This is a genomic window from Sinorhizobium saheli, from assembly GCF_001651875.1.
Lineage (GTDB): Bacteria > Pseudomonadota > Alphaproteobacteria > Rhizobiales > Rhizobiaceae > Sinorhizobium > Sinorhizobium saheli.
In genome coordinates, this window is record NZ_LNQB01000063.1 from 1 (window position 1) to 55,862 (window position 55,862).

The following is a 55,862-nucleotide window of genomic DNA, read 5'->3' on the forward strand; positions in this document are numbered from 1 at the left end:
TCCTGCCGAAATCCGTCAAAAAATCGCACCCACCGCGATGGCTTGCGGTAACGCAACACGATTTTCAGCAGCCTGTTAGGCTATTCGGTCAGCCACCGAGCTTCGTACGCTCGCTACGAGCGCGGCGAGCACGTCGCCAGCGTTCCTTTACTCGAACCACTTGGCGTGGATGGCCTTGTAGTCACCGTTCTCCATCGACTGGTGCAGCCATTGATCAACGAAAGCCTTCAGATAGGGGTCGCGCTGGAGCCAGTAGGCCTTTTCGGCAAAATTGAACGGCTGGTCGGGGTGGACCGCACAGAGAACTCCCGGATGCAGCTTCTGCTGGTAGCGGGTTTCCGAGGCGTCGGTCATCATCACGTCGGCCTTGCCGGCGGCGATCTGGTCGAAGATTTTGGTGTTGTCCTCGAACACTTCGATCCTGGCCTGTTTCAAGTTGGCACGGGCGAACTTTTCGTTCGTACCGCCCGGATTGACGATCACCGTCACTTCCGGTTTGTCGATGTCTGCCAGCGTCTCGAATTTGCCCTGGTCGGCGCAGCGGGCGATCGGCGTCTTGCCCTCCTTCATGTAGGGGATGGAAAACAGCCCCTTCTTCTGCCGATCGAAGGTGACGGAAACGCCGCCCATGGCCACATCGAACTTTCCGGCCTCGAAATCCTGCATCAGGGTCGGCCATGAAGTGGACACGACCTCGAGCTTTACGCCGAGAGCGCTTGCGAGGCTCTTGGCCTGGTCGAGGTCGAAGCCGGAGAACTCGCCCGTCGCTGGGTCCTTGAAGGTGAAAGGCTTGTAGTCGCCGGCCGAGCCGACTTTCAGCACCCCGGCGGCCATGATGGCATCGAGCCGCGACTCGGGCTGCGCCTCGCCGGCAAACGAAGCCGGAAGGCAGCCGAAAAACAGGAGTACGAAGGCAAGTATCGGACGAAACATGAACCTCTCCTTTGCTGTACCGGCATATGTCAAAGCACGCCGGGGCAGCGAGCGCAACCACGTCTTGGAGTGGGTGGACCATGAGCCGGTACAATCGGCCGCTGTCGAGAGCCGGGCGGGTGTGCCGGGCCGGTAACCGAGCAAATGTAGCGCGGTCGATCGCCATCGGCTGCGAGATTGCCCCGGCCGATCTGCAACTGTTCGGCGAGTCGATCGATCTACGCGCTCGCCGAACTAGCTGCCATAGGCATAAACCCACGTCGAAGCGCATCCGGCGAAGTGAACAGGGAATTTCCGGCAAAGGCTTTGGCGCTCGTCAACCTTGGCCGGCGCTTTCACCGATCGCAAAGCGCAAGAACCGCGCTGTCGCACCTGTTCGGTCAGAATCTACCGCCGTTGGTATTAGGCTCAAGGTAATCCGTGCATTCGTTGTCAATCGTCCATGGGATACCCGATCTCACGGTTCCAAGGATTGCCCCATATAGATTTCGGCGACCCGCGGATTGCAGGCGATATCTCGTGCCGGGCCGGACAGGATGAACTGACCGTTCTCCATCACGTAGGCGGTGTCGGCCACGGCAAGCGCCGCCCTGGCGTTCTGTTCGACCAGCAGGATCGACACACCCGCCTCTTTCAGCCTGACCGTCGTGTCGAGGATGTCGCGGACGATCAGCGGGGCAAGCCCGAGGCTGGGCTCGTCCAGCATCAGGACCCGCGGCCGGCTCATCATGGCGCGACCCATGGCCAGCATCTGCCTCTCGCCGCCCGACAGGGTCACCGCAATCTGGTTGCGGCGCTCCTTCAGGCGCGGGAAGAGATCATGAACCACGGCGAGCTGGTCGCCGTCCTCGCCGCGCCGGGTATAGCCTCCGAGGAGAAGGTTCTCCTCGACGGTCATGCTGGAGAACAATTCGCGTCGCTCGGGGATGAGGACGAGGCCCGAGCGGGCGCGACCCTCGATCTTCTCGTCCCCGATGTCCCGGCCGAAGAAGCTGATCCTGCCCTGCATCGGCAGGATTCCGGCTATGGCATTGAGCAGAGTGCTCTTGCCCGCGCCATTGGCACCGATGATCGTTGCCGTCGTTCCCCGTTCCAGGTCGAGACCCACCGAATGCACTGCCGCAACCTGCCCATAGCTGACGGAAACACCGGCAATGCTGAGTGCGAGTGTCATTCGCCACCTCCCAGATACGCAGCCAGAACCGCGGGATTGCTGCGGACTTCCGCCGGCGTGCCGTCGGCGATCCGAACGCCGAAGTTCAGCACGACGAGATGATCCGTCAGCTCCATCACGAAGCCCATGTCATGCTCGACGATCAGAATTGTCATGCCGCCGGCCGCGAGTTCCCGGAGCAGCGTCAGCAACGCCCGCTTCTCATGGTGGCGCAGCCCCGCAGCAGGCTCGTCCAGCAAAAGCAGCACGGGGTCCATGCAGAGCGCGCGTGCGATCTCGACGATGCGCATCTGGCCGAGCGCCAATGTGCCGGTCTCCACCCATGCCTTGTCCGCCAGCCCCACACGCTGAAGCGCGGCCATCGCTTCGGCACGGATGCGCGCCTCTTCGTGCCGGTCCAGGCGCAGCATGCCGGAACACACGCCCTTGCGGCTACGCAGATGCGCACCGACCGCGACATTGTCGAGCACGTTCATGTCAGGGACCAGCTTCACATGCTGGAAGCTGCGGGCAACTCTCTTGCCGGCAACTTCTCGCGGCGTAATGCCGGTCACATCCCCGCCCAGGAAGAACACCTTTCCGGCTGTCGGCCGGACATGCCCGGTCGTCAGGTTGAAGGTCGTGCTCTTGCCTGCGCCGTTGGGGCCGATCAGTCCGGTGATGGCGCCGGCGCGGATCGTGAAATCCACGTTGTTTACCGCAATCAGACCACCATACCGGCGCTCCAGCCCCTTGACCCGCAGCAGATCGGCACCGGCCGGTGGCATCGGCTGACGCTCCAATCCGACATCGGCGATATCGGGGTGAGACTTGACCGTGCGGAACGGCATGCGGCGGACGACGGCCCCCCAGACCCCTTGCGGCATCTTCATGAGGAGCAGGACGAGGATCGCGCCGAAGACGATGATCGTCGCATTGCCTGCGGCAGGCGAGAGAAACGGCAGGAGATCCTGCAGGTAATTCCTCAGGACCACCACGAGCCCTGCTCCGAAGATCGCACCGAAGACATTGCCCGCGCCGCCGATCACAGCCATCAGCAGATACTCGATCCCGGCGTTCAGGCCGAACGGCGACGCCGACACCGACCGCGTGAACATTGCCATGAGCCAGCCTGCCGTGCCGGCCAGCACGCCGGCATAGACAAAGACGAACAGCTTGAGCTGCTGTGTATTGGCACCGAAGGATTCGACCGCCGTGCGTCCCGCGCGAAGGCTCCTGATTATTCTGCCGACACGGCTGTCGAACAGATTGAGCGTCAGCACGACCACCACCGCCACGATCAGCCAGATGACGGGATAGAACATTCGCGGGTCCTCGAGGCTGTAGCTCCCGATCCATGGGGCGGGAATTCCGCTGAGACCGCCATAGCCGCCCAGGAATTCGGACGCGCCGAACAGATAATACAGGGAAAGCGCCCAGGCGATGGTGCCGAGGGGAAGGAAGTGACCCGACAGGCGGATCGTGAACAGGCCGATCGCTGCCGACGCCGCCCCCGTCGCGAGGATGGCGGCAGGCAGGCAAAGCCATGGACTCCAGCCGAATTTCAGACAGAGGACCGCCGTCGTGTAGGCGCCGATCCCCATCAGCGCCGCTTGCCCGAACGATGTCATTCCGCCGACGCCGGTCAGTACCACGAGGCCGATCGACACCAGAGAGGCGATCCCGATCGCGGAAGCCATCATGACCACCGTGCCGGAAGGCGATATCAACGGCACGATCAGGGCCAGAAGGGCAAATGCGATCAGTGACACGCGGAAGTGGATCGTGAGCCTTTGTGTGGCGGGGTGGGTGCTCTTGGTCGTGGCGATGGTCATTCTTCGTGCTCCTGATGCGCGGTAAACGACCGCAGGAGCAGCGCGGGCAAGATCAACGCGTAGGTGATCGCATCCTTGAACTGGCTCCAGTGAAACGAGGTGGCGGCTTCGATCAGCCCGAGAAACAAGGCGGAAACCATCGCCAGCGGATAGCTGACGAGCCCACCCAGGACGGCAACGACGAAGCCCTTGAGGGCAATGATGAAGCCGGTGTCGTAGAAGATGGTTGTCATCGACGCGATGAGCACGCCACAGACCGACGCGACCACACCCGAGATGCAGAATGCGGTCGTGCCGGAGACCTCTGTCGGAATGCCGACCAGCTTCGCCCCCAGCCGGTTGACGGCCGTTGCGCGCAGGACCATGCCGAGATAGCTGCGCCCGAAGAACACATGCATCGCGACGAGGACAACGATGCTGAAGGCGAGCACGCCGATCTGTTGTCCGGTGAAGGCCACGCCGGCAATACTGACCCGCCCAGAGAACAATGCCGCGCCACGCGCGCCTTCCGGACCGAAGGCAAGAAGCGCGACGCCCATCAGGACGAGATGCGTGCCGACCGCCGCAATCAGCAGCACGAGGATTGACGCATTTCCCAACGGCTCGAACACGAGCCGGTAGATCTGCCCGGCGAGCGGTATGACGAGCATCGCGGCAAGGACGGCATCGACCCAGGCCGGCAATACGACTGGCGACAGGAACCAGATCGCAGCACTCACCACCGCCGGAAAGCCCAGTCCGCCGAGCAGAAGCCGGTACTGCTCCTGCCGCCTCATGCGCCCGTGGGATCGGCGCCAGGCGAGCAAGGTGGTCGTCACCGCAAGGGCGAGAAACAAGCAGGCGATCGGTTGGCTCGCATATGCGCTGCAAGGCGATATAGGTCAGCGCAGCGAAAGCGATGAACTCGCCCATGAAGACCATGATGACGCGGGTCAGGGTGAAAACCATGACCATGGCCACGCCGATCAGGGCATAGATGGCACCGTTGATCAGGCCATCCTTGGCCAGAAGAAGCGCTATAGTTGCGTCCATAAGGAGTCCGTCCGGGCTGTTGTTGCTTCGCGGGAAGTGCGGGTGGCGTTCAGGGGAGCGACCGTGCATTCCGGGATCCCGCCCCGGCGTTTGCCCGGACGGGATATCGGATTGGAGCTAGTCGCGGATCGCCCAGGTTCCGTTGTCGACGACGGACATGATCCAGTTCTCCGGGCCATTGCTCATCTGCTGGCGGCCGTCATTGCGCAGCATGCCATGCAGGCCGGGAACCTCGACACGTTTCAGCGCATCGCGAAGCGCGGACCTAAATTCGGGCGAACCCGGCTCGGCGGTCGCGGGAACCTTCTCCGCGGCTGCCAGAACCAGCAAGGCAGCGTCGTAGAAGTAAGCGCCGAAGGGCGAGACGCTGCCCGGCCCGTGTTCGGCTTCGTAGCGCGCGATGTAATCGATGACGATGGGGCGGGATGGATTTCCGTCCGGAAGCAGCTCGCCCACCATGATCGGCCCGACCGGAAGGATGGTGCCATCGGCGGCGTCGCCGGCGATCTTGAGGAAGGCCCCATTGGCGGAGCCATGCGTGTGGTAGATCTGACCCTGATAGCCGCGCTCGGCAAGCGCGAGATTCGGACCGGCCGAAGGCGCGCCGGAAGAGACCACGAGGATCGCCTCGGGATTTGCCGCCGACAGACGCAGCACCTGCGAGCTGACCGAGGTATCGGTCCGCGCGAAGCGCTCGACCGGCTCGAGGGTGATGCCCTTGTCCGTCAGCATCGGCCCGATGGCCTTGATCCAGAGATCGCCATAGGCATCATTGAAGCCGATGAGGCCGACCGTCTTGAAGCCTCGCTTGGCGATGTCCTCGGCGATGGCGCCGGCCATGAGTGACACGGGTTGCGGGACGACGAAGGTCCAGTCGCTCTGCTTGCCTTGCGGTACAAACGGCGACAGGGTCAGAAACGGTGTCTGCGTTTCCCCGATCGCGGCTGCGACGGGCGTGCCGCTGCCCCCGATCAGCACGTCGGCCGCCTGTTCGTTGACGCATTTGCGGGCGTTCTGCGTTGCCGCGCCCGGATCGGACGCATCGTCGAACACCGTGTAGCGCACGGTCTTGCCGGCCGCTTCCGTCGGCAGCAGCTTGACCGAATTCTGCTGAGGCGTGCCAAGCGCCGAGGTCGGCCCGGTCGCCGACAGGGAAATGCACACCGACACGTCCGCAAGAGCGGCAGGCGCAGCGGCCGCCAGGAATGTCGTTGCAAAAAGAATGGTCTTCAAGCTCATGAAATCCTCCCGTTGAGCTGATACGTCCGCGAACGGCCGCGTGCGCATGCAATTCACAATTCACCCGGTTCTGCGGCGCTCCTCCCTCGCGCCATTGCCCAAACCCTCGTCGCCCTCGCCGTCAATACGAATGAGTACTGTCCGATCCGAAAAAATAGGGGCTTGCCCGTTTGCCTCGGCCCCCATGCACTAGCCGACCGTCACCGCCTCGCGTTGGTCCACCGCGCAATGCGACAGCATCACGCCGGGATTTCCCACTCGCACCGGGTCCAGAGGACGATCGGCCGAAAGGACGCGGCGCGCTTCCGAAATCTCCCGCGGGTTGTTGATCGCGATGCAGCCGATCATCCGGTCGCCCTGCATGAAGATGCGGCTGGTCCGCCCACCCGGACCCGGCCGGTCGATCTGGACGGCATTGTCGGGGCACTGCCCGAGCATATGGATCTTGTCCTTGCCCTGCGTGGTCCAGAACCAGTCTGGTTCAGGCGGCATGTCCGGCAGGCGGAGCACCGCGCGAACTGCCCTTTCCGCCGACCGGTTGGCATTCTGCCAGCTTTCCAGCCGGATGCATCTGCCGTCCGCGAGCACCGTCGTGGCGCAATCGCCGATCGCAAAGACGTTCTCGTCATCGGTCCGCCCGAACCCGTCCACCAGCACGCCGCTGGCGCATCGCAGTCCGGCTGCCCGAGCCAGGTCGTCATTCGCATCCATGCCGATCGCTTCGATCAGCAGGTCCGGGCTTAGCTGGCGGTCGGCAATGGTGATCGTGCCGTCTTCATTGAAGGACGGCCTGGCATTCAGGTGTACGCGGACCCCGGCCGCCTGCTGCATTTCCTCAAGCCGGCGGGAGAGCCAATCCGGTGCAACCCGCCCGCACAGTCGCGGCCCCATCTCGACCAGGTCGACGGAAGCGCCAAGTCCACGGGTCGTCATCGCGGCTTCCGTGCCCAGCCAGCCGCCTCCGACGACCGCAACGGTCGCCGCCTCGCGGACGACCTCTCGCAACCGGTCGGCGTCGGCCTTGGTGCGGATCGACAATGACCGGCCGGCAAACGCCGCGGGTAACGGCAGTCGGCGCGCGCGCCCGCCTGTCGCCAGGATGAGCACGTCGAAGGAATAGCTTCCGGACTCGATTTCAACGCGGCGCGCGACACGATCGATGCGACGAACGGGGCTCGTCACGCGCAAGGTTATGTCCCTTGCTTCCGCCAGTTCGGGCGGCAGAAGCACGAGTTGCTCGAACGCCGTCAGCCCGAGCGCATAGGCCTTGGACAGTTCGGGCCGTTCATAGGGCGGCAGTCCTTCATCGCCGAAAAGAAAAACCTGGCCATCGAAGCCCAGCTCCCTCAATTTCAACGCCGAGGCAGCGCCTGCCTGCCCTGCACCGACGATCGCAATTTTCCGCATGACAAAGCCCTCTTCAACTCAGGCACACAGTGCTCTAGAGTATGGAAAACATATGCGGAGACCGAATTGGCTGACACGAACGACGCCCCCACGAAGACCACGCGCCGCCCGACGCAACGCTACAAAGACGACCCGCTGAACGAAAAGGACTGGGTCGAAGCCGCCCTGCAGGTCCTCGTCGACGAAAATGTGCGCGGCATCAAGATCGACACGCTGAGCGCCAAGCTCGGCGTGACGAAGGGCAGCTTCTACTGGCATTTCAAGACCCGCAGCCAGCTTCTCGGCGCCATGCTGGCGCACTGGCGAAAACAGATGACCCTGAATGTCATTCGCAGCATTTCCATTGCCGGCTCGGACCCCCGCGAAAGACTGTCCGCGCTCTTCGCGCTGCCGCGCCGCAGGAACTCGCCTGCCTTTGCGCGGATCGAGACCTCGATCCGGGACTGGGGCCGGCGTGTCGACATGCCGCGGGCCGCGGTCGGCGAGGTCGACGAGATCCGGTTCGACTACATTACCAAGCTCTTTCGCGACATGGGGTATCCGCAGGCCGAAGCCCGCCGGCGGGCCTATCTGGCCTATTGCCTGATCATGGGTGATTCCGTTCTGCACGGCTCGCTCGACGCCATGTCGCGCGAGGAGTTTCCTGCCTATGCCATCAGGCTGATCGCCTCCGACATGTGCAAAAAGGAACAGGAACCGACGGAAGGGTGATGGAAGCGTCACCATTAGGCCCGGTCCCGTTCGCGCGCCATGTCGAGCGCCACGTCGACGATCATGTCTTCCTGCCCGCCGACCATGCCCCGGCGTCCGAGTTCCACCAGAATGGCACGCGTGTCGACGCCATAGAGATCCGAGGCCTTTTCCGCATGGCGCAGGAAGCTGGAATAGACGCCGGCATAGCCGAGCGTCAGCGTCTCGCGATCGACCCGGACCGGGCGGTCCTGCAGCGGGCGAATGAGTTCCTCGGCCGCATCCTGCAGCTTGAAGAGATCGCACCGGTGTTGCCAGCCATAGAGGTTGGCCACGGCGACGAAGGCCTCGATCGGGGTATTGCCCGCCCCCGCGCCCATTCCGGCGAGAGACGCATCAACGCGGAAGGCGCCGCGTTCGACCGCCGTCACCGAATTCGCAACCGACAGCGACAGGTTTTCATGCATGTGGGCGCCGATCTGAAATCCGGCGCCGAGGACCCCACGATAGGCGTCTATCCGGGCCGCGACATCGGTCATGACCAGTCGTCCGCCGGAATCGGTGCAGTACACGCAATCGGCGCCGTAGTCCGCCATGAGCCTCGCCTGTCTGGCCAGGGCCTCGGGCGCTGACATATGCGCCATCATCAGGAAGCCCGAGACGTCCAGCCCCATCTCCTTGGCCGCGGCGATATGCTGGGCGGCCACGTCCGCCTCGGTGCAATGGGTGGCAATGCGCACCGACTGAACGCCCAGATCGCGCGCGCGCCTGAGATCGTGGATCGTACCGATGCCCGGGAGCAGCAGCGTGGTCAGCTTCGCCCGCCGGCAGACCTTGGCCGCCTCGGAAATCCAGTCCCAGTCGGTATGCTTGCCGAAGCCGTAGTTGAAGGCCGAGCCGGCAATGCCGTCGCCATGAGCGACCTCGATCGCATCGACGCCCGCCTCGTCCAGCGCCTCGGCGATGGCACGGACATGGCCGAGGTCATATTGATGCCGCATGGCATGCATGCCGTCGCGCAGCGTCACGTCCTGAATGTAGATTTGCGTCATCTCAGGCCGCCTTTCCGATCCAGTTGCGTTGCGTCACCAACTGCTCGGCGGTCTTCAACGCTGCCGAGGTCATGATGTCGAGGTTGCCGGCATAGGCCGGCAGGTAATGGGCGGCGCCCTCGACCTCGAGGAAGACGGTGACCTTGAGGCCGGTAAAGCTGCCATTCATTTCCGGGATCGTGAGCGGCTGGTTGGAGCCGATATGCTCGAACTGGACCTGCTGCTTCAGGCGATAACCGGGCACGTAGGATTGGACTTCGGCCACCATGCTCTCGACCGAGGCACGGATAGCCTCCTGGTCCGCCGCCTCGCAGAGACAATAGACGGTGTCGCGCATGATCATCGGCGGCTCGGCCGGGTTCAGGATGATGATCGCCTTGCCACGCCGCGCACCGCCGACCCGTTCGATGGCGAGCGCCGTGGTCTCGGTGAATTCGTCGATATTCGCGCGCGTTCCCGGCCCTGCCGATTTCGAGGCGATCGAAGCGACGATCTCGCCATAGATCACCGGCGAGACCCGGTTGACGGCGGCGACAATCGGGATGGTCGCCTGCCCGCCGCAGGTTACCATGTTCACGTTCGTCGCAGCGAGGTCGCCGGTCAGATTCACTGCCGGCACGACGAAGGGGCCGATCGCGGCCGGGGTCAGGTCGATGACCTGCTTGCCGTCCCGCTGCAGGATCTCATTGTTCCGCTTGTGCGCGCCCGCCGACGTGGCGTCGAAAACAATGCGGATGTCGTCGTAGTCCGGCAGGCGCGTCAGGCCTTCGATGCCCTCATGCGTGACGGGCACGCCAAGACGCGCGGCGCGCGCAAGGCCGTCCGAAGCGGCATCGATGCCCACCATCGCGCCCATTTCCAGAACGTCCGACAGTCGCATGATCTTGATCATCAGGTCGGTTCCGATGTTGCCGGAGCCGATGATTGCTGCCTTGATCTTCGTCATCTCTTCAGCCCCCGAACCTGATGGCGGTTTCGCCGAAACCCTCGATCCGCGCGACGAATTCGGCGCCGGGTGTCGCCGCAACCATCGGGCCGAGCGCGCCCGACAGGATCACGTCGCCTTCGTCGAGCGGTCGCCCGGCTGCCGCCATCACTCTCGCAAGCCACAGAAGCGCATTGAGCGGAGAGCCCAGGCACAGCCGGCCCTTGCCTTGAGAGAGGAGTTCGTCACCGCGGTGCATTTCCATCCGGCAGTCCAGGAGGTCGGCCTCGGTCAGGCGCCGTGCCGAAGGACCGAGCGTGAAGAAGGCCGAGGACCCGTTGTCGGCGACCGTGTCGACAAAGCGGATGTCCCAGTTTTCAATTCGCGAGCCGACGATCTCGATCGCCGGCACCACGTATTCGACGGCCCGCATGACCTCGGCCATGGTGCAATCGGCATCCTGCAGCGGACGCGAGAGGACGAAGGCGAGTTCCGCCTCGGCCTTCCATTGCGCCGCGGCGTTCCATGGGAGCTCCGCGCCGTGCGGCAGGTCCATGTCCGCGAACAGCATGCCGTAGTCCGGCTGATCGACGCCCAGCTGCTTCTGCACCGCGGGATTGGTGAGGCCGATCTTCCGGCCGACCAGCCGCCCGCCGCCGGCGAGCCGCATGCGGGCATTCGCGTCCTGGATCGCATAGGCTTCGGCGGCCGTCGTCACCCGGTCCCGAACCGGTGCTATCACGATCGAGTTTGCCTCGGCCTCGCGCAGATCCTGCGCGATCTTTTCGATATCGGTGTTTGCGAGCGTCATGCGATCTTCTCCAAATGCGGTGCCGGTCTCGCGGCCAATCTTGCCTTGGCCGCGTCATATTCGAGGGCCAGCCGGTCGACAATCGTCGCAACCGGCTCCACCTTGCGGATCTGACCGACGCCCTGCCCCGCGCTCCAGACGGTCTTCCACGCCTTGGCCCCCGAATGCATGTCGCCGGAAAAATCGATCCTGGCCTCAGCCTTGAGATCTGCCTCGGAGAAACCCGAGGCCGTGAGCGAGGCGCGCATCCAGTTGCCCAGCGCTCCGGTGATCGCACGCGAGGGCACGATGTCCTCGAGCGTGCTCGCCACCGCCATCTGCCTGTACGCATCCGGGATCAACGTCTCGCTCGCACCGAGGAAACGGGTGCCGACATAGGCGATATCCGCGCCGAGGGCCTCGATCGCCAGGATGCCGGCGCCGGTCGAGATGCCCCCGCCGACCGCGACCGGTCCGTCGAAGAAGCTCCTGACCTCGTCAAGGAAGGGCGCCATGGCATAGGAGCCGGTATGCCCGCCGGCACCCGCACAGACCAGCACCAGTCCGTCCGCCCCCTTGTCGATGGCCTTGCGGGCATAGGTGGGGCTGTTCACATCCGCCAGCACCTGCCCGCCATAGGCATGGACGGCATCGGTCACCCGGTGCGGCCCGCCAAGCGCGGTGATCACGATCTCGGGCTTGAATTCCTCGACCAGCGCGATCTCTTCCTCGAACCGGCCATAGCTGTTGTGGGTGATCATGTTGAAGGCGAACGGCAGCTTCTCCGGTCCGAGTGCGGCCTGGATTGTCTCGAACCATTGCCGCAGATCCGCGATGGTCCGGCCGTTCGGCCCCGGAAAGGCGCCGACGACACCCGCCTTCGCCGCGGCAATCACCAGGTCCGGCCCCGACACCAGGAACATGGGTGCGGCGATAACAGGCAGGCGCAGGCGCTGCTTCAGCGCGCCAATCTTTTCCCTCGGTGTCATGCTTGCTCCCTGTTTTTGCGGCGCCCGCCGCGCACTTCGATCCCGCCATCGGATCGGATGATCTCCGATGTGACGAAACCGCTTTCGCTGCGCAGCGCCAAGGTTACGTAGAGACCCGCATGGTCCCGTGGCTCCGACAGGAAGCCGAGGGGGACATTGCGCGCGACCATCGCGTCAAAACCCTCGATTTCTGCGAGCGAGCGCCCATCGCCATCCGCTCCGCGCAGTCCCGTCCGCGTGCCGCCCGGAGCGACCGCATTCACACGGATTTCCGGCGCGAGCTCATAGGCGAGTTGCCGCACGGTCCCGACAAGCGCGTGTTTCGAGCTGACATAAAGCGTGCCGCCGCCGCCGGCATAGAAGGATGACGAAGACAGCGTGAAGACGATCGAGCCCCTCGACGCGCGGAGCGGCTCCAGCCCGGCACGGGCAGCAAGAAGATAGCCCTGGACATTGACCTCGAAGATCTCGCGCCAGCGTTCTGCCAGCGTTTCGCCCGGGATCGACTCGAAGCGGTCAGAGAAATCGTAGACGCCGGCATTGGGAATCAAGGTGTCGAGCCTGCCCCAGCGCTCCGTCGTCGCCTCGACCGCTGCCAGATTGTCCGCCCAGTTCCGCACGTCGCCGATGATCGGGAGAACGTGGTCGCCATGCTGCGTGGTCAGTGAACGGACATCCGTTTCGCTTCGGACCAGCACACCGACCCGCGCCCCTTCCGCGACGAAGCGGTCGACCACCGCCCGGCCGATGCCTTTTCCGCCGCCTGTGACGATCGCGACATGTCCTTGTAGTCGACCCGTCATTTCAACCTCAGAAGAACGTATTGAGATTCTTGGAAAGGAGGATGTTCTGAACGATGAAGATCCTCCGGCGCACCAGTTTCAGTCGGCCGTCGCTGCGCCTCAGCACATCTTCCCGGCGACCGTGGACAATGTCCTGATCGGCCTCATTGCGATTTCGCACATTGGTGAAGGCGGAAAACACGGCGTAGACACCGTCGTCGTCGGTGGCATGAACCTCGATGTTCGAAATCAGATGTGCATGCCGCGTCGCCGGGTTGTCGGCCCAGGCAGACGGTTCGTTGTACCGCCGCACCCGCACCGACAGCTCGTGCCAGCTGTCATCGAAGTAGGCGGATTCGCCATGCCGGAAGGTTCCGCGCGGATCGTCCCGGCGGCGCGTATCCATGTCCGGCATCCAGTAGCGGATGTCCGGCGCAATCATGGTGTCGATCCACTCCTGATAGCGCTCGGCATCCAGGAGCCGCGCCTCCAGATGAAGCCATCGCGTGACTTCCCGCTCGGTTTCGACGTCGACCGGACGATCGAGGTCCCCGAACGGCCTTGCAATGTTCAACAGATCCGGCATCGTGCTATTCCGCGGCTTGCGCTCGACGGACGGGGGGTGCCGTCTCGCCGTTCTGCAGGTCCGTCCAGTTGTCGTATTTCATGAATTCGGCCCACCGCGTGTAGAACAGGCGCTGGTTGGCGTCGTTGAGCGATCCCCGGTGCACGTGGCCGGGCATCTCGCTTGCAGCGTCTTCCGTTCCGAGGCCGAGCGCGTAGTGCAGCGGCTGGTGCCGGGTCACGAAGCCCTCGTTGACCCGCGTCGCATATTCCCAGTTCTCGCCGTCATCCATTTCGAACACGCCGCCGGGCGAGAAGGTCATCATCGTGCCCTTGCGGTAGAGTTCCTTGATATGCTCCGGCGCGTTCTTGTTGACGAGCGTCCAGGCCACCAGCTCGATCTTGCCCGGTCCGCGCGGGTGCCAGACGCGGAAGGTGTTCTGGCCCGGCAGGAAGGAAAAATTCGGAAACACGGTGCAGGAAGAGATGGCGCCGATGGCGCGGGCGCGGATATCGCCGAGGCGGTCCCTCGCCTTTTCGGAAAGGTCGAAGACGTAATCGACCAGTTCCGGATAGCCGAGCGTCCGGGTATTGCCGACCTTGTCGAGGTTGGATTCGATGCCGTGGCCGTAGACCGATGCCTGGAATGCCAGCTCGTCGTAGCGCTTGCCGAGATCGACCGCGCCGCCGAGAATGGCCTGCGCGCCGGACTGATGCGTCCAGAAGGCATGGAGAATGTCGCCGACGAAATTCTCGGCGGGGAATTTCCAGTTGCAATCGATGATCGACCGGATGGCGCCACCGACGAATTCGGTGCCCCCCTCGTCATTGTCGAGCATGATGTCGAGATACCAGGTGAAGGGTCCGAAAAAGTCCTCGAGCGACGGCGCCTGCGGATCGAAAGTGGCGAAGATCAGCCCCTTGTAGCTGTCGATCTGGGCAACCGGCGTGAGCCCGATCTGTGCCTTTTCGAAGGTTTCATCGGTTTCATAGACCTTGCCGTCGGTGCCGCGCAGCGCGCCGTCGATGCCGAAGGACCAGCCGTGATAGTTGCAGATGAAACCGCGCGCCCTGGTTCCCGCGTCGACCATGCAGACCCTGTTGCCGCGATGCGGACAGGAATTGAGGAAGGCCTTCACCGTCTTGTCCCGCTGCCGCACGACGATCACGTCATCCTCGCCCATCGAGGTGCGCAGGAAGTCGCCGGGATTGGGAATCTGGCTCTCATGCGCCAGGAACAGCCAGGCGCGGGCAAAGATCTGCTGCAGTTCCGCCTGGTATATTGCCTTGTCGACGAAGACTCGGCGGTCGACCTGGGCCTTGTCGCGGTCGACGAGACGGGCAAAGTCCGGGTAGCTCGACGCCCGTGGATAGACCGGTCTCATGTCGGGGCGGCTCCTTGCAGCCCCGTTGCATCCGCCGTCACACATGTTCAGGCCTCCACTGCCAATGTTGCGAACACTTTTCCGTCTCGATCCTCGCAGCGGAAGAAAGAGAGGTTGGGACAACCCACCGGCCTGTTGTGAACCTCGCCCGAGCCGAGTTCGAACTCTGCGAAATGAACGCCGCAGACGACGCGTCCGTCCTCGATCCAGCCCTCGGCAAGCGACTCGTCGGCGTGAGGGCATCGATCCGGGAAGACATAGAGCGCGCCGTTATGGCGGGCGATTGCCACGGCGGGAAAGCCGGGTGCCGTCACCCGAGTGATCTCGCCGTCGCGAATGGCGCCGCTGTCGCACAGTTCGATCATCATGCGGCGACCTCCAGCTCGGCAAAGCCCATGCCGGTGACCCAGCCGGGTACCGGCTCGTATGCGATCAGGCGTCCGCCTGCGGCCCGGGTCGCGGCCATCGCGCAGGCATAGGTGCGGATTTCCATCGCGCCGTTGCCGCCATCGCGCAGGATTTCCTCATCGGTCAGCGCCAGCATGGCTGCCTTGTCGCCGCGGGTGACGATATCGAGCACCTTGCGGTCGAAATCCGGGTTCACCTCACCCATCCGCTCATCGCCGACATGGTGCGAGATGCCGCCGGACCCGATCACCACGATCCGTTCGTCCGACGGGAACGACGCAACCGCCGCAGCGATATGTTCACCGAGGTCCCAGGCGCGCTTCATCGGCAGGTAGGGTTCGACGCCGCAGGCCAGCATGACGGCAACGATCGGGAGATCGCCGCCCGCAGGCTCGACCATGAGATGGTGCGGGACGGCGACGGAATGATCGACACTCAGCGCGCGCCCGACCGTCCAGTCGAAGCCGGTCTCGGTCCCGACCTTGGCGATGTGGCTGCCGAGCGCGGCATGGCTCTTCAGCGGCCTTCGCTTCAGGCCGGGCAGCTGGTCCACCGGGCCGTCGATCTCGCCGGTCGAGATGACGTAGGGCGGCAGGCACTCAGTACCGAAGAGTATGTAGTGGTCACAGCCGATGACGATTGCGGCGTCCGCCTCGAGCTCCGCGATGCGGCGCGCCGTTTGCGCATAGGCGTCGTAGCAGAGCTTCGACTGCTCTTCGGTTGCGCCCTTGGGATTGAAATACATGACCGGGTTATGCGGGGCGACGAAGCCCCCGACGATGCGGGCCATATCAAGCCTCCTCCCTTTTCATTATCTTCATGTAGTCGCGGTTCGACCTGCCGGCCTGAAGCCAGAAGCCCCAGGTCAGCATCGTGTTCACGCCGAGATCGGCGAGTTCGCGAACGCGGTATTCGCGGACCAGGGCCCGTTCGCGGTCATCAAGCTGATATCGTCTCAGAAAGGCCTCCGGGTCATCGGCGAATTTCTTCTTGTTCGCGCCCGAGGCCGACAGGTCGTACAGGACCTTTTCCAGCGTGTTGCGGCTCATTCGTTTTCTCCCAGAAAGTCTGTCACCAGCTTGAGGAACTCGGCTTCCCGCTCGATCTGCACCCAGTGGCCGCATTTGCCGAAACTGTGCAGGTCCGAATTGACCAGCCATTGATGCATGTCGAGCGCGCGATCATAGGGAACCACGCGGTCCTCACGGCCGTGAAGGATCAGCGCCCGGTGTTCGACCTTGCGCAGCAGCTTTTCGGGGATACCGCGGACAATGGGGTTTTCACCCTGCGGCGGCGGCATCAGCCGGTGGAACGCCTCGAGCGCGCCATCGCGGGTCGCGGCCTCGAACCGGGCCTCAATCAGATCCTCGGTGATGAAGGATGGATCATAGGGGAAGTAGCTGACGGCGCGGCGCATCGAGTCCAGCGTTCCGTCGAACTCTCCCTGGGCGCGCAGGCCTTCAGTCTGGGGAAAATGGCCGCAGGGCGTGCCGAGCAGCACCAGACGATCGATGCGCTCCGGGTGGTTGATGGCCGTCATCAGGCCCAGCGCGCCGCCGAAGGAGTTGCCGACGACCGAGACCTTCTCGATCCCGAGTCGATCGAGGATCGCGACGAAATGCTCGACCCAGAGCATGATGTTGTACTGGGTGTCGGGCTTCAGCTCGGTTGCGCCGAAGCCGGCGATATCGGGCGCTATCACGTCGAAATGACCGGCCAGGGGCGCAATGACCTTGCGCCAGTTGGCCCAGGCCGAAACGCCGGCGCCGGAGCCGTGAAGCAGGGCGACGGGCGAGCCGCGGCCGGCGCGGTGGACGTTTGTCCAATGCTCGGCAGCGGTGATCGTCAGGGTCTGTATCCGGGTGTCGAGCACGCTGTTCTCCATTGAATGTTCGTCCGCACTCATGCCGCCGCTCCGGCCGATGTCCGCCGGGACAAGGCCTTCAGCGCCATGCGGTCCACCTTGCCTGCCGGGGTGAGCGGAAAGGCTTCAAGGATCTCGATCCGGGCCGGGATCTTATAGTTGACCAGATAGGAGGCGCAGGCCCGGGATATCTCTTCCGGTGTCGTGGCCTGGCCCGGCCGCAGGGTGACATAGGCGAGCACGATCTCGCCGGCGCGCTCGTCTGCCGCGCCGCACACGCAGGCGCAGGCCACGGAGGGATGCGACATGATCGCTTCCTCGACCTCGCGCGGAAACACGTTGAAACCCTTGTGGATGATCACATCCTTCTTGCGGTCGGTGATGGTCAGGAAGCCCTGCTCATCCATCACGCCGACATCGCCGGTCAGCACCCAGCCGTCGCGAAGGACCATCGCCGTCTCTTCGGGATCGTTGCAGTAGCCGAGCATCGTATGGGGCCCGCGCACCTTGATCTCTCCGGCCTCACCGGCGCGCAGAACGCGCGATCCGGTCTCCATGTCGACGATGCTGATTTCGGTGTCCGGCACGGCCTTGCCGACACTGCCCGCCTTGATCCCGGTCTCGACCGTGTTCACCGCAAGCGGCGCACCCTCGGTCATGCCGTAGCCTTCATAGATCGTCAGGCCGGTCACGTCCTTCCAGCGACGATGGATCTCGAGCGGAAAGGAAGCGCCGCCTCCGGGGCAGACCCGCAACGAAGACAGATCGCGGCGGCCGAGGTCCGGATCGGACATGAGCGCCTGGTAGACGGCCGGCGGCCCGCCGCCGAGGACAGTGACCCGCTCGCGCTCGATGAGGTCCAGCACTTCTGCGGGATGAAACCGCAAAGGGATGATCGAGGAGCCGCCACACTGGATAGGCAGACAGATACCGGCAAGGAACCCGTAGATATGACTGAAGGGCGCGATCGGCAGGAAGACTTCGCCCTCCTGGAGCGGCCAGCCCCACTGCATCCGCGCACCCGCGGCCAGCAGCCTGTCGTGCGTGTAGCGAATGCGCTTGGGCGTTCCCGTCGTGCCGCCTGAATAGAAATAGCAGGCCGTTTCGTCCCCGGCCGTGGCGCTCGAGGACATTCCGGCATCGAGCGAAATCCAGTGCCTTATCCTGTCGCCATCGACCACGACGGCCGCGTCGTCGAACTCCAGCACCTGCCCGGCGAAGACAAGTTCCGGGGCCAGCTCCTCCACGAGCTTCCGCCCCGCTTTTTCGGGCATCGCCGCATTCAGCACCGCCGGGCGCCCACCCGAGAACAGTACTGCAAGGTATGTTATGAAGAAGCCGGGGCCGTTGCCCATGAACATGGCCACATCGCGGCCCTCGAGCCGTTCCCGGTGCAGCTCGCCAAAGCCGCGAACCGCCGAAAGCGCTTCACCCCAGCTCAGAGCAAAGGTCGAACTTTTAACGAAAAGCCTGTCAGCGTGCGCGGTGGCGCGCCTTTCGAACGCAGAAACCAGGCTGGCCTCAGCCTCGACGTTGCGCCAATCGAGGAAATTCCTGGACATCGGCGGCCCCTCCCCGGCCTGGATCTCGCTCCTCACCCCATGCCCGGATCGTGTCATAGCTCGGGTTTTGATGTCAATACTCTTTAGTACTGTTTTTGATGTCGGCGCACGAATGCGGTTTCGAGCGCCCGTTCGGTGCAGGAGCGTCTCGCCGTTGAATTTGCTTCGCTAGGAATGCGGTCTGGAGGCGCGGCCCCGCCCTACCGGCTCTTCAGATAGCTCACCACCGCATCGGCGATCATCGTGCGATGCCGCTCGATCGTCTGGGGCTCCGACAGGTCTCGCCGGAAGATCGTGCCGAATGTGTAGCGGTTCGAGACGCGGAAGAAGCAGAAGGCGCTGATCATCATGTGAATGTCGATCGGGTCGGCGCGGCGGCGGAAGGTGCCGTCGGCAAGCCCGCGGTCGATGATCGCCTCGATCGTCTGGATCACCGAGACGTTGAGGTCGCGGATCGCCTCCGACCTCAGCATGTGGGCGGCGTGATGGATGTTCTCGATGCTGACGAGGCGAACGAAGTCGGGATTGGCCTCGTCGTGGTCGAAGGTGGTGGCGATCAGCGTCCGCAGCGCCTGCTCCGGCGGCAGGTTGGCGAGTTCGAGATCGGCCTCGAGCGTGCGGATCTTGCGATAGGAACGCTCGAGAACGGCAAGGTAGAGCGCTTCCTTGCTGCCGAAGTAATAGTAGATCATCCGCTTCGACGTGCGGGTGCGTTCGGCGATCTGGTCGACGCGCGCGCCGGCGAGACCATGGGTGGAGAACTCCTCCGTCGCCACGTCGAGAATGTCCTCCTGCGTCCTTTGCGGATCGTTCTTCCTGCCGTTTATCTGCCGCTCCGCCATTTCCCGCGCTGCCCCGTCCTTCCATAACCCTCTGATCCGCCGGCCTTATTGTCCATAGAGCGGGATGCGCTCACGTGCGTTCGCGCCGCCGCTCTATCTGTCTGTATTTGCCGCATTTGTGCGACGTCAGGTGATTCCACCTGACTGCAAAATGCTCTGGCGGCAGCGCCGAACGAGGGATCCTCCACAGGCGATGCATCAAGACATATTCACCTTGCCGTTTCGATTCAACCGGCAGCCGTCTTGACTTCCGAACTAGTTAGTACATTTTTGGAGAAGCAAGCCGGACGCGCGGAGGAGCGCGGGTCGCGGCCCCGGGCGACCCGCCCGGTGTTGGGAGGGAGCAGCCTGCCGCGGCCTTCGTCGCGTCCGGCGCGCCGTGTCGCTTGGGAGGAGCGAATGACGCGCATCATCGATTTCTGTTTCCTGGCGCTGAAGGCGGCGATTGCGCTGCTGCTGGCCGGCATGGTCGTGCTCGTGTTCGGCAATGTTGTCTTGCGCTATGCCTTCAACCAGGGGATCACGGTGTCCGAGGAGCTGTCGCGGATGTTCTTCGTCTGGCTCACCTTCCTCGGCGCCGTCGTCGCCCTGCGCGAGCACGGCCATCTCGGCGTCGATTCGCTGATCAAGCGACTGCCGCCGCTCGGCGCCAAGGTCGCCGTCCTTGGCGGGCACGGGCTGATGCTCTATGCGACGTGGCTGATGATCAGCGGCAGCTGGAGCCAGACGCTGATCAATCTCCATGTCGGCGCGCCGGCGACCGGCATCTCCATGGCCTTCTTCTACGGCGCCGGCCTCGCCTTCGGCATTCCGGCCTTCCTGATCCTGCTTTCCGACGCCTTCGCCGTCGCGACCGGCCGCATCGACGTGACCACGGCCGAGCTCGTGCGCGACAGCGAGGACGAGGCCGCACTGAACGAGCTTCCCGAGCCGACGCTCGGCCAGCTTTCGCCGAAGCATTGAGGAGCCGATCATGACCGTGTCCATCTTCCTTGGCGCCCTTCTCGGACCGATGGCGCTCGGCGTGCCGATCGCCTTCGCCCTCGTCTTGAGCGGCGTCGCGCTGATGCTCTATCTCGGCCTCTTCGACGCCCAGATCGTGGCGCAGAACGTGCTCAACGGCGCCGACAGCTTTCCGCTGATGGCTGTTCCCTTCTTCCTGCTCGCCGGCGAAGTCATGAACACCGGCGGCCTTTCGCGCCGGATCGTCGCGCTCGCCATGGCGATGGTCGGCCATATCCGCGGCGGCCTCGGTTTCGTCGCGATCTTCGCCGCCTGCATTCTCTCAAGCCTCTCGGGCTCGGCGGTCGCCGATGCGGCCGCACTCGGCGCGCTGCTGCTGCCGATGATGCTGAAGAGCGGCCATGATGCGGCGCGCGCCGGCGGGCTGCTCGCCTCCGCCTCGATCATCGGCCCGATCATCCCGCCGTCGATCGGCTTCATCCTCTACGGCGTCGTCGGCGGTGTTTCGATCACCAAGCTGTTCCTCGCCGGCATCTTCCCCGGGCTGATGATCGCCGTGGCGCTCTCCGTTACCTGGCTGATCGTCGCCCGCAAGGAGCAGTTCGCGCTGCCGCCGAAGGCGAGCGGCGCGGTGAGGCTCAAGGCCTTCGCCGACAGCATCTGGGCGCTCATGCTGCCGGTGATCATCATCGTCGGGCTGAAATTCGGCGTCTTCACGCCGACGGAAGCCGGGGTGGTGGCGGCCGTCTATTCGCTCTTCGTCTCGATGGTCGTCTATCGCGAATTGCCGCCGGCGCAGCTTTTCCACGTCTTCGTCGCCGCCGCCAGGATCACCGCCGTCGTGATGTTCCTGGTCGCCTGCGCGGCTGTCTCGGCCTGGCTGATCACGGTTGCCGACGTACCGGGCGAGCTTGCCGAACTCGTCGAGCCGCTGATGGGCAACCAGACGGCCCTCCTTATCGCGATCATGGCTCTGATCGTGGTCGTCGGCACCGCCATGGACATGACGCCGACGATCCTGGTGATGACCCCGGTGCTGATGCCGATCATCAAGCAGGCCGGCATCGATCCGGTCTATTTCGGCGTGCTCTTCATCATCAACAATTCGATCGGCCTCATCACCCCGCCGGTCGGCACGGTTTTGAACGTTATCTGCGGCGTGTCGAAACTGTCGATGGAAGAGCTGATGAAGGGCGTCATGCCCTTTCTCGTCGCCGAACTCGTCGTTCTCATCCTGCTCGTCCTGTTCCCGCAGCTGGTGATCGTGCCGGCGGGCTGGTTCGGGCGGTGAGCGAAATGCCCGCGCGGGGAGCGCGGGAGATCAACCGGCCGAGAAAGTTCGGCCCATATGGGAGGAAAGCATGTTGAAGAAACTTGGCACACTGGCGCTCGGCATCGCCCTGCCGCTGGCGCTTGCGATCGCCGGACCGGCCGCAGCCGAAGTCCGCGACCAGACGATCAAGTTCGCCTCGGCGAACAACAAGGGCCACCCGCAGGTGACCGGCATGGAGAAATTCGCCGAGCTGGTCAAGGAGAAGAGCGGCGGCAAGATCGAGGTGAAGCTCTTCCCGGGCGGCACACTCGGCGGCGACGTCCAGACGATTGCGGCGCTGCAGGGCGGCGTGATCGAGATGACCGTGCTCAACGCCGGCATTCTGGCAAGCAACGCCAAGCAGTTCGGCGCCGTCGACCTTCCCTTCCTCTTCAACAGCGGCGAGGAAGCCGACAAGGTGATGGACGGCCCCTTCGGCGCGAGCCTGATGGAACTTCTGCCCGATACCGGGCTCGTCGGGCTGGCCTATTGGGAACTCGGCTTCCGCAATCTCACAAACAACCGCCATCCGGTGACCAAGCTCGACGACATCAAGGGCTTGAAGATCCGTACGATCCAGTCGCCGATCCCGGTCGAGCTCTTCAACGCGCTCGGCGCCAATGCCGTGCCGCTTCCCTACACCGAGCTCTATACGGCGCTCGAAACCGGAACGGTCGACGGGCAGGAGAATCCGGCCGCCAACATCCTGAACGCCAAGTTCTACGAGGTGCAGAGATACATGACGCTCACCCGTCACCAGTACAACCCGCAGATCGTGCTGATCTCGAAGAAATTCTGGGACGACCTCAATGACGAGGAAAAGGCGGTCCTGCAACAGGCGGCGGTCGAAGCACGCGACTTCCAGCGCAAGGTCTCGCGCGAGGCCGATGCCGCCGCCCTCGATGAAATCCGCCAGACCGGCATGGAGATCAGCGAACTCAGCCCGGAAGAGACGCAGAAGCTGCGCGACGCGGTCAAGCCGCTGATCGAAAAGTTCAGCGCCGATATCGGTCAGGAGACCGTGCAGACGCTGTTCAAGGAAATCGGCGCCGCACGCGGGCAGTGACAGACGGGGCAAGCCGGCCCGCCTGACGACCTGGCGGGCCGGACCAACGCGACGTGACGAACGCGACGGGATGGACGGGAGTGGAACCGGAAAACATGACCGAAACACTTGTGAGACCCCTGAGGGCCGGCCTGATCGGCGCGGGCATCCAGGCCTCGCTGACGCCTCGGATGCACATGGTCGAGGGCGCGGCCCACGGGCGCAGCTACGACTACGAGCTGATCGACCTTCTCGCCCTCGGCGCAACGGAAGCCGACCTGCCGCGCCTCATCGCCGATGCGGAGAGCCGCGGGCTGGCCGGGCTCAACATCACCCATCCCTGCAAGCAGGCGGTCATCCCCTATCTGGACGAACTCGCGCCCGACGCCCGGCGGCTCGGCGCCGTCAACACGGTGGTGCTCAAAGGCGGCCGCCGCCATGGCCACAACACCGACTGGTGGGGCTTTGCCGAGAGCTTCCGGCGCGGCCTGCCGGCGGCCGATCTCTCCTCAGCCGTGCAGCTCGGCGCCGGCGGCGCGGGCGTCGCCACCGCCTATGCGGGCCTCTCGCTCGGGCTGCGGCAGCTTGCCGTCTTCGACCGCGAGCCGGAGCGGGCCGAAGCGCTCGCCGCGATGCTGTCGCCGCTCTTTCCCGACGCCGAGATCACGGCCGGCAGCGACCTCGCCGCGGCGATGCGGAGCGCAGCCGGCCTCATCCATGCCACCCCGACCGGCATGGCCAAATATCCGGGGCTTCCGCTCGACCCCGAACTGCTTGCACCCCGCCACTGGGTCGCCGAGATCGTCTATTTCCCGCTCGAAACGGCGCTGCTCGAGGAGGCGAGGCGGCGCGGCTGCCGCACCCTCGACGGCGGCGGCATGGCGGTGTTCCAGGCGGTCGGCGCCTTTCGGCTGTTCACCGGCCTCGAACCCGATGCGGCGCGGATGCTCGACCACTTCAAGGCGATGACGGGGTGAGGAACTGGTCGGCGGGCCTGGCGCACCCCCCTCTGCCCTGCCGGGCATCTCTCGCACGAGGAGGGTTGCCCGTTGAGGACCTTGTTCCAAGCCAGCGCTGGCGGGAATCCATGTGAGCGCATCACAGCCGGGCGACAGCGTAAATTTCGGGGTTGCCCAACTACGCCGCGCGATCGCGAATATGGTCTCGCAGGATAGCCTTCAGCTCGGCGAACGTGCGCAGGCCGAGGTGCGGCGCCAGCCGCTGGACCGTGGTCACCGAAACATTGCATCGCTTCGCGATCGTTGCGGCGCTTTCGAAGACTGCCGTTTCGGGGCGATCGATGATTTCTCGCGCCACGCGCTCCAGAGTGTCCGGAAAGGTGATCTGCCGCTTGGCGATATCGCGCTTCAGTTCCTGAAGGGTTTTCACACTGTTGCTTTCTTCCATCGCCCGTATCTCGCATGGTGCATCGATTTGACTGACAGTCCTGCGGGTGCCGCGAGTGTTTGTTGGCGGCACCCGCAGGTTTTCTCAACGGCTGATCGTCGCCTGGAGTGCGTCGATCGAGGACTGGATCCCTGCCTCGGTGGACATGGTGAAGTCCTCCATCTCAAGGCTGACCCAGCCGTTGTAGCCGCACATCCTGACGACCGAGAAGAACTCCTTCCACCACTGCAGGTCACGACCGGCGCCGACGGCAACGTAGTTCCAGCTCCGGTTGGCGACGTCGGTGACCTCCTTCAGTTCGAGCAGCCCGTTGACGTCGGCGAGACCCCGCTCGATGCGCGTATCCTTGCCGTGGCAATGATGAATGGCCGAACCCAGCGCGCGGGCGGAGGCGATCGGATCGGCGCCTATCCACATCAGATGCGAGGGGTCGAGGTTCATGCCGACCGTCGGGCCGACCTCGTTGCGCAGACGGAACAGGGTCTCGGGATTCCAGACGAGCATCGCCGAGAAGTTTTCGAGCGCGTATCTCTCGACGCCGACCTCCCTGGCGAGCTTCACCAGGTCGTGCCAGAGCGGGAAGGCGCGATCCTCCCACTGGTAGCGGTCGCGCTCCGGCATCTCGTCGGGCCAGCTCTTGGTGTACACGAGCCAGTTCGGCACCATGTCGCCGGGTGCCGCCTCCGGCAGGCCGGACATGGTCACGATGGTCTTGACGCCGATCTCGCCGGCGAGGCGGATCGTCTGCTCCATCTCCTTGCGGTGACGCTTGCCCATGTCGCCCGGATCGAGCGGGTTGGCCGAGCAGTTGAGCGCCGCGATCTTCAGGCCGCGCGCCTCGATCTCCTTGAGCTTGGTTCTCAGGAGCTGCTTGTCGGCCAGCAATTCGTCGGCCCGGAAATGCGGCGCGCGCGACCAGCCGCCGCCGGTCATCTCGATACCTTCAACGCCGAGCTTGACGCATTTGTCGAGCATGTCGGTAAAAGACAGGTCGCCCATTACGTCGGTGCAAATGGAAAGTTTCATGGGTAGATCTTTCTCTGTCGAAAAGGGGGGCGCGCGCTCGGGAGATGGACGGCGAAAGTCCAGCGCGCCCCCAGGTTGAACTATCTGAAGTCGATCCAAGCCGAACCCGCATCCGCCGAACGGACGCAGTTTTCCAGCCACCGGACGCCTTCGGTGCCGGCCTTGATGCCCGGGTAGTGGTGCGCCTTCAGGAAGGCTTCGTCGCCGCGCTGCTTCGCGTCGATCGCCTGGGCGATCCACAGGTAGATGTTCGACCAGCTATCGCCGAGACCCTCGGTATGGAGCGCGCCCATGCGATCGACGGCGAGACTTTCTTCCTCGAGATAGGGCATGCCGTGATGCAGGGTGCGGTTCGGCTCGCCCTGAACTTCATAGATCAGCTGGTCCGGGCGGCTGTCGGACCATTCGACGGAGGCCTTGGAGCCGACGAAGCGATAGCGCTGGCTGCCCATGTTCCCCGCGTCCACCGACGAAACCCAGAGACGACCGCGGGCGCCATTGTCGTAGTGCATGAGCACCGTGGCATGGTCTTCGAGCGGGGCGCGGGTCGGGATGAACGCCTTGCGGTCGCAGAGCAGCTTCTCGATCTTCAGATGCGGCAGGACGATTTCGGAGAGATAATAGAGATGCGTGCCGATATCGCCGAGAACGAAGGTCGGGCCGGCGGTCTTGGGGTTGGTGCGCCATTTCACGGCCTCGCCTGCGCCGACATCGTCGCCGGAGTTGAAGCCGTGGGTATATTGCATGTCGACGATGCGGATATCGCCGAGCATGCCCTTCCTGACCATGGCCGCCATCTGGTGGACGAGCGGATGGCCGGTGAAGCCGTAGGTGACGCCGACGATCAGGCCCTTCTCGTTGGCGAGCTTCTCGATCTCCTCGCATTCGGCGACGGTGAAGAAGAGCGGCTTTTCGCAGATGACGTGCAGCCCGGCTTCCAGGCAGGCCCTGGTGATCTCGTAATGGGTGAAGTTCGGCGTGGCGATCGAGACGACCTCGACGCCGTCCTCACGCCGCGCTTCGCCTGCGATCAGTTCCTGATAAGTGGCATAGCAGCGGTCCGCCTCGACGCCGAGCTTCACGCCGAAATCACGGCCTCGCTCGGCGTCGAGGTCGAAGGCGCCGGCGACCAGCCGATAGGTGCCGTCCCTGAGCGCACCGGTGCGGTGCTTGTAGCCCACCTGGCCGGTGCGGCCGCCGCCGACCATGCCCCAGCGCAAGGGGCGGGAAATCGTTCTTTCTCCGTTGGTCATCCAATCATCTTTCCTGGAGTGGCCGACCGGTCATTCTGCCGCCATTGCGGTCAGAGGTCCGTAAAGGCCGGGTTTCGCTATCATGCTGATTGGTTCGAGCCCGCGGCTCGCCACCGCACACAGGGCGGCATCGGCGACCAGCGTGGCCGCGTATCCATCCCAGGTGGAAGGACCGGTCGCGGTGCCTTCCGACGCCGCCTCGATCCATTCCCGGAACTCCTGGTCGTAGGCTTCGATGAAGCGCTCGCGCCAATCCGCGGGGATCGCCTGGCGGATGCCGTTCGAGTCGGAGATCACGGTTGCCGGGCGGTTCGGCAGCGCGGCAACACCCGCCTCGCAGCTCACCTCGCCGCGGATGTCGTACCCATAGGCGATGTTCACCGAGATCTCGACGTCGACGAGCGCGCCGGAAGCCATGTGCAGAAGCACGAAGACCGGGTCGCGCAACTCGCCACCGCGCGAGGAGCGGCGCGGCACGCGCACCTCGACCCCGGTGACCTCGTCCGACAGCAGCCAGCGGGAAATGTCCGCATCATGCACCAGCGTGTCGTTCAGCGGCATCTCGGACGTGTAGAGACCCTCGGGCACCGAGGCATTGCGATGCACGGAATGGAACATGAGCGGAGCGCCGAGTTTTCCTCCGTCGATCACGGCCTTGAGGCGGCGATAGTCGGCATCGAAGCGGCGCATGAAGCCCACCTGCACGAGCCGCCGGCCGAAGGCCACTTCGGCCTCCATCACGCGCAGTGCTGCGGCTTCCGAGGTCACCAGCGGCTTTTCGCAGAACACCGGCTTGCCGGCGGCGATTGCCGCGAGCAGTTGCTCCTCATGTGCCGGCCCCCAGGAGCAGATGACCACCGCCTGCACTTTCTCCGAGGAGATCAAAGCCGCGGGGGTTGCGAACACTTCCGCCCCTTCGGGGGCGGCGGCAGCGGCGCGGGCCTGGTCGATATCGGTGACACCCACGACCTCGACGCCGGACAGGACTTTCGTAAGGCGGCGAATATGATCCTGGCCGATCATACCCGTGCCGATGATGCCAACCTCGAGGGTCATTTTGCCCCCCAGTACTTGTCGATGTAGCGTTGCATCTCGCTGCGCATGAACGTGCCGGAATGGTCCGCCTTGTCTTCCCAGGCGAACACGCAAGCCGTCATGATGCCGTCGAAGCCCACCTCGGCGAGCGTGCCGAAGAAGTCGTCCCAGGGCACCTCCCCCTGGCCGATGTTGAGGTGCTGGTGTACCCGGGCGTTGGTGCCCGGCGGGTTGAGGATGTAGCGCAGGCCCGAAGAGGCCTTGTGGTTGAACGTGTCGCCGACATGGACATGGGCGAGCACGTCGGCGCATTCCTTAAGCATCGCCTTGGTGTCGTCGCCGAAATAGAAGGTGTGCGGCGCGCAGTAGAGGAACTTGACGTTCTTCGAATTCACCGTGCGGATGATGTCCACCGCCGGCTGCAGCGTCTCGCACCAGTCTTCCGGATGCGGCTCGACATGGAGGTTGATGCCTTCCCTCTCGAAGAGCGGCACCAGTTCCTCCATCGAGCGCCACCAGGCATCCTCGCAGGCCTCGATCATCGAGCCGGTGTGGCAGCAGTAGCACGAGCCCTTGTCGGGATGCGGGCCGCGGCCGAACTCGGAATTCATCGTGTCGACTTCCATCTCCACGCAGATCTCGATGGCGCGCTTCCAGTGCTTCACCGCCGCCTGGCGCTCGGCTTCGTCGTTCGAGGCCCAGCGGTACATCGGTAGCAGCGAGGCGATGCCGACACCGTTCTCCTTCAGCGCCTTCTTGAAGCTCTTGATGCGGTTCGGGAAGACACGCGGCGCCTTGAACCATTCGAGGAAGTCGCCGCGGGGCGACAGCTCGATCCAGTCGTAGCCGAGTTCCTTGACCTTCCGGGGCAACGCCTCGAGCGAGAGATGCCGATGCATGAACGGGTCGAGTGCAATCTTCATTTTGACCTCCTGATTCCGGACGCAATTCTCCCTCCTTCGGCGGCGGCCCTTTCAGGTGCGGTCGAAGCCGAGCGCCTTGCGCAATTCGCTTGTGAATGCCGTCAGCGATTACTGGGCCGGCGGCGGCGGTTGCCCCTCGTGGCTTTGCATATAGGTCTCGATCTGCGCCTCGAGGTCCGCCATGGTTTCGCCGCCAGCCATCAGGTCGGTGATCTCCTCGCGGGTCTTCTCGCCCCTGCGGAAGTCCGCGGCGATCGCGCCGCGGATGAGCACGGCGAAGTGATCGCCCACCGCCATCGCATGCATGACCTGGTGGGTGATGAAGATCACCGCCAGGCCCCGCCGCTTCGCCTCGTTGACGATCCTGAGCACGTGTGCGGCCTGTTTCACGCCGAGCGCGGCGGTCGGTTCGTCGAGGATCAGCACGCGGGCGCCGAAATGCACGGCCCGGGCAATCGCAAGCGACTGGCGTTCGCCGCCCGAAAGCCCGCCGACCAGGCGATCGCCGTCATCGATGCGGGTGATGCCGAAGTCCTGCACGGCCTTGACGGCAATCTCGTTGGCGGTCTTGCGGTCATAGACCTTAAACGGGCCCCAGCCCCTGGTCGGTTCGACGCCGACGAAGAAGGAGCGGCCGATCGACATCAGCGGAAAGGTGCCGCCGAATTGATGCACCGTCGAGATCCCCTTTTCCTGGGCATCGCGGGGACCGCTGAACTCGACCGGCTCGCCGTCCATCAGGATGGTGCCGCGCGTCGGCTTGTGCACCCCGGCAAGCGTCTTGATGAGCGTCGACTTGCCGGCGCCATTGTCCCCGAGCAGGCATAGCACCTCGCCCGCACGGACCTTGAGCGAGATGTCGTGCAGCACGTCGATCGGACCAAAGCTCTTGTCGACATTTTTGAGTTCAAGGATCGGAGTATTGTCGGACATGGTGAACACTCACCTCTTTCTCTTCGGCACGAAGCTCAGGGCCATCTGCCGGAAGGTATTGTTCATCAGCACGGCGGACATGAGCATCACGCCGATAATGAGGTTGGACCAGTTGCGGTCGATGTCGGTGAAATAGATGCCCTGGTTGACGACCGCGAAGGTCAGCGCGCCGAGGAAGATCCCGACGATCGACCCGAAGCCGCCGGTGAGCAGCACACCGCCCACCACAATCGAGACGATCGTATTGAAGATGTAGTTCATGCCGCCCGAGACCTGCGCGGAGTTGAACAGGATCGCGCCGCACATCCCGACGAAGGAAGCGGCCGTGCTCGATAGGACGAAGAGAGCGATCTTGAGCCTTCTGGTCGGGATGCCGGCGTTGCGGGCGCTGACCTCGTCTCCGCCCATCGCGAAGATCCAGTTGCCGTAGCGCGTCGCGTGAAGAACGAAGCCGAAGACCACCGTCAGCGCGAACCACCACAGGATGATCACCTGGAATTTGCCGAGGATGAGTTGGCCGAAGATCGCCTTGGCCCAGGCGGGCGCCTCGAGCGGAACCGAGGCGCCCCCGGTCAGGATCACGGATCCTGCCAGCACGAGACCCTGGACCGCAACCAGTGTGCCGAGCGTGATGATCAGCGAGGGCACGCTCGTTCGCACCGTCAGGAACCCGTTGACGAGACCCACCAGAACGCCAAGGGCGAGTGCGCCGAGCATGCCGACCGCGATCGGCAACTCGTAATAGCCGGACAGAATGGCGATCGACATCGAACCCGCCGGGATCATCGCGCCGATCGAGATGTCGAGCTCGCCGGCGATCATCAGGAGGCCGACGGGCAAGGCGACGATACCGAGATTGGCCGCGAAGTTGATCCAGCTTGCCGCGCCGAAGAGCGCACCGAGGCTCACGCCGCCGAAGACCACATAGAAGGCAATCACCGCAACGAAGCTCAACGCGGCGCCAAACTCCGGACGACGTAGAAACAATCCGATGGAAAAGCCGTTCATCGCCCCGCCCTCACTTCTTCTTTTTCGTTGCGTAGGACATCGCCATCAGCCGGAACTTGTCGTTCATCATCACCGCGACGAGCAGCAGCGCCCCGATGATGACACTGCCGAGGTTCGGGTCGATGCCGGTGAAATAGATGCCCTGGTTGACGATCGCGAAGGTGAGCGTACCGAGGACGATGCCCACCACCGACCCGGCGCCTCCGGTCAGAAGCACGCCGCCGATGACCACGCACATGATCGAATTGAAGATGAAGGATTGCCCCGCGAGCACCTGCGCGCTCTGGTAGACGAGCACCTGGCTGACGCCGACGAAGGCAGCACAGAAGCCCGACAGCATGTAGAGCGCGACGGTCAGTCTTTCCGTCGGAATGCCGGCGTTGCGGGCCGAGACCTTGTCGCCGCCGAGCGCGAAGATCCAGTTGCCCACGGGCGAGACGTGGAGCAGTTGGAAGAACGCCGCGACGAACAGGAGCCACCAGAAGATCGTCACCTGGAACATGCCGCCGACGAAATCGCCGAGGATCGCCTTGATGGTCGGACCTGGCACGAGCGACACGCCGGTGCTGCCGGCGATGAGCACGGTGAGGCCGAGCGTCAGGCCCATGACGCCGAACATCGACCCGATGGTGACGATCAAGGACGGCACCCCGGTGCGGTTCACCAGGTAGCCGTTGAAGAAACCGACGAGGAGCCCGATGCCCAAGCCCGCGGAGATGCCGACAATCTCCGGGAGGCCGTAGTGGCCGGAGATGATCGCAACCGTCAGGGAAGCCGCCGGAATCACCGCGCCGATCGAGAGGTCCATGTCGCCCGCGATCATCAGCAGCCCGACCGGCAGCGCGACGATGCCGATCTCGGCCGCGACGTTGAGCCAGCTCGCGTAGCCGGCGGGGGACAGGAAGACCTTGCCGCCGACCAGCGCGAAGAAGACGAACACCGCGATCAAGCCGAGGAGCGACCCCGCTTCGGGGCGGCGTGAGAACTGACCTATGGTCACTTTGATGCTTTCGCCACCTGAAGGGACCGAAGAGGCAAGGACACTATTTCTCGTGTTCATTTGACACCACCAATGAGGCCCGCGACCGGTATCGGTCGGCACTATTGGAAGACTGAAGCCGCCCGCCTTATGCGGCAGGCAGCTTCACGACGTTCAGCCGAAGCTCAGCGGGCGCCCGCCTGCACACCCGCCAGGGTGGCCTCGACGTTCTCCTTGTCGATCACGCCGGGACCGGTCAGGATTTCCCGGGTCGGTACGGTGAGGCCATAGTTGACGTTGGCGTTCAGGATCGAGACCGCAAGATAGCCCTGCAGGTAGCCCTGCTGATCGATCGCGCAAAGCTGGGTGCCGGTCTTGATGTTGTTCAGGATGGTCTCGTCCATGTTCATGCCACAGACCTGCACCTGCCCCTGCTTGCCGGCCTGCGTCACACCGTTGACGGCCGAGTTCGTGTCGACATTGCCGATCGCGAACACCGCATTGATCTCCGGGTGCTGCAGCAGGTGCGCCTTCAGGGCCTGCGCCACGGCGGTCGCCGAACCGAAGGAGGTCGCCGGCAGCGGCAGCGACGAACCCGTGCCGCCGCCTTCCGTGACGCCGTCGATCATGCCCTTGCAGAAGGCTTCGATGTTCGCCGCGCCGGGCAGCGTGTTGAGGCAGACGGCATTCTTCAGCTCATGCTTGGCGAAGTAGGTGCCGGCTGCCTTGCCGGAGAGGTAGTCGTTGGAGCCGACATAGTTCATCGCGCCGAGGCGGTCGGCGGCTTCGATGCCGCCGGCATTGTAGATGACCAGCGGGATTTTCGCCTCGACCACCGCCTTGAACGCCGGGTCCATCGCCCCCGGCACCCAGTCCGGGCCGACGATCGCATCGGCGCCCTGGTCGATGGCCTGACGGATGAGTTCGGCCGCGTCGACGCCAAGATTGTCGTAGTTCTGCGGGCCGAGCCAGGTCACCTTGCCGCCCTGCGCCTCCACCACCTTGCCGGCATCCTCGGCGCCGCGCTTCACGATCGACCAGAACGGATCATCCGGCTTGCCGCCGACGACGAAGATGTTGGCGGCCATGACGGCCGTTGCCGTGCAGGTAATGATGGCGGCAGCCGACAGGGTTGCCGCGAGACGGCGATATTTAGTCATTCCTCAATCTCCTCCCTTGGCCCGCCCCTTGGCGTGACCGTGAGAGAAACATATCGCCTGCTTGAAATATCAGAAACGACAAATCATACTGAACATTCATAAAGTATCAGAGCGTGTCATTCACAATGACACAAACAGCGCGGACGAGAAGGCGAACCATCATGCGTCGGCCCACCATTGCGGATCTCGCCAAGGAGGCGGGCGTCTCCATCTCGACGGTCAACAGGATCCTTGCAGGCACCGCTTCGGTCAAAGGCACGACTGTACAGCTCGTCCAGTCTGCCGCGGAGCGCATTGGCTTTTACGGTGTCGGCGCGATCGAGGACCGGTTGCGCAAGTCCGTGCCGAAGTATCGACTTGGCTTTCTGCTCCAGCAATCGAGCCGTGAGCTTTACCAGCTCTTCGGCAGGAAGATCGCCGAGGCGTGTCATGCGAGGCGTGACGAGGTCGTCGATCCGGTCATCGATTTCGTCGATCTGCTCACGCCGGAGAATATCGCAGGCCGGCTCAAGGCCCTTGGTGAAGCCTGCGACGCCGTCGCCGTCATCGCCGCAGATCATCCGGTAATCGCCCAGGCCATCCGCGAGCTGCATGACAGGCGCAAACCGGTCACCGCATATATTACCGATCAATCTGCCCGCGAAAGAGCCGCTTACGTCGGAGCCGACAATTGGAAGATGGGGCGAACAGCAGCATGGCTTATTGGGCACATGACCCCCGAGCCGGGGCGCATTGCCGTCTTCATCGGCAATCACCGCTACCAATGTCAGGACGTCGCCGACGCGAGCTTCCGCTCCTACATGCGGGAACACGCGCCGCATCTGAGCATCGAGGACAGTCGCCCCACCCATGAGGAAGCGAGCGAGGCATACCGGATGGTCAAGGAATTGCTGGCGACGACGGATGACCTCGTCGGCATCCTGATCGTCGGGGGCGGTATCTCCGGCGTCTTACGCGCGCTGAGGGAAGCCCCTGAGGACCGGCGCAGGAACGTCCGCGTGGTATGCCGTGACATCGGCCCGGAGACACGAAAGGGCCTCTCCGAAGGGCTGATTACGGCAGCCCTCTGCCACCCGCTGGAGAAGACTTCCGCAACCTTGGTGCAGACGATGGTCGAGACGATGAATCAGGGCGCGCCGGGCAGCACGATCCACCGCACCGTCCCGTTTGATATCGTGACGCCGGAGAATATGTGAAATGTGCCGCCGCAGCGACCTTTGCGCGGCGCTGCAGATCGAAATTTCTGCCCTTCAAACGACTGCGGGCTCGGGACCGCCTTGATGACGGCCTTGCTGCGCGTGGTCTGGTGCGGCTCGATCGCGCGCGGCCGCGTTTCTGATCTCAGCCGGCGTTCGGCCGTAGCTCCGGCGAAACTCGTTGGTGAAATGCGACGTGTTGACAAAGCCGACGTCGAGCGCGACCTCGATGATGGGCTTCTTGCTCGTCAATAGGATCTGCCGCGCCCGGTCCAGGCGCAACCCCGCCACGGCGCGCGGGCATCAACCCAGGATGCATTTTGGAGGAGATCGCTGCGCATCGAGCGCTTCAACCAAGCGGGCGAGGGGTCTATATTGACCATGATCAATGGCAGCCCGGCCTGGTTTCGCTATCATTATTCTTTGAAAACGCACGGTGATCGGTACGGACCTCTTCGATTTACTAAAGACCTTCCGTAGCGGCGATTGCGTCCATGATTGGCTATCAGCAAGAGGAATGCAGAGATGGAACAATCGTTGCATCCGGCCGCAGTCGATCATTTGCCGCCCTTCATAACCGCGCCGGGTCAGACGGACGTCCTCTTCAACGTGATGCTCGTCTTCGTCCTGTTGATGATCTTCCTAGTCGGCATCCTGTATCTGCGGCTGCACGCACTGCCCGAGCACATGGCGCACGGCGCCAGCAAGGTGCAGTTGCAGATCGTCGGCGCCTTGGGGCTGATCGCGCTCTTCACCCATAATCATCTCTTCTGGATCGCCGCGCTGCTGCTCGCCATGGTCGAGTTCCCGGACTTTTCGTCGCCGGTCCGATCCATGGCTCGTTCGCTGGCAAAGATCGCCGGCCGCGACGAGGAGACCGACGGGGACGTATCGGAGGCGCTCGAACCGGAGGCGAGGCCGCCGGATCCGGAACACAAGGCACCGCAACCCGACGCGCCGCAACCCACCGCTCCTCAATGGGTGCCGATCGAGATGACGCCCGCCAGTGCGGACGAGAAGGTGGAGCGGAGGGGCTGAGCCATGCTGGAGTTTCTGATCTGCTCGCTGCTCACCATTTTCCCTGACTACCTGTTCCGCCGGTATGGCCAGGGAAAGCGCATCGGTCGCGAGATCAATCTCTATTCAATGTGGTTCGAGCTCCGCTACGGCATCACCGCCTGCGTGATCCTCACCGTCTCGCTGATCACGATGATCTTCTATTTCCATCCGTCGACGAGCAATGTGACGGCCGTGTTCCGCACGGTCACGATCCTGCCTGAATCGACCGGCCGGGTGGCGGAGGTGTTTGTCGGCGCCAACGAGAAGGTCGCGGCGGGCGCCCCGCTCTTCCGCCTCGACAGCAGCGAGCAGCAGGCGGCGCTCGAGACGGCACGCCGCCGCGTGGCGGAAATCGACGCGGAAACAACCGTGGCGCAGAGCGAACTCGCCTCCGCCGACGGGCTGATCGCCCAGGCCCAGGGTGCCTATCTCCAGGCACAGAACGAACTCGATACGCAGGTCGAACTGAACGAGCGCAACCCCAACATTGTCGCCCGGCGGGAAATCGAGCGTCTGCAGGTCGCCGCCGATGGCCGCAAGGGCGCGCTGGCCGCGGCGGTCTCGAACAAGCAGACGCTGGAGACCAAGCTCGCATCGCTCTTGCCGGCCCAGAAGGCCAGCGCCGAGGCGGCGCTCGCCCAGGCCCAGGTGGAGCTGGACAAGACGACCGTTCGCGCCGGCGTGGCTGGCACCGTGCAGCAATTCACGCTGCGGCCCGGCGATATCGTCAATCCGATGATCCGCTCGGCCGGGATCCTGGTGCCTGATGACCGGCGCATCGGCTTGATCGCCGGCTTCGGCCAGATCGAGGCCCAGGTGATGAAGCCAGGCATGATCGCCGAGGCGACCTGCATCGGCAAGCCGTTCACGATCATTCCGTTGGTCGTGACCGAGGTGCAGGACGTCATCGCGGCCGGTCAGTTTCGTCCGACCGACGTGCTCGTCGACGTGCAGCAGATGGCTCGCCCCGGGACGCTCACGACCTACCTGGAGCCGCTCTACCAAGGCCAGCTTGCCGACATCCCGCCGGGAAGCAGTTGCATCGCCAACGCCTACACCAGCAATCACGACGCGCTGCATGCGCCGGACATCGGCACCATGCGCTGGCTCTACCTGCATGTGGTGGACGCGACGGGGCTGGTGCACGCGATGATCCTGAGGTTGCAGGCCCTACTTTTGCCTGTGCAGACGCTGGTCCTGACGGGGCATTGATGCGGAGGACGCCCCGGATGCCGCTGTCCCTCCCCGGGCCCGCTCTCGCTGCGTACGAGGTTTGCGCGTCTGATTAGACGCGCGGCGCTGTAGTGCGCCGCTCGCCGGCGAGGGTCGCCGACGAAGCGGAATTGCCCATTACATGGCATGAGAACGGACGCGGTCGGCGGCGCTGGCAAGGCGTTCCGGGGACAGCTTGCCACACTTCACGGCCTCGACGAGGCCGTCGCACAGTGCTTGAAGGTGCGGTCCTCCGCTGACCAGCAGCAAGTCCGCACCGGCGTTCAGCGATGCAAGTGCCGTCTCCAGCAACGTCCGCCGACGCATCGTCGCTGGTGCGTCGAGATCGTCGGTAACGATCAGACCATCAAATCCGAGATCGCGACGCAGCATGCTGATGACCGGCTCGGATGTGCATGCCGCATTTTCAGGATCGAACGCGGTCACCGGTGCCGGCCCGAGCATGATCGCCTTTGTGCCGGCCTTGATCGCCGCACGGAAAGGCTCGGCGTTACGAAGGATTTCTTCGCGCCCCGTGCCGAGTGACACATCGACGAGTGCCGGATCCGCCTCCAGGTCGTTGTATCCGGGGAAGTGCTTCGTGGTTGCGACGACCCCCGCCCGCTGCACGCCGATGATGTAGGCGGAAACCAGGCGGCTGACCTCCTCCCTGTCGCTACCAAGCGTGCGGCCCGCAAGCCAAGGATTGCGACCATCGACGACATCGGCAATCGGAGCAAGGTACATCGTCACGCCCAATGACCTGGCGGCCTTGGCATTCTCAAAACACATGCGCTCCACTTCACCAGGGGAAAGCGATCTCGCTTCCTCGAGGCTAGGCAGCGGAGGCGCAAACCCCTCGAGCCGCCGAATACCTGACATCTCCTCATCGACCGCAACGATGAGGCGCGGGTTCGCAAGCTTCAACCTCGCTATCGTCTCGCGAAAGGCGGACGCGGTTTCGTTCAGCAGGCGTTCCCTGGACATCCTCCTGGCGACATACTCGCCTCGCGATTCTCCAATCAGGATCGACGAGCCGCCGTTGCGTAAGAACGGTTCAATGATGTCGTGGAAATCCGGCGTATCGAACGCCGGAAGGAAAACGGCCCTTGCATCCCGCTCAATCGTCATTTCCTGCTCCTTGGGAGATGTTGCCGGCACCAACGACTTCGTGCCGTCGGTGGTGCCGATGCCTGTGTGTTATTTCTCTACATCGACTGCTTGAGGTGATCCGCAGCCTTCTCGCCGATCATGATGCACACCGCGTTGGGATTCCCGGAGATGAGCGTCGGCATGATCGAGGCATCCGCCACACGAAGCCCGCTGACCCCGCGAACCCGAAGCTGCGGGTCGACGACAGCCATGTCGTCCTCACCTGCCCGGCAGGTGCCGGCCGGGTGCAACGCGGCATGGGCCTCGCGTCGACAGAAATCTCTGATCTCCTGGCGGGAAGACAGGGCGGCGGGAACATGCCGGCGAGCGAGATAGCGACGGATCGCCGGCTGCTCCATGATCTCCATCGCAAACATCGTGCCCTCCGTCAAAGCCTCCAGGTCTTGCGGCTCCGCGAAATAGTTGGGGACGATCCGCGGCGGCTCGACCGGATTGGCGCTGTCGAGGCTTATCCGTCCTCGCGACCGGGGTCGTATCTGTCCGAGATTGATCGTGCAGCCGTTCCCTCCCGGCACGGCATCCACCCCTTCCTCGATGCCGGCGCCCACGACCATGAAGTACTGGATATCCGGAACAGGCTCGTCCTTGTCGCCCCACCAGAAGGCGCCGCCTTCGATCAGATTCGACGATGCCGGCCCTCCCCTGAACAGAAGATAGTTCAAGCCTGCGAGCGCCTTCCAGTGCAGCTTCTTGTACTTGTCGTAGCTGTGGGGCCCGGTCAGCTGGTAGATGAGCGATATCTCGATGTGATCCTGGAGGTTCTGCCCGACACCGGGCAGATCGGCATTGACCTTGATGCCTTGCTTCTGGAGATGTTCGGCCGGTCCGATGCCGGACAACATCAGCAGCTTCGGCGAATTGATCGCTCCGGCAGACAGGACGACCTCCCGCTCGGCGCGCAGGATCTGAGTTCGCCCGCCCTTCGCGAATTCGACGCCGACCGCTCTTCCTTTTTCGATGATTATTCGCGTTACTCGCGCCCCGGTCTCAATCCGCAAATTGCGTCGCTTTCGCGCCGGGCGGATATAGGCGGCAGCGGCGCTGCTGCGCCGGCCGTTTCGCGCGGTAATCTGATAAAGACCGCACCCCGCCTGGTCGCCCCCGTTGAAGTCCGCATTGTAGGGCAGGCCTGCCTGCTGGCAGGCGAGCAGCCATGCCCGCGTCAGGGGATGGATGTAGTCGATGTCCGAAACCCCCAGTGGACCGCCAGTCGCATGGCTCTCGTTGCAGAAGCGGTTGTTGTCCTCCGCCTTTAGGAAGTAGGGCAGGACATCGCGATAGCCCCAACCCGTCGCGCCGAGCTCCACCCAGCGCTCGTAGTCGGAAGGAACGCCCCGGATGTAGATCATCGCATTGACGGAGCTCCCTCCCCCGAGGACGCTCGCCTGCACCATGGTCGGGGCCTCGGAGCGATCCTGCTCCGGTCTCGGGATCCAGGGCATGCGCTTCAGCAAGGAACCCTGCGCCGTCTTGTAGTAGGCGCCCGGGATGTGGATGTACGGATTGACGTCTCTCGGTCCTTCTTCCAGAAGGACGACCGAGCAGTCCGGATCCTCGGACAGGCGAGAGGCGACCACGCAGCCGGTGGAGCCGCCGCCAACGACGATGTAGTCAACCATTCAGGTCCTCCCCCGCTCGATTTACAACCGTGCCTTGATCGCATGCCCGGCCTTGATCGCCAGCGCCGCGACCGTCAGGGCGGGGTTGACCGCTGCCGATGTCGGCAGCACCGAAGCATCGGTGATGTAGAGATTGTCGAGGTCGTGTGACCGGCAGTCGAGCGACACGACCGACGTCTTCGGGTCATTGCCCAGCCTTGCCGTTCCGCACTGGTGCGAGGTCGTCTTGCGGCCGAAGGTGCGCGTGAGCACGATCGGAAAGCCCGCCTTGCGCATGACCTGCCGGGTTCTCTTGATCAGCGTTTCGTGGGCACGCATGTTGGAGCGCACCCAATGCATGACTATCCTGCCGTCCCGCACCATGACGCGGCTTTCGGGGTTCGGCAGGTCCTCGCTCGTCAGGAACCATCCGTAGGCATAGCGCGCCATCAGCCTTGCGATCCATGCGGGCACCGTCGGCGTCTGTGCCTTGAGGATATTGCCGGTGATATGGCCGAGCAGCTGGACATTGCCCAGCGGCAGACCGGTGTCCGGGTCCCTGTTGTAGAAATCGTTGAAGGCCAGGGTCTTCTGGTAGACGGCGGTGTTCGGAGACCTTGGATCGATCGTCAGCATCGCCGTCGTATTGTGGTTCATGAAGTTGCGGCCGAGCTGATCGGAGCTGTTGCCGAGGCCGCTGGGATGCGCGCCATTGGCGGATCGCAGCAGCAGGGCGGCGGACTGGACCGCGCCGGCGGCGACCGCGAAGATATCGGCGCCGATCCGCTGCTCCACACCGTCTTTGATGAACGCGGCGGCCGTCACCTTCGTGCCGGAGGGGTCCGTTTCCAGCCGCACCACATTGGCGCCGGTGATGACGCTGACATTCGGGTGCGTGAGGGCACTGGCCAGCGGGCCGACCTCCGCGTCGATCTTGCCGCGGCCGGTGTTCGGGAAGGCGTCCCACCCCGTCTTCGCCCGTCTAAGCCACTCCTCGATGTCGATCGCCAGCGGCAGGCTTGCCGGATGAACGCCGGCCTTGCGCAGCCTTTGGCGCACCGCGGCGATCGCCGGCTCGTCCGGGACGGCCGGGAAGCGGAAGGGATGCGACCGGGGCGGGTCGGTCGGATCCTCGCCCGCCGCGCCGCGAACGCCATAGATTTCCTCCGCCCGCTCATACCAGGGCTCCATGTCGGCATAGCCGAGCGGCCAGCCGGGCGATCTGCCTTCCATGTGCGGCCGGGGCAAAAAATCTTCGGCCCGGTAGCGGTACATCACCGCGCCGAAGAATTTCGAATTGCCGCCGACATAGTAGTAGTTGCCGGGCAGGAACGACTCGCCATCCGTCCCCACCCATTCTTCGGTCGACCTGTAGAAACCCTTCTGGAAGATCGCGATGTCGTCGCGAGCCTCGGGCGTGTCCTCGAGATACTCTCCGCGCTCGAGAATGACGATCCGCTTGCCGGTGTCGGCGAGGCTATAGGCGAGCGAGCTGCCGCCGACCCCCGAGCCGATAATGACGATGTCCACTGCCTGCCGCATGGAATACCCCGTCAGTTGATCAGTTCCTCGCTGTCGGGATCGAAGAGCACGACCTTCGATCTATCGACGGCGAGTATTGCCGAGGCGCGTGCATTCACTTGCTTCGGCGGCAACCGGGCCGTGACCTCGACGCCGCCGAGTTGGAATACGGCGAGCGTGTCGGGGCCCGTCGGCTCCACCACATCGACGTCGACCGAGATTGCGCCCTGCGCCTGCCCGTTTCCGACGCTGAACATTTCGGGCCGAATGCCGAAGAGCACCTTGCGGCCGGCATATCTGGAGGCCGCCCGGCTGGACAGTTGGATCCCTGGAATGCGCACCGCCGGCCTCATCGCCATGTCGATGACGGCGGTTGCGCTACCGCCCTCGATCTCGACCTTTCCTGGAATGATGTTCATCGCAGGCGAGCCGACGAACTTTGCGACATAGACGTTCGCCGGCCGGTCGTAGACGGTTTGCGGGTCGTCGAGCTGCTGCACGACACCGCCCTTCATCACCGCCACGCGGGTCGCCAGCGTCATCGCTTCGATCTGGTCGTGGGTGACATAGACGATCGTCGTGCCGAGCCGCGCGTGCAGGCGCTTGATCTCGGTGCGCATGTCGACACGAAGCTTTGCGTCGAGGTTCGACAGCGGCTCATCGAACAGGAACAGCTTGGGCTGGCGCACGATGGCCCGACCCATCGCAACGCGCTGGCGCTGACCGCCGGAGAGTTGCGAGGGTTTGCGATCCAGGAGGTGCGTGATCTGCAGCAGGTCGGCGGCAGCTCGAACGGCCTTGTCGCGCTGGGCTGCCGGGACCCCGCGGATCTTCATGCCGAACTCGATGTTCCGGCGAACCGTCATCGTCGGATAGAGCGCATAGGACTGGAACACCATGGCGATGTCCCGATCCTTCGGCGACAGCTCGTTCACGACCTTTCCGGCAATCCGGACCTCGCCGCCGGAAATGTTCTCCAGGCCGGCAATCATGTTCAGGAGCGTCGACTTTCCGCATCCGGACGGGCCGAGAAGCACGAGGAAGTCGCCCGTGCCGATCGAGATGCTCACCTCCTTGAGGACTTCGAGAGAGCCGTAGGTTTTGCGAACGCGGTCGATTTCAAGAGTGGACATGGGATCAGCCTTTCACTGCGCCGGCCGTCAGTCCGCGGACGAAGTAGCGTCCTGCGATGATGTAGACCAAAAGGGTGGGAATGGCGGCGATCATGGCTGCGGCCATGTCGACGTTGTACTGTTTGCGCCCGGTGGTGACGTTGACGATGTTGTTGAGCGCAACCGTCATCGGGCTGTTGCCGCCGGACGTGAACGAGACACCGAACAGGAAGTCGTTCCAGATCTGCGTGAACTGCCAGATGCAGGAGACCACGATGATCGGGATCGACGTAGGCAGGATGACGCTCCAGAAGATCCTGAAGAAGCCGGCCCCGTCGACCATCGCGGCCTTGGTAAGCTCGTCGGGCAGCGAGACGAAAAAGTTCCGGAAGAACAGCGTCGTGAAGCAGATGCCGTAGGCGACATGGACGAACACGAGACCGGGAATGCTGCCCGCAAGCCCGAGGAGTCCCAGCGTCCGGGCCATCGGGATGAGGATCGCCTGATAGGGCAGGAAGCATCCGAAGAGCAGCAAGCCGAAGACGAAGTTTGCACCCGGAAATCGCCACTTCGTCAGAATGTAGCCGTTGATGGCGCCGATGCCGGTCGAAAGGACGACGGCCGGAATGACCATGAGCAGCGAATTGGTGAAATAGGGCTTCAGACCCGTGCACTCGGTGCCGATGCAGGCCTCGGACCAGGCGGCACGCCAGGCCTCGAGCGTGACCGTTTGCGGCAGTCCGATGAAGGAGCCGCCATAGATTTCATCGAGCGGCTTGAGCGAGGTCACCACCATCACCCACAGGGGCATCAGGTAGAGAGCCGCCATGACACAGAGCGGACCATAGATGAGCAGGCGACCGAGACGCATGCGAGTTTTCCGCGGGAGTGCTTCGTCGATCGGTTTGTGCTGCGCGAGGGCGTTAGCCATTGTTGCGCTCCCGAAGTTCGGAATAGAGGTAGGGGACGATAATCGCCGCGACGGTCATGAGCATCATGATGGCGCTCGCTGCCCCGACGCCCATCTGGTTCCTGCGGAAGGTCGCGGAGAACATGAAGGTCGACGGAAGTTCCGTGGCCGATCCCGGACCGCCATTCGTCAGCGCCAGCACGAGGTCGAAGCTCTTGATGGCGATATAGCTCAAAAGAACGATGACGCTCAGCATCGCCGGGCGCAGCATCGGGATGATGATCTGCCGATAGATGAGCGGCAGGCCCGCGCCCTCGATCTGCGCCGCCTTGATGACCGAGTTGTCGATGCCTCTGAGGCCCGCCAGGAAGATCGCCATGGCGAAGCCCGAGGATTGCCAGACGCCAGCGATGACGACGGTGTAGATCGCCATGTTCGGATCGGTGATCCAGTCGAAGGTAAAGCTCGTCCAGCCGAGTTCGTTGACGACCTTCTGGATGCCGAGGCCGGGGTTCATGATCCATTTCCATGCCGTGCCGGTAACGATGAACGACAGGGCCATCGGATAGAGATAGACCGCCCTCAGGAACCCCTCCGCCCGGATATTCTGGTCGAGCAGGATCGCCATCAACAGCCCGATCCCGGTCGAGAGCGACAGGAAGAGCGCAGAGAAGATCAACAGGTTCGCGACGGCAGTGTGCCAGCGCGGCGTCGCCCACAGCCGGACGAATTGCTCCAGGCCCACGAAGTCGTAGACCGGCACGAACTTCGAGGAGGTGAAAGAGATCACGCCCGTCCAGAGGATGAACAGGTAGACCGTGACGATGACGACGAGCAGGCTGGGAGCGACGACAATGCGTGGAAGCCAGCCTGCCAATCGCGATGAAAAGCTTTTGGCGGCGTTCATGAGCTAGCTCCGATGACCGGGTCCAATGAGGGGGCCGGGTGCCGGGGCACCCGGCCGGTATGTCAGCGGGCGTTGTCGATGCCTTCGACGAGCATCTTGACCGCGTCTTCGGAAGACATGCTGCCGACGAAGAACTGGGCGGCGACATCGCCGAAGACGGCTGCGAATTCCGGCTTGGCGGCGAAGCCGTGCGTCATCGCGCCCAGCATGCTGCCAGCCTTGATGGCTTCGGCACGCTCGTTGAAGCCGAGTTTCGCGCAGTCGTCGAACTCATCCACGGAGACATCCGTTCGCGCCGGGATGGAACCCTTGATCAGGTTGAATTCCTTCTGCACCTTGGGGTCCATGATCGTTTCGGCGAGCGCCACCTGGGCCTTCTGGACAGTCTCGTCCTTCACGGTGAACATGCCGAAGCTGTCGATGACGTATTGGAACGTCGGCACCTTGGCCGGCGTCGCGAAGCAGTAGAAATCGGTGTTCGGCTTCAGCCCCTTGGCCAGGAATTCGCCCTTCGCCCAGTCTCCCATGAACTGCATCGCGGCTTCGCCATTGATGACCATGCCGGTGGCGACGGCCCAGTCCCGGCCGACGAAGTTGTCGTCGACGAGGCCGCGAACCTCGCGCAGGGCGTCGAATACCTTGACCATTTCCGGACTGTTCAGGGTCGCCGGATCGAGGTCGATCGCCGCCTTCTTGTAGAATTCCGGCCCGTGCAGGTCCGACAGCAGCGCATCGAAGATGATGCCGATCTGCCAGGGCTCGTCGCCCATCGCGACCGGGGTGACGCCTTTCTCCTCGAGCTTCTTGCCGGCTGCGATCAGCTCTGCCCATGTCTTCGGAACGGCGATGCCGGCCGCGTCGAAGATTTTCTTGTTGGCCCATACCCAGTTCTGCCGATGCATGTTGATCGGTGCCGCGATGAAGGCGTCTCCGGCGGTGACGAAAGTGAGCAATTGCGGGGGCAGCGCCTCGCGCCAGCCGCCGGCACTCGCAAGGTCGTTCAGATCGCGAACGACCCCTTGCTCCGCCCATTGCGGACCTTCCCAGCCGAGAAACTGCATTGCGCCGGGCGGGTCGCCCGAAGTCAGGCGCGACCTCAGGGCCTGCTGCGCGTTCGCACCGCTCATCCCTCCGACGGCCGAATCCTTCCACTGGAAACCCTTGGTCTCCAGGTCCTTGCGGATGACGTTGAGCGCGTTGACTTCGCTTTGCGAAACCCAGTGGTGGAGAACCTCGATCGTGCCTTCCGCACGCGCGGCCGCCGGCACCAGCATCGTGGCGGCGACGAGACTTGCAAGAAACTTCGACATCTATTCATTCCTCTCTGGTTACGGTTGATCGCTGGCCCTTGGCAGGCTCTCTCTGCGCGAAATTATTGGTTGGGGTCTGCCGGCATGGCGTAGCCGACGTTCTTGCGGCCGTAGCGGCGAACGCGGATGTTCGACTGCTCCGCGTGGCCGGCAAATCCTTCCATGAGGCAAAGTCGCGAGCCGTATTGCCCGATCAAAGCGGATGCCTCGTCCGTCTCGATACGCTGGTAGGTGCAGGTCTTGAGAAACTTCCCGACCCAGAGGCCGCCGGTGTAGCGGGCAGCCCGGTTCGTCGGCAGCGTGTGGTTGGTACCGATGACCTTGTCCCCGAAGGAGACGTTGGTGCGGGCACCAAGGAAGAGCGCGCCGTAATTGCGCATATTGTCGAGGAAGTAATCGGGATCGCGGGTGAGGACCTGGACGTGCTCGGAGGCAATCCGGTCACCCTCGGCGACCATCTCGTCGATCGTGTCGCATAGGATGATCTCGCCGAAGTCTCCCCAGGCCTTTGCGGCAATCGCCGCCGTCGGCAGGATCTTCAGGAGGCGATCGATTTCACTGAGGGTATCGCGGGCGAGCCTTTCCGAGTTCGTGATCAGAACCGCGGGCGAGTTGACGCCGTGCTCGGCCTGTCCGAGGAGGTCGGTCGCGACCAGCTCGCCATCGACGCTGTCGTCGGCGATGACAAGCGTTTCGGTCGGGCCGGCGAAGAGATCGATGCCGACCCTCCCGAAGAGCAGCCGCTTGGCCTCGGCGACATAGGCGTTGCCGGGGCCGGCCAGCATGTCGACGGGTGCGATCGTTTCCGTCCCGTAAGCCATGGCCGCGATCGCCTGGACACCGCCGAGGCAATAGATCTCGTCGGCGCCGGCGAGCGCCTGGGCAGCGACGATCTTCTCGGAGATCCTGCCCTGGAAAGGCGGGGCGCAGGTGATGACGCGCTCGCAGCCGGCAACCCGCGCGGTCAGCACCGTCATATGCGCCGAAGCCAGCAGCGGATATCTGCCACCGGGAACATAGCAGCCGACATTCTGGATCGGCACGTTGCGATGACCGAGGATCACGCCTGGAAGCGTCTCGACCTCGAGATCGGTCAGTGCTGCCTTCTGGGCCTCCGCAAACTTGCGAACCTGGTCCTGGGCGAAATCGAGGTCTTCGCGTTGCTGCTTCGTGAGGGCGTTGATGGATCGTTCGATTTCCAGCTTCGAAAGGCGATAGGATTCGCGATCGAGCTTGTCGAACCGGATCGACAGTTCGCGAACTGCCCTGTCCCCACCCTGCCTGACTTCTGCGAGAAGCGCTTCGACTGCTTTCGTCACCGCGCCGTCGGTACCGCTTTCTTCTACGGAGGCCCGGGCTGATTTGATGTGCCGTATCATGACAAAGACTCTTCGTTTACGGTCGCCGCAAGCGCCGCACTCTCAAGGTTAGGGATGGTGGGGTGCGAGGGCGGCGCGATCGCCCCCTCGCCTGCTGCATGTCTCAGAGATGCTGCTCGCGGGCGCGCATCTCGGCGTAAGCAGCCTGTTCCTTCTCGTAGTAGGCCGGCGACGGGAAGTCCCACCAGCCGGTGGCGAACGGACCTGCAGCATCGCGCGATACGATGACTTCGACGAGCGCCGGACCGCCGCATTCGAGCGCCGCCTTCACGCTGCTTTCGAGATCCTCGTCCTTCTCGACCTTCCAGGCCTCCAGGCCGAAGGCGCGGGCGGAAGCCGCTATATCGGCCGAATAGGGCTCGCCATTGCCGGCGTGACGGTTGAACTCGGATGCGATGTGGCGCCCCATGAACTTGCGCTGACCGCCGCGGATCGACATGTAGCCCTGGTTGTTCAGCACCAGGAACACCACGTTGATGCCGTTCATCGCTGCCGTGCCCATTTCCGGCAGTGACATCATGAAGTCGCCGTCGCCGACGATCGCGGCCACCTGGCGGTCGGGGCAGGCGAGCTTCGCCCCGAGTGCGGCCGGGACCGCCCAGCCCATCGGGGAATAGGAACCCGAAGTCAGATGTGTGCGCGGCTCATAGACAGGGAAGCTCTGCTTGACCGATCCCTGCGTATTGCCGGAACCGACGACGACGATGCCGTTGCGGTCCAGCACCTTGCGCAGCGCCATCAGCGGACGCTGCGAGGTGAAGGGCGTTTCCCGGCTGTTCTCGCGAGGCTCAACCTGGGCGCGCCAGTCGGCCTTTGCCTTTTGAACGTCGGCAAGGAACGTCTCGCGGCGCGACAGCATCTTCCTGGAGTCTGCGTCCGAGATCATCGCCAGCAGCGCTTCCAGAGCGACCTTCGCATCCGAAACGATGCCGACTTCGGTTTCGTAGTTCTTGCCGATCTCACGCGGGTCGAGATCGATATGGATGAGCTTTGCCGATGGGATCGAGAACGACACGCCCTTAGCGTAGGACGAGGCCGACCAATCGGTGAAGCGGCATCCGACCGAGACGACGACGTCGGCGGAAGCGGTGATCTTGTTGCCGCAGGTCGTGCCGGTCTGGCCGACGGCGCCGATGAAGAGCGCGTGATCTTCCGAGATCGCTCCCTTACCGTTCCAGGTGATCGACACGGCCGCGCCGAGCTTTTCGGCAAGGCGGGTCAGTTCGGCCGAGGCGTTCGCGGTGATCGCACCGCCACCTGCGACGATGACCGGACGCTCGGCGTTGAGCAGCACCTTGATGGCCGCCTCGATCGCCTTCGGGTCCGGATAGGCGACCCCGATCGGCAAGCGCTTGTCGAGCGGGTGAATGGTGACGTCCGCCGCCTCGACCTGCACGTCCATCGGCACTTCGACGTGCACGGGACCCGGACGGCCCGTCATCATGGCGCTGAAGGCGCGGTGCATGATGCTCGGCAGGACCTCGACCGAGTTCGCTTGCCAGGCGCGCTTCGTCACCTGCTCGGTGATGCGGGGGAAGGCGTTATCCTGCTGGCGCTCCAGCTCCTGCATGGTGCCGTGGCCATGCATGTAGGTCTGCGGCGAACCGGAAACGTAGAAAAGCGAGGTGGAGTCGCAATAGGCCGTTGCGAGACCAATGATCGTGTTCGCGGCACCCGGACCCACCGAGGTCGAGCAGGCCATGGGACGACCCGACGCACGAAAATAGCCATCCGCCATGTGCACGGCGCTCTGCTCGTGCATGACCTGGATGAATGGAATCTGCGACCCTTCTTCCAGAAAGGCGTCGAAAAGCGACCAGATGCCGTGCCCCGGAACACCGGCCACATACTCCACTCCATATTCCTTCAGCGCTTTCGCGACGACTTGACCGCCCGTGAGCTTCATCTGATCAACCCTCCTCGGTTTGTTCTTGCGTTCGAGCCTTTGTGAGCGTGGCTCTCTCGACCATGGGGGAAACAGTCCGCGTTTCGGGTGACGCTTACAAGTTCGCAGCACACGAATAGCTGACGCAAACAGACGCAAACTCTGCGGAGGTCTGCATCGCTTTCTTGGCGCGGATCCCGACGCGGCACCAGGTCCGTATCTGACGGCCGTCGCTGGCCGCTTGAACGGCGTCTCAAAAAGAGTTCGCAACTAGACGCACCGCGCGCGTATACTTGCGTGGCAAATCAGAGTCCCGCGCAATAGGCATTTCGTTCCTGCCGTGGCTTCCTTTGAGGAAAGTGGCCTTTGCAGGAGGAGTTCGCCGTGGAGAACAAAATCAGAGATCTCGCCTTCGCCGACGAGTTCATTTACGCGAAACTCATCGAGAATGTCGTCGACCATGACGTCGCGGACGCGATTGTCGTCAACCTCAGCCCACGACCGCTCGTAACCGGCGACGAACATCCGGCGATCGTTCCCGCCTGGAAATCCACCTGGCTGCGTGGCGGGCGCATCAAGAGCGCCGAGCGGGTTGCGCTGCTGAAGGTCAAGCGTGCGACCAATCTTGGTGGAGCCATGTTCCGCGGCTGGGACTGGCTCGGCAACCGGATCCGCAGTTTTCCGCGGGACACTCCCCTTTTCATCTCGAAGCAGGACGAGGTCGGCTCGGTCACGACGGACCCCCGGGTGTTCACGAACGAGCGCACCGCCCATGAGGCGCCACAGTCCTTCACGCTCAAGCTCAATCTCTGGTGGTCACCGGGTGATACGGACTGCTTCATTCATCATGAGCACCCGTTTCTGGAGACACATACGCAGATCCACGGCTCGGGCAGGATGCAGAAATTCAAGCAACGCGACCCGTCGACCTTGTATGAGGACGTGGTGATGCCCGTCGGCTATTCGCATGATCCGTTCTGCAGGGTGACGGGGAAAAACGAGTGGACCTACCCCTGGCATCGCTACTACGCCGACACCGACTCCGTCTGGCTGGCGGTGGAACTGCATCCCTGACGAACAGGAGCCCGGCCATTTGCGGTCGGGCTTCAGCCCATCTGGATCATGTCGGACCCGTCGCCCAGATATTGCAGGGCTTCGCGGGGGATGGACGGATCATTCCGGTCCATCACGGTCAGGTTGTTGAGGTGCTCGCGCTTCAAAAGGCCCGGTCCGCGGTAGTGAAGCGCCACTTTCGTGGAATAGGGCGACCTGAACATGTTCGCGGCGATTCCGCTCGCGATGCCGAACATGAAGTTCTTGGAATTCCGCTTTACCTGGGCATAAACCCCGAAGGTCAGCTCGTTGCGTTGGATGCCCTCGAAATCGGCGGTGAAGACACGATCCGCGACGGGAAAACAAAAGCCGTAATATTTAAAAACGTATTCCGTTTTCTTGGGATCATCGAAGCTCGGGAATCGCTCGACATAATAGTGCTGCAGGAACTCCTTGTTGCGATAGATGCAGAAGGCGGACCTCAGGACGAATCCCTTGTAGATGGAGGAAAACTGGTACCTGTCATAAACGCCCAGAATGTCGCTATCGAGGGAGTTGTTCTCGACGATCATATTCGACACGAAGCGCGAGAACTCCGGTAGCTGGCGAGCGGTGGACATGGCATGGAAGAAATTGCCGTCGACCAGCGTACGAAATTCGTCCGGATCCGAAAACAAGATCGGAACGCTGAGGCCGAAATAGTTCGCGATCATCCTTAGATTCGAGGCCGACGGGACGTGAGTGCCCGAAAGATACTTATTGAACTGCTGCCGATTGACGTTGATCTTCCGGCAAACGGCGGCAATCGACCCCTGCCCCTCGCACAAGGTCCTAAGATTGGCCGCGAGCGCCGCGGCATTCCCCCCGAACTGGTCCATTCTTCCAAGCATCCAGGCTGAAGCAACGAGAAGCAGAGTCTACTTCCTTTCGCGAAGGACATCAATGGGATGCGAAATTGCTCCTCGAGCGACCTTGCCGCACTCTGCCCGAAAGCCGACACGCGAGGCGACCATGGGATTGCGACAGAAGGCCGACGAAGGGTGGTCCGTCATGGGCACGGGAACGATCGCAACCGAGCACATGGTTGCGGCCGTCCGCGCGATGGGCCATTCGCCGCTTTGGGTGGTGAGCAGGGACCAGGCCGACGCCCTCCACTTCGCCAACGACTTGAGTATTCCGCAGGCTACGACGGACATGGAGCGGGTCTGGTCCGACCCGGCCGTCAAGTTCGTCTACATCAGCGCCTCGCTCGAGCGCCGGCAACATTACCTCGTGGCAGCCGCTGATGCCGGGAAACACATCCTTTGCGATGGGCCGCTCGCGGAAGACAGCAAAACCGCAAGACTGCTCGTCAGACACTGCTTTGACCGCGACGTCGTGCTCGCAGTCAACCAGCCTCTTCGTGCCTCGGCCGTTCATCAGGCGATGCGGCGGCTCATTCTCGAAGGGGAGATCGGTGCGATACAGTCCCTGTCGATCCTGCGCGGCGGTCCGTTCCAGCCGCCTCCAAACCGCAGGGGCGAGATACCCGGGAACGGCAGCGTCTTTCTTGACATCTCGACGGAGGACATCGATCTCGCGCGCTTCCTGACCGGCCGCGAGCCGACCGAGGCGATTGCCTTCGCCAGGGAATCGAACGGCGCGCCCTACCATCTCGCCTACACGATTCGCATGGAGGACGGCAGCCTCCTGCAGGCGCATGAAAGCTTTGGCACAGCCGACATGGAGAGCATGGTGGTGGCAGCCGGCAGCGATGGCGTGCTGATCGCCAGCGGCACCCTGGGCGCGCGCGGTTCCGGCATTCTGATGCGCAGGGTCGCAGGCCGCAATGAACTCGTTCCCGTGCGTGATCGCGACCTGCACACGGCGACGCTGGAGGATTTCGTGGCGGCGGCGAAGCACCAGGCCTCCCCGCTCGCGACAGGCATGGACAGCCTCGCGGCGCTCGTCGCCACCGAAGCGGTGGCTTCCGCGGCAAGAAGAGGCCGGGCGACAGCGATCCGGACAGGATGAGAGCAGAAAAGGGTGACGATCAATGACCAAGCCGAACCAGCTCCTGCTGCACTCGCTTGTGGCAAGAAACGCGACTCTCGCGATCGATCTCGACATCGCGGAAGAGGTCGGCTTCGACGGGATTGAAGCCTCGGCGACCAAGCTCAGGGCCTTTCTGGATGCAGGCTTTTCCGAGGCGGAGCTGGCTCGCCTGCTTGAGGGTGTGAACGTCCCCGGCATGGGCTTCCTGATCGACATAGAGCGCCAGGGCGAGGCGAGGAAGCAGCTCATGCGAGAAGCGGACGAGCTTTTCCGTCTCGCGTCCGTCGCCGGGGCGAGAGGGGTTCAGGTGCTGACCGGCCCGGTCGATGTGGAGGCCGTGCGTGCCCACCGACAGGGCAGCCCTCTCGATCTTTACAGAGGCTTGCTGGGCCGAACGCTGGAGGACCAAATTTCCCTCACCGCCAGGAACCTCGCCGAAATCGCCGACCTCGCCCGCAACCATGGGCTTCTCCTGTATCTCGAGGCGCTTTCCTGGACGCCGCTCAACACTATTGAAAAGCAGTTGCAGGTCATCAATCGCGCCGGGCGCGATAACGTTCGGATGGTGATCGATTTCTGGCACTGCTACACGTCCGGAGACAGCCCCGATGACGTCGCGCGTCTCGACAAGGACATCATCTATGGCGTCCACGTGTGCGACTCGTTGCCTTTTTCCGGCGGCATTCCAAACGAGGTGGTGTTGAGGGATGTCCCGACCGGCGCAGGCGTGATCGACCTGAAGCTCTGGGCTGATGCGGTCAAGGCGACCGGTTACGACGGCTGGTGGAGTTGCGAGCTCTTCTGCCGAAAACAACAGCAGCAGAACAGCTACGACGTGGCGCGCGAACTCTACGCACGGATGTCGATGCTCGTTGGATGAATCCCGGGATTTCGACAGCGTGTTCGCGCACCAGGAGTGCTTTCGATTGCAAGACCGATTGCCGTCGTCACGCGGCTGGATAGTGACGCCGAGAACGAATGGCTCGCCCGGATAGCAGCGCTCTTGCCAGAGGAGTCTCTTATCCCCTTCCGGACGATGAGCGCGGCCGAGAAGCAGGCGGCTGAGATCGCGATTGTCGCGAATCCGGACCCCACGGAGGTCGCTGCGTTGCCGCAACTAGTGTCCTGATCGATAAATTTGTGCGATCATTTTCCTTGTTTGCGAAGGGGGTGATCGATGGGCAAAGCGGCGGTTGCGATCGACTTGACGGCTGAGGAGCGCGGTGCTCTGGAGACATTGGTTCGCCGCCGCGGCACGGCGCAGGGCTTGGCGCGGCGGGCCCAGATCGTGCTCATGGCCGCGGACGGCGTTGAGAACAAGGAGATTGCCGCGCGGCTTGGCACGATGCCGAACACGGTGGCCAAATGGCGACGGCGCTTCGCGCAGCAGCGGCTCGATGGGCTTTACGACGAGCCGCGTCCCGGCGCGCCGCGCCAGATCGGCGATGACGAGATCGCCGAGACGATCCGGTTGACGCTGGAGACGACGCCGCCGGACGCCACCCACTGGAGCCTGCGTTCGATGGCACGGGCCGTCGGGCATGCGCCCTCGACGATCCATCGCATCTGGACGGCCTTCGGTCTGCAGCCGCATCGCGCCGAGAGTTTCAAGCTGTCTTCGGATGCGCTGTTCGTCGAGAAGGTGCGCGATATTGTCGGCCTTTATCTCAACCCGCCCGAGCGGGCGCTGGTGCTTTGCGTCGATGAGAAGAGCCAGATCCAGGCGCTCGATCGCAGCCAGCCGGTGCTGCCGATGCGGCCCGGCCAGATCGAGCGGCGCAGCCACGATTACGTGCGGCATGGGACGCTTTCGCTCTTTGCCGCGCTCGATGCCGCCACCGGCAAGATCATCGGTCGCTGCTTCAAGCGTCACCGCGCGCAGGAATTCCTGAAGTTCCTGCGCGAAATCGAAGCCAACGTGCCGCCAGACCTCGATAGCCACATCGTCATGGCCAACTACGCCACCCACAAGACCAGCGCCATCCGCAACTTCTTTGTCAAGCGAGCAGCCACCGCGTTGCTGGACGCGCAGAGCTGTCTGAAGGCTCGACCAAATCGGTACCAGCCGGTCAGACCGGGGCTGGTCGGCGTGCCGTTTGCAAACGGGACTGACTAACCTCCCACGGGGAAATATAACTCTCGCGTACTTGAAGAGTGCGAAAGTTGGAGTCTTTTGCTGGACGCCGCCCGAGGCGCGCTCTCGTTAGCGAACCCCTCGATGCCTTCGACTGATTCTCCCGCCAAGACTATTTATATTTAGCCCCGCATCAACCGCTTCTATGTACGGCGATCGATCGGCTGGATGCCAGGCGAATTCCTTCGGCGCCAACGCCGCCACTTCAAGAATGCTGCCCTCCAACGCCGTTCTTATCCCATAGTAAGATAGGACGTCTGTCCCGACGATCCGCATCAGAATCCCCTCGTCGACGGCTCTCACCACAGCCTCGCCATCGGCGAACTGGAAGGTCTTTTCCATCCCGTTGTCAACGATCGACACGCACAACTTCGCGACCCGAATGGAAACGTTGTGGATGAGGTTTCTTGAACTTGGGTGGGAAACACAGCACTCCGATAGGTACTCGTACATGGTCGTTCCTAATAAGAGATCGGGCTTGCAGGTCTTGGCGTGTCGCCGGGCCCTTATCGCAGCGGACTGTCCGAGATTTGTGTCAGCACGTCCTGGATCGCGCTGCCCACCGCATGGATGTCACTTTCCGAGTGACCCGCCGTTGGGCAAAGCCGCAACCCTGCCCTTCCTCGCGCAACCGTAGGAAAGAAGATAGCCGACGTGTAAAAGCCGCGGTCCAGCAAGGCTCTCGCGGCCCCGATAGCGGTCATCTCATCGCCTATCTCCACCGTCCGTATCGGCAAAGGCGAGCCTTGCTGCTCTGTCGGAACGAGGCTGTCGAACAAGGCGGTTCGGCTGCGGAGCGTCATCTGCAGCTCCGCGAGCTCATCCGTCCGATGCAACTGCTGCGATGCAAGCGCCGCGCCGATTGCCGCGACGTTCAGCGACGCCGAAAACGCGTGCGCCACCGCAAACCTTCGAAACAGTTCCTCCTGCCGCGCCGTGCCGAGCATCAGGAGGCCACCCGAGGCACCGAAGCCTTTTCCGAGAGAGGCCGCGATTATGGTTCGCTCGCCCAAGGCGCCGTCGATCTGCGATCTGGCAAAGCCTTCGCCGTGGCTGCCGAAGATCGATATGCCATGGGCGTCATCGATATAGAGAAAGAGGCCGTAGCGGTCCTGCAGGCGCCGCAGGCGCTCGATATCGGCGCTCCCTCCCATCGAATACACGCCATCACAAACGAAGGCGACGGACTTGTTGGCGCGGCAGAGTTTCTCGAGGGCATCGAGATCATTGTGCCCGATGGTCTCGACCCGGGTTTCAGCGGCGATGGTCCCCTTGTGATAGGCGAGCGTCGCGTGGGCAAGGCGATCAAACACCATCACCGGCTTGACGCCGCCTGTAAGGTGTCCCGAAGCGACCAGCGGCAACGCGCTCATATTTGCCGCGAGGACCGTCGTATAGGTGATCACGCGCGCGGCGAACAATTCCGACAGCGCCGCCTCCAGATCGCCAAGGATTGAGAAATTGAGACGCGTTCTCGCGCAAGACCAATGTACCGTCCCGTTTTTGTGGAGCGCCTCGACGGCACCTGCAACGATCTTCGGATGGTTGTCCAAGCCGAGATAGGAGCACCGCACGAAGTCGACGACCTGGCGCCCTCTGTCATGGGGAAGCGCCACGGCACGGCCCTCGAGGGGACGTCCATAAACCGCCATCAGCCCTTCGAAATGCGCGGCATCGAAATGGCTTTGGGCGTACTCAATCAAGCTGCTGGTGTTCCTTTGAGCACCCCTTCCCGCAATACTCCCCTGCCCTGGCGCTTTGCCTTCCATCCGAAATATCTCCCGATGCTTGAACACGAATTTCCGGGAGGTTTATTTCGTTTACCGCTGAAATCAACAAAGTATATGCAAATTTTTCAAGCAAGAATTTGCAATTCGGCAGATTAATCTTCACAATTTAAACTTCATTGTTATGCATTGCCAAACATACATGCGTATTGTGAACGAACGCCAGGTCAATCCGAACCTCCGCCCACTTCGATGGCATAGCCCGTGGCCCGGACCGTGCGAATTAAGGTGCGGCCAGTCAGGCGCTCGAGCGACCGGCGCAAGCGCCCGACATGCACATCCACGGTGCGCGGCTGCACGTAGCGATCGGGCGGCCACGCCGCCGCGATCAGTTCCGAGCGGCTGCGCACCCGGCCTGGTGCCTCCAGAAAGCACCGTAGCAGATTGAATTCGATGGGGCCGAATTGAGCTTCTTCATCGCCATATTCGACGATGCGGCGCCCGGGCTCTATTCTCAGTTGGCCGAAGGTTCTTGTCTCTTCCATATCCGCATCGGGCAGCCGGGCATCATTCGCGTGGGCCCTTGGCAGAGAACCAAGATAGGCCAGCAGCCGCGCGGGCGAGATCGGGCGGACGAAGTTTTCGTCCGCTCCGGCCTTGAGCAATGCCAGATAGTATCGCTCGTCCCCCGACGAAACGACTGCGATCGTCGGGATATGCGCGGTGGTGTCGGAGGCCTTGATCGCCGCACACGCTCTCAAGGTCGGACCAGAATCCTCTCCCGTAACCAGGATGATTGCAGTGACAGGTCTCGTCGCGGCCTGGTCCGCCACCTCGTCTTCGCTGACCAGGGCCGCCTGGAAGCCTTCCCGTGCGAGGATATAGGCGAGCAACACATAGAAATTGGCATCGTCCGAGCAAATCAGGACCAAGGGTTTGGTATGCTGAGCCTTCATGCAGTCAAGTCGTCCTCGCAGTTGTTCTCGTCCCGAGATTTGATGTCACAAAAAATCGGGATTAATACGTGCGCCGTTGGCATGTAACCCCCAAATTTTTATTGCATTTGCCTTTAACGGCGGAGACAGCTCGAAAAATTTAAATTTTCCCCCTATTTTTGTTGCAACATTTTGTTGAATTTTGGCGCGAGATGGGCACT

53 protein-coding genes and 1 pseudogene are annotated in these 55,862 nt (G+C 63.3%); 12 read left to right on the forward strand and 42 right to left on the reverse strand.

The features are described 5' to 3' along the window. Positions 1 to 147: 147 nt before the first annotated feature. From ATB98_RS06825 to ATB98_RS06850, 6 genes are all read right to left on the reverse strand, one after another. Positions 148 to 933, reverse strand: a complete 786-nt coding sequence (locus ATB98_RS06825) for a transporter substrate-binding domain-containing protein (RefSeq protein WP_066870981.1) — start codon at positions 931 to 933, stop codon at positions 148 to 150. Positions 934 to 1,390: 457 nt separating this feature from the next. Further along, positions 1,391 to 2,107: an ABC transporter ATP-binding protein gene (locus ATB98_RS06830; protein WP_066870984.1), complete on the reverse strand. Its 717-nt coding sequence runs from the start codon at positions 2,105 to 2,107 to the stop codon at positions 1,391 to 1,393. Further along, on the reverse strand, positions 2,104 to 3,921 hold the full coding sequence (locus tag ATB98_RS06835) for a branched-chain amino acid ABC transporter ATP-binding protein/permease (RefSeq protein ID WP_066870987.1): 1,818 nt from the start codon (positions 3,919 to 3,921) through the stop codon (positions 2,104 to 2,106). The genes ATB98_RS06830 and ATB98_RS06835 overlap by 4 nt, the downstream gene beginning before the upstream one ends. Further along, positions 3,918 to 4,757, reverse strand: a complete 840-nt coding sequence (locus tag ATB98_RS06840) for a branched-chain amino acid ABC transporter permease (protein ID WP_084435344.1) — start codon at positions 4,755 to 4,757, stop codon at positions 3,918 to 3,920. Before ATB98_RS06840 ends, ATB98_RS06835 begins: the two co-directional genes overlap by 4 nt. Positions 4,758 to 5,070: 313 nt before the next feature. Next, on the reverse strand, positions 5,071 to 6,192 hold the full coding sequence (locus ATB98_RS06845) for an ABC transporter substrate-binding protein (RefSeq protein WP_066870990.1): 1,122 nt from the start codon (positions 6,190 to 6,192) through the stop codon (positions 5,071 to 5,073). Between the two features lie 189 nt (positions 6,193 to 6,381). After that, complete coding sequence (locus ATB98_RS06850) at positions 6,382 to 7,599, reverse strand: NAD(P)/FAD-dependent oxidoreductase (RefSeq protein ID WP_066870993.1); 1,218 nt, start codon at positions 7,597 to 7,599, stop codon at positions 6,382 to 6,384. Positions 7,600 to 7,665: 66 nt separating this feature from the next. Here ATB98_RS06850 and ATB98_RS06855 point away from each other — a divergent pair, with 66 nt between their 5' ends. Next, the gene (locus tag ATB98_RS06855; protein WP_202879840.1) at positions 7,666 to 8,310 is read left to right on the forward strand and encodes a TetR/AcrR family transcriptional regulator; all 645 of its coding nucleotides are present in this window, start codon (positions 7,666 to 7,668) and stop codon (positions 8,308 to 8,310) included. Between the two features lie 14 nt (positions 8,311 to 8,324). Here the strand turns inward: ATB98_RS06855 and dmpG are convergent, their stop codons facing one another. The 13 genes from dmpG to ATB98_RS06920 form a co-directional block, all read right to left on the reverse strand. Next, positions 8,325 to 9,341 (reverse strand): 4-hydroxy-2-oxovalerate aldolase, encoded by a 1,017-nt coding sequence (gene dmpG / locus ATB98_RS06860; RefSeq protein ID WP_066870995.1) that lies wholly within the window; start codon positions 9,339 to 9,341, stop codon positions 8,325 to 8,327. 1 nt (position 9,342) lies between these two features. Continuing rightward, a complete protein-coding gene (locus ATB98_RS06865; protein WP_066870997.1) occupies positions 9,343 to 10,287 on the reverse strand; it encodes an acetaldehyde dehydrogenase (acetylating) in 945 nt (314 codons plus the stop codon). A gap of 4 nt (positions 10,288 to 10,291) precedes the next feature. Continuing rightward, entirely contained in the window at positions 10,292 to 11,077 is a 786-nt protein-coding gene (locus tag ATB98_RS06870; RefSeq protein ID WP_066871000.1) for a 2-keto-4-pentenoate hydratase, read from the reverse strand. Beyond that, the gene (locus ATB98_RS06875) at positions 11,074 to 12,045 is read right to left on the reverse strand and encodes an NAD(P)H-dependent flavin oxidoreductase (RefSeq protein WP_066871003.1); all 972 of its coding nucleotides are present in this window, start codon (positions 12,043 to 12,045) and stop codon (positions 11,074 to 11,076) included. The genes ATB98_RS06870 and ATB98_RS06875 overlap by 4 nt, the downstream gene beginning before the upstream one ends. Next, positions 12,042 to 12,848, reverse strand: coding sequence for a 3-(cis-5,6-dihydroxycyclohexa-1,3-dien-1-yl)propanoate dehydrogenase (hcaB, locus tag ATB98_RS06880; protein ID WP_066871006.1), 807 nt, complete (start codon positions 12,846 to 12,848; stop codon positions 12,042 to 12,044). Before hcaB ends, ATB98_RS06875 begins: the two co-directional genes overlap by 4 nt. A gap of 7 nt (positions 12,849 to 12,855) precedes the next feature. Continuing rightward, positions 12,856 to 13,413 carry a 3-phenylpropionate/cinnamic acid dioxygenase subunit beta gene (locus ATB98_RS06885; RefSeq protein ID WP_066871009.1) on the reverse strand — a complete coding sequence of 186 codons (558 nt, stop codon included), beginning with the start codon at positions 13,411 to 13,413 and terminating at the stop codon, positions 12,856 to 12,858. 4 nt (positions 13,414 to 13,417) lie between these two features. Continuing rightward, on the reverse strand, positions 13,418 to 14,776 hold the full coding sequence (locus ATB98_RS06890) for an aromatic ring-hydroxylating oxygenase subunit alpha (protein WP_202879841.1): 1,359 nt from the start codon (positions 14,774 to 14,776) through the stop codon (positions 13,418 to 13,420). A 47-nt stretch (positions 14,777 to 14,823) separates the two neighbouring features. Then, a complete protein-coding gene (locus tag ATB98_RS06895; protein WP_066871015.1) occupies positions 14,824 to 15,144 on the reverse strand; it encodes a Rieske (2Fe-2S) protein in 321 nt (106 codons plus the stop codon). Then, positions 15,141 to 15,974, reverse strand: coding sequence for a DODA-type extradiol aromatic ring-opening family dioxygenase (locus ATB98_RS06900; RefSeq protein WP_066871018.1), 834 nt, complete (start codon positions 15,972 to 15,974; stop codon positions 15,141 to 15,143). Before ATB98_RS06900 ends, ATB98_RS06895 begins: the two co-directional genes overlap by 4 nt. Before the next feature lies 1 nt (position 15,975). Continuing rightward, complete coding sequence (locus ATB98_RS06905) at positions 15,976 to 16,233, reverse strand: hypothetical protein (RefSeq protein ID WP_066871021.1); 258 nt, start codon at positions 16,231 to 16,233, stop codon at positions 15,976 to 15,978. Next, positions 16,230 to 17,090 carry an alpha/beta fold hydrolase gene (locus ATB98_RS06910; protein WP_202879842.1) on the reverse strand — a complete coding sequence of 287 codons (861 nt, stop codon included), beginning with the start codon at positions 17,088 to 17,090 and terminating at the stop codon, positions 16,230 to 16,232. The genes ATB98_RS06905 and ATB98_RS06910 overlap by 4 nt, the downstream gene beginning before the upstream one ends. Further along, positions 17,087 to 18,610 carry a class I adenylate-forming enzyme family protein gene (locus tag ATB98_RS06915; protein WP_066871024.1) on the reverse strand — a complete coding sequence of 508 codons (1,524 nt, stop codon included), beginning with the start codon at positions 18,608 to 18,610 and terminating at the stop codon, positions 17,087 to 17,089. Before ATB98_RS06915 ends, ATB98_RS06910 begins: the two co-directional genes overlap by 4 nt. Before the next feature lie 200 nt (positions 18,611 to 18,810). Further along, positions 18,811 to 19,452 (reverse strand): TetR family transcriptional regulator, encoded by a 642-nt coding sequence (locus ATB98_RS06920; RefSeq protein ID WP_066871027.1) that lies wholly within the window; start codon positions 19,450 to 19,452, stop codon positions 18,811 to 18,813. 399 nt (positions 19,453 to 19,851) lie between these two features. Between ATB98_RS06920 and ATB98_RS06925 the strand changes: the two genes are divergently transcribed. From ATB98_RS06925 to ATB98_RS06940, 4 genes are all read left to right on the forward strand, one after another. Next, on the forward strand, positions 19,852 to 20,415 hold the full coding sequence (locus ATB98_RS06925) for a TRAP transporter small permease (protein WP_066871030.1): 564 nt from the start codon (positions 19,852 to 19,854) through the stop codon (positions 20,413 to 20,415). Positions 20,416 to 20,425: 10 nt separating this feature from the next. Continuing rightward, positions 20,426 to 21,706 carry a TRAP transporter large permease subunit gene (locus tag ATB98_RS06930; protein WP_066871033.1) on the forward strand — a complete coding sequence of 427 codons (1,281 nt, stop codon included), beginning with the start codon at positions 20,426 to 20,428 and terminating at the stop codon, positions 21,704 to 21,706. A 70-nt stretch (positions 21,707 to 21,776) separates the two neighbouring features. Beyond that, entirely contained in the window at positions 21,777 to 22,793 is a 1,017-nt protein-coding gene (locus ATB98_RS06935; RefSeq protein ID WP_066871036.1) for a TRAP transporter substrate-binding protein, read from the forward strand. Between the two features lie 95 nt (positions 22,794 to 22,888). Beyond that, the gene (locus tag ATB98_RS06940; RefSeq protein WP_066871039.1) at positions 22,889 to 23,749 is read left to right on the forward strand and encodes a shikimate dehydrogenase; all 861 of its coding nucleotides are present in this window, start codon (positions 22,889 to 22,891) and stop codon (positions 23,747 to 23,749) included. 160 nt (positions 23,750 to 23,909) lie between these two features. On the opposite strand, the gene ATB98_RS06945 is transcribed toward ATB98_RS06940, so the two are convergent. The 9 genes from ATB98_RS06945 to ATB98_RS06985 all read right to left on the reverse strand — a co-directional run bounded on the left by ATB98_RS06945 (position 23,910) and on the right by ATB98_RS06985 (position 32,496). Beyond that, entirely contained in the window at positions 23,910 to 24,251 is a 342-nt protein-coding gene (locus ATB98_RS06945; RefSeq protein WP_407695285.1) for a MurR/RpiR family transcriptional regulator, read from the reverse strand. Between the two features lie 12 nt (positions 24,252 to 24,263). Then, complete coding sequence (locus ATB98_RS06950; RefSeq protein ID WP_066871045.1) at positions 24,264 to 25,205, reverse strand: sugar phosphate isomerase/epimerase family protein; 942 nt, start codon at positions 25,203 to 25,205, stop codon at positions 24,264 to 24,266. Positions 25,206 to 25,285: 80 nt separating this feature from the next. After that, complete coding sequence (locus tag ATB98_RS06955) at positions 25,286 to 26,458, reverse strand: Gfo/Idh/MocA family protein (RefSeq protein WP_066871049.1); 1,173 nt, start codon at positions 26,456 to 26,458, stop codon at positions 25,286 to 25,288. Between the two features lie 30 nt (positions 26,459 to 26,488). Next, on the reverse strand, positions 26,489 to 27,514 hold the full coding sequence (locus tag ATB98_RS06960; RefSeq protein WP_066871052.1) for a Gfo/Idh/MocA family oxidoreductase: 1,026 nt from the start codon (positions 27,512 to 27,514) through the stop codon (positions 26,489 to 26,491). Further along, positions 27,511 to 28,416, reverse strand: coding sequence for a sugar phosphate isomerase/epimerase family protein (locus ATB98_RS06965; protein WP_066871055.1), 906 nt, complete (start codon positions 28,414 to 28,416; stop codon positions 27,511 to 27,513). The genes ATB98_RS06960 and ATB98_RS06965 overlap by 4 nt, the downstream gene beginning before the upstream one ends. Positions 28,417 to 28,524: 108 nt before the next feature. After that, entirely contained in the window at positions 28,525 to 29,349 is an 825-nt protein-coding gene (locus ATB98_RS06970; RefSeq protein ID WP_066871223.1) for an ATP-binding cassette domain-containing protein, read from the reverse strand. A gap of 9 nt (positions 29,350 to 29,358) precedes the next feature. After that, positions 29,359 to 30,357 carry an ABC transporter permease gene (locus tag ATB98_RS06975; RefSeq protein ID WP_066871058.1) on the reverse strand — a complete coding sequence of 333 codons (999 nt, stop codon included), beginning with the start codon at positions 30,355 to 30,357 and terminating at the stop codon, positions 29,359 to 29,361. 10 nt (positions 30,358 to 30,367) lie between these two features. Continuing rightward, the gene (locus tag ATB98_RS06980) at positions 30,368 to 31,417 is read right to left on the reverse strand and encodes an ABC transporter permease (RefSeq protein WP_084435349.1); all 1,050 of its coding nucleotides are present in this window, start codon (positions 31,415 to 31,417) and stop codon (positions 30,368 to 30,370) included. 104 nt (positions 31,418 to 31,521) lie between these two features. Then, positions 31,522 to 32,496, reverse strand: coding sequence for a sugar ABC transporter substrate-binding protein (locus ATB98_RS06985; protein ID WP_066871060.1), 975 nt, complete (start codon positions 32,494 to 32,496; stop codon positions 31,522 to 31,524). Between the two features lie 161 nt (positions 32,497 to 32,657). Between ATB98_RS06985 and ATB98_RS06990 the strand changes: the two genes are divergently transcribed. Beyond that, on the forward strand, positions 32,658 to 33,692 hold the full coding sequence (locus ATB98_RS06990; protein ID WP_066871063.1) for a LacI family DNA-binding transcriptional regulator: 1,035 nt from the start codon (positions 32,658 to 32,660) through the stop codon (positions 33,690 to 33,692). A 54-nt stretch (positions 33,693 to 33,746) separates the two neighbouring features. Here the strand turns inward: ATB98_RS06990 and ATB98_RS27880 are convergent, their stop codons facing one another. Beyond that, complete coding sequence (locus tag ATB98_RS27880; protein ID WP_268801779.1) at positions 33,747 to 33,983, reverse strand: helix-turn-helix domain-containing protein; 237 nt, start codon at positions 33,981 to 33,983, stop codon at positions 33,747 to 33,749. A gap of 234 nt (positions 33,984 to 34,217) precedes the next feature. Here ATB98_RS27880 and ATB98_RS07000 point away from each other — a divergent pair, with 234 nt between their 5' ends. Together ATB98_RS07000 and ATB98_RS07005 are read left to right on the forward strand one after the other, a co-directional pair. Next, positions 34,218 to 34,730, forward strand: coding sequence for a hypothetical protein (locus tag ATB98_RS07000; protein WP_066871066.1), 513 nt, complete (start codon positions 34,218 to 34,220; stop codon positions 34,728 to 34,730). 3 nt (positions 34,731 to 34,733) lie between these two features. Beyond that, positions 34,734 to 35,963, forward strand: coding sequence for an HlyD family secretion protein (locus ATB98_RS07005; protein ID WP_066871069.1), 1,230 nt, complete (start codon positions 34,734 to 34,736; stop codon positions 35,961 to 35,963). 138 nt (positions 35,964 to 36,101) lie between these two features. Here ATB98_RS07005 and ATB98_RS07010 read toward each other — a convergent pair whose 3' ends face one another. The 9 genes from ATB98_RS07010 to ATB98_RS07050 all read right to left on the reverse strand — a co-directional run bounded on the left by ATB98_RS07010 (position 36,102) and on the right by ATB98_RS07050 (position 47,779). Further along, positions 36,102 to 37,094: a glycoside hydrolase family 3 N-terminal domain-containing protein gene (locus tag ATB98_RS07010; protein WP_066871072.1), complete on the reverse strand. Its 993-nt coding sequence runs from the start codon at positions 37,092 to 37,094 to the stop codon at positions 36,102 to 36,104. Positions 37,095 to 37,171: 77 nt separating this feature from the next. Continuing rightward, positions 37,172 to 38,755: a GMC family oxidoreductase gene (locus ATB98_RS07015; RefSeq protein ID WP_066871075.1), complete on the reverse strand. Its 1,584-nt coding sequence runs from the start codon at positions 38,753 to 38,755 to the stop codon at positions 37,172 to 37,174. A 21-nt stretch (positions 38,756 to 38,776) separates the two neighbouring features. Further along, complete coding sequence (locus ATB98_RS07020; RefSeq protein WP_066871078.1) at positions 38,777 to 40,276, reverse strand: GMC family oxidoreductase; 1,500 nt, start codon at positions 40,274 to 40,276, stop codon at positions 38,777 to 38,779. Between the two features lie 11 nt (positions 40,277 to 40,287). Next, complete coding sequence (locus ATB98_RS07025) at positions 40,288 to 41,388, reverse strand: ABC transporter ATP-binding protein (protein WP_066871081.1); 1,101 nt, start codon at positions 41,386 to 41,388, stop codon at positions 40,288 to 40,290. Positions 41,389 to 41,392: 4 nt separating this feature from the next. Continuing rightward, entirely contained in the window at positions 41,393 to 42,298 is a 906-nt protein-coding gene (locus ATB98_RS07030) for a carbohydrate ABC transporter permease (protein WP_153435619.1), read from the reverse strand. Further along, the gene (locus tag ATB98_RS07035; RefSeq protein ID WP_066871087.1) at positions 42,291 to 43,184 is read right to left on the reverse strand and encodes a carbohydrate ABC transporter permease; all 894 of its coding nucleotides are present in this window, start codon (positions 43,182 to 43,184) and stop codon (positions 42,291 to 42,293) included. Before ATB98_RS07035 ends, ATB98_RS07030 begins: the two co-directional genes overlap by 8 nt. Positions 43,185 to 43,246: 62 nt before the next feature. Further along, on the reverse strand, positions 43,247 to 44,494 hold the full coding sequence (locus tag ATB98_RS07040; RefSeq protein WP_066871090.1) for an ABC transporter substrate-binding protein: 1,248 nt from the start codon (positions 44,492 to 44,494) through the stop codon (positions 43,247 to 43,249). A 62-nt stretch (positions 44,495 to 44,556) separates the two neighbouring features. Then, positions 44,557 to 45,873, reverse strand: coding sequence for a histidinol dehydrogenase (gene hisD, locus ATB98_RS07045; protein ID WP_066871093.1), 1,317 nt, complete (start codon positions 45,871 to 45,873; stop codon positions 44,557 to 44,559). A gap of 103 nt (positions 45,874 to 45,976) precedes the next feature. Next, positions 45,977 to 47,779: a thiamine pyrophosphate-binding protein gene (locus ATB98_RS07050; protein ID WP_066871096.1), complete on the reverse strand. Its 1,803-nt coding sequence runs from the start codon at positions 47,777 to 47,779 to the stop codon at positions 45,977 to 45,979. Positions 47,780 to 48,142: 363 nt separating this feature from the next. On the opposite strand from ATB98_RS07050, the gene ATB98_RS07055 reads away from it, so the two are divergent. Beyond that, a complete protein-coding gene (locus tag ATB98_RS07055; RefSeq protein ID WP_066871229.1) occupies positions 48,143 to 48,832 on the forward strand; it encodes a hypothetical protein in 690 nt (229 codons plus the stop codon). A 32-nt stretch (positions 48,833 to 48,864) separates the two neighbouring features. On the opposite strand, the gene ATB98_RS07060 is transcribed toward ATB98_RS07055, so the two are convergent. Then, on the reverse strand, positions 48,865 to 49,689 hold the full coding sequence (locus ATB98_RS07060) for a helix-turn-helix domain-containing protein (RefSeq protein ID WP_066871101.1): 825 nt from the start codon (positions 49,687 to 49,689) through the stop codon (positions 48,865 to 48,867). Positions 49,690 to 49,822: 133 nt separating this feature from the next. Between ATB98_RS07060 and ATB98_RS07065 the strand changes: the two genes are divergently transcribed. From ATB98_RS07065 to ATB98_RS07080, 3 genes and pseudogenes are all read left to right on the forward strand, one after another. Beyond that, the gene (locus ATB98_RS07065) at positions 49,823 to 50,824 is read left to right on the forward strand and encodes a Gfo/Idh/MocA family protein (protein WP_084435351.1); all 1,002 of its coding nucleotides are present in this window, start codon (positions 49,823 to 49,825) and stop codon (positions 50,822 to 50,824) included. Positions 50,825 to 50,846: 22 nt separating this feature from the next. Next, a complete protein-coding gene (locus ATB98_RS07070; RefSeq protein ID WP_066871109.1) occupies positions 50,847 to 51,725 on the forward strand; it encodes a sugar phosphate isomerase/epimerase family protein in 879 nt (292 codons plus the stop codon). A gap of 297 nt (positions 51,726 to 52,022) precedes the next feature. Continuing rightward, positions 52,023 to 52,847 (forward strand): annotated as a pseudogene (locus tag ATB98_RS07080) (IS630 family transposase); the annotation flags it as partial. A gap of 201 nt (positions 52,848 to 53,048) precedes the next feature. On the opposite strand, the gene rctB reads toward ATB98_RS07080, so the two are convergent. The 3 genes from rctB to ATB98_RS07095 form a co-directional block, all read right to left on the reverse strand. Further along, on the reverse strand, positions 53,049 to 53,432 hold the full coding sequence (gene rctB, locus ATB98_RS07085; RefSeq protein WP_234781883.1) for an SMa0974 family conjugal transfer regulator: 384 nt from the start codon (positions 53,430 to 53,432) through the stop codon (positions 53,049 to 53,051). 53 nt (positions 53,433 to 53,485) lie between these two features. Further along, positions 53,486 to 54,748, reverse strand: coding sequence for an 8-amino-7-oxononanoate synthase family protein (locus tag ATB98_RS07090; protein ID WP_066871117.1), 1,263 nt, complete (start codon positions 54,746 to 54,748; stop codon positions 53,486 to 53,488). A 185-nt stretch (positions 54,749 to 54,933) separates the two neighbouring features. Next, positions 54,934 to 55,662, reverse strand: a complete 729-nt coding sequence (locus tag ATB98_RS07095; protein ID WP_066871120.1) for a response regulator transcription factor — start codon at positions 55,660 to 55,662, stop codon at positions 54,934 to 54,936. Positions 55,663 to 55,862: the final 200 nt, after the last annotated feature.

Excerpts from the sequence above, each read along its gene's own strand:
- ATB98_RS06825 (WP_066870981.1), bottom strand. The coding sequence starts at position 933 with ATGTTTCGTCCGATACTTGCCTTCGTACTCCTGTTTTTCGGCTGCCTT.
- ATB98_RS06830 (WP_066870984.1), bottom strand. The coding sequence starts at position 2,107 with ATGACACTCGCACTCAGCATTGCCGGTGTTTCCGTCAGCTATGGGCAG.
- ATB98_RS06835 (WP_066870987.1), bottom strand. The coding sequence starts at position 3,921 with ATGACCATCGCCACGACCAAGAGCACCCACCCCGCCACACAAAGGCTC.
- ATB98_RS06845 (WP_066870990.1), bottom strand. The coding sequence starts at position 6,192 with ATGAGCTTGAAGACCATTCTTTTTGCAACGACATTCCTGGCGGCCGCT.
- ATB98_RS06850 (WP_066870993.1), bottom strand. The coding sequence starts at position 7,599 with ATGCGGAAAATTGCGATCGTCGGTGCAGGGCAGGCAGGCGCTGCCTCG.
- dmpG (WP_066870995.1), bottom strand. The coding sequence starts at position 9,341 with ATGACGCAAATCTACATTCAGGACGTGACGCTGCGCGACGGCATGCAT.
- ATB98_RS06865 (WP_066870997.1), bottom strand. The coding sequence starts at position 10,287 with ATGACGAAGATCAAGGCAGCAATCATCGGCTCCGGCAACATCGGAACC.
- ATB98_RS06870 (WP_066871000.1), bottom strand. The coding sequence starts at position 11,077 with ATGACGCTCGCAAACACCGATATCGAAAAGATCGCGCAGGATCTGCGC.
- ATB98_RS06875 (WP_066871003.1), bottom strand. The coding sequence starts at position 12,045 with ATGACACCGAGGGAAAAGATTGGCGCGCTGAAGCAGCGCCTGCGCCTG.
- hcaB (WP_066871006.1), bottom strand. The coding sequence starts at position 12,848 with ATGACGGGTCGACTACAAGGACATGTCGCGATCGTCACAGGCGGCGGA.
- ATB98_RS06885 (WP_066871009.1), bottom strand. The coding sequence starts at position 13,413 with ATGCCGGATCTGTTGAACATTGCAAGGCCGTTCGGGGACCTCGATCGT.
- ATB98_RS06890 (WP_202879841.1), bottom strand. The coding sequence starts at position 14,776 with ATGAGACCGGTCTATCCACGGGCGTCGAGCTACCCGGACTTTGCCCGT.
- ATB98_RS06895 (WP_066871015.1), bottom strand. The coding sequence starts at position 15,144 with ATGATGATCGAACTGTGCGACAGCGGCGCCATTCGCGACGGCGAGATC.
- ATB98_RS06900 (WP_066871018.1), bottom strand. The coding sequence starts at position 15,974 with ATGGCCCGCATCGTCGGGGGCTTCGTCGCCCCGCATAACCCGGTCATG.
- ATB98_RS06905 (WP_066871021.1), bottom strand. The coding sequence starts at position 16,233 with ATGAGCCGCAACACGCTGGAAAAGGTCCTGTACGACCTGTCGGCCTCG.
- ATB98_RS06910 (WP_202879842.1), bottom strand. The coding sequence starts at position 17,090 with ATGAGTGCGGACGAACATTCAATGGAGAACAGCGTGCTCGACACCCGG.
- ATB98_RS06915 (WP_066871024.1), bottom strand. The coding sequence starts at position 18,610 with ATGTCCAGGAATTTCCTCGATTGGCGCAACGTCGAGGCTGAGGCCAGC.
- ATB98_RS06920 (WP_066871027.1), bottom strand. The coding sequence starts at position 19,452 with ATGGCGGAGCGGCAGATAAACGGCAGGAAGAACGATCCGCAAAGGACG.
- ATB98_RS06925 (WP_066871030.1), top strand. The coding sequence starts at position 19,852 with ATGACGCGCATCATCGATTTCTGTTTCCTGGCGCTGAAGGCGGCGATT.
- ATB98_RS06930 (WP_066871033.1), top strand. The coding sequence starts at position 20,426 with ATGACCGTGTCCATCTTCCTTGGCGCCCTTCTCGGACCGATGGCGCTC.
- ATB98_RS06935 (WP_066871036.1), top strand. The coding sequence starts at position 21,777 with ATGTTGAAGAAACTTGGCACACTGGCGCTCGGCATCGCCCTGCCGCTG.
- ATB98_RS06940 (WP_066871039.1), top strand. The coding sequence starts at position 22,889 with ATGACCGAAACACTTGTGAGACCCCTGAGGGCCGGCCTGATCGGCGCG.
- ATB98_RS06950 (WP_066871045.1), bottom strand. The coding sequence starts at position 25,205 with ATGAAACTTTCCATTTGCACCGACGTAATGGGCGACCTGTCTTTTACC.
- ATB98_RS06955 (WP_066871049.1), bottom strand. The coding sequence starts at position 26,458 with ATGACCAACGGAGAAAGAACGATTTCCCGCCCCTTGCGCTGGGGCATG.
- ATB98_RS06960 (WP_066871052.1), bottom strand. The coding sequence starts at position 27,514 with ATGACCCTCGAGGTTGGCATCATCGGCACGGGTATGATCGGCCAGGAT.
- ATB98_RS06965 (WP_066871055.1), bottom strand. The coding sequence starts at position 28,416 with ATGAAGATTGCACTCGACCCGTTCATGCATCGGCATCTCTCGCTCGAG.
- ATB98_RS06970 (WP_066871223.1), bottom strand. The coding sequence starts at position 29,349 with ATGTCCGACAATACTCCGATCCTTGAACTCAAAAATGTCGACAAGAGC.
- ATB98_RS06975 (WP_066871058.1), bottom strand. The coding sequence starts at position 30,357 with ATGAACGGCTTTTCCATCGGATTGTTTCTACGTCGTCCGGAGTTTGGC.
- ATB98_RS06980 (WP_084435349.1), bottom strand. The coding sequence starts at position 31,417 with ATGAACACGAGAAATAGTGTCCTTGCCTCTTCGGTCCCTTCAGGTGGC.
- ATB98_RS06985 (WP_066871060.1), bottom strand. The coding sequence starts at position 32,496 with ATGACTAAATATCGCCGTCTCGCGGCAACCCTGTCGGCTGCCGCCATC.
- ATB98_RS06990 (WP_066871063.1), top strand. The coding sequence starts at position 32,658 with ATGCGTCGGCCCACCATTGCGGATCTCGCCAAGGAGGCGGGCGTCTCC.
- ATB98_RS07000 (WP_066871066.1), top strand. The coding sequence starts at position 34,218 with ATGGAACAATCGTTGCATCCGGCCGCAGTCGATCATTTGCCGCCCTTC.
- ATB98_RS07005 (WP_066871069.1), top strand. The coding sequence starts at position 34,734 with ATGCTGGAGTTTCTGATCTGCTCGCTGCTCACCATTTTCCCTGACTAC.
- ATB98_RS07010 (WP_066871072.1), bottom strand. The coding sequence starts at position 37,094 with ATGACGATTGAGCGGGATGCAAGGGCCGTTTTCCTTCCGGCGTTCGAT.
- ATB98_RS07015 (WP_066871075.1), bottom strand. The coding sequence starts at position 38,755 with ATGGTTGACTACATCGTCGTTGGCGGCGGCTCCACCGGCTGCGTGGTC.
- ATB98_RS07020 (WP_066871078.1), bottom strand. The coding sequence starts at position 40,276 with ATGCGGCAGGCAGTGGACATCGTCATTATCGGCTCGGGGGTCGGCGGC.
- ATB98_RS07025 (WP_066871081.1), bottom strand. The coding sequence starts at position 41,388 with ATGTCCACTCTTGAAATCGACCGCGTTCGCAAAACCTACGGCTCTCTC.
- ATB98_RS07030 (WP_153435619.1), bottom strand. The coding sequence starts at position 42,298 with ATGGCTAACGCCCTCGCGCAGCACAAACCGATCGACGAAGCACTCCCG.
- ATB98_RS07035 (WP_066871087.1), bottom strand. The coding sequence starts at position 43,184 with ATGAACGCCGCCAAAAGCTTTTCATCGCGATTGGCAGGCTGGCTTCCA.
- ATB98_RS07040 (WP_066871090.1), bottom strand. The coding sequence starts at position 44,494 with ATGTCGAAGTTTCTTGCAAGTCTCGTCGCCGCCACGATGCTGGTGCCG.
- hisD (WP_066871093.1), bottom strand. The coding sequence starts at position 45,873 with ATGATACGGCACATCAAATCAGCCCGGGCCTCCGTAGAAGAAAGCGGT.
- ATB98_RS07050 (WP_066871096.1), bottom strand. The coding sequence starts at position 47,779 with ATGAAGCTCACGGGCGGTCAAGTCGTCGCGAAAGCGCTGAAGGAATAT.
- ATB98_RS07060 (WP_066871101.1), bottom strand. The coding sequence starts at position 49,689 with ATGGACCAGTTCGGGGGGAATGCCGCGGCGCTCGCGGCCAATCTTAGG.
- ATB98_RS07065 (WP_084435351.1), top strand. The coding sequence starts at position 49,823 with ATGGGATTGCGACAGAAGGCCGACGAAGGGTGGTCCGTCATGGGCACG.
- ATB98_RS07070 (WP_066871109.1), top strand. The coding sequence starts at position 50,847 with ATGACCAAGCCGAACCAGCTCCTGCTGCACTCGCTTGTGGCAAGAAAC.
- rctB (WP_234781883.1), bottom strand. The coding sequence starts at position 53,432 with ATGTACGAGTACCTATCGGAGTGCTGTGTTTCCCACCCAAGTTCAAGA.
- ATB98_RS07090 (WP_066871117.1), bottom strand. The coding sequence starts at position 54,748 with ATGGAAGGCAAAGCGCCAGGGCAGGGGAGTATTGCGGGAAGGGGTGCT.
- ATB98_RS07095 (WP_066871120.1), bottom strand. The coding sequence starts at position 55,662 with ATGAAGGCTCAGCATACCAAACCCTTGGTCCTGATTTGCTCGGACGAT.